General features: G+C 60.2%; 52 protein-coding genes and 1 tRNA gene (1 of these 53 running past the window's edge). 13 read left to right on the top strand and 40 right to left on the bottom strand.

The window, feature by feature from the left end; genetic code table 11:
• Positions 1-22: 22 nt before the first annotated feature.
• The 4 genes from QM007_RS04155 to QM007_RS04140 form a co-directional block, all read right to left on the bottom strand.
• Positions 23-313, bottom strand: coding sequence for a DUF3039 domain-containing protein (locus QM007_RS04155; protein WP_283490682.1), 291 nt, complete (start codon positions 311-313; stop codon positions 23-25).
• Positions 314-455: 142 nt separating this feature from the next.
• Positions 456-2,075 carry a hypothetical protein gene (locus QM007_RS04150; protein WP_283490680.1) on the bottom strand — a complete coding sequence of 540 codons (1,620 nt, stop codon included), beginning with the start codon at positions 2,073-2,075 and terminating at the stop codon, positions 456-458.
• Positions 2,057-2,947: an ABC transporter ATP-binding protein gene (locus QM007_RS04145; protein ID WP_283490679.1), complete on the bottom strand. Its 891-nt coding sequence runs from the start codon at positions 2,945-2,947 to the stop codon at positions 2,057-2,059. The genes QM007_RS04150 and QM007_RS04145 overlap by 19 nt, the downstream gene beginning before the upstream one ends.
• Before the next feature lie 54 nt (positions 2,948-3,001).
• Complete coding sequence (locus tag QM007_RS04140) at positions 3,002-3,919, bottom strand: co-chaperone YbbN (protein ID WP_283490678.1); 918 nt, start codon at positions 3,917-3,919, stop codon at positions 3,002-3,004.
• Positions 3,920-4,069: 150 nt separating this feature from the next.
• On the opposite strand from QM007_RS04140, the gene QM007_RS04135 reads away from it, so the two are divergent.
• Complete coding sequence (locus tag QM007_RS04135) at positions 4,070-5,392, top strand: AI-2E family transporter (RefSeq protein ID WP_283490677.1); 1,323 nt, start codon at positions 4,070-4,072, stop codon at positions 5,390-5,392.
• Positions 5,393-5,502: 110 nt separating this feature from the next.
• On the opposite strand, the gene QM007_RS04130 is transcribed toward QM007_RS04135, so the two are convergent.
• On the bottom strand, positions 5,503-5,844 hold the full coding sequence (locus tag QM007_RS04130; protein WP_283490676.1) for an Rv1322 family protein: 342 nt from the start codon (positions 5,842-5,844) through the stop codon (positions 5,503-5,505).
• Between the two features lie 57 nt (positions 5,845-5,901).
• On the opposite strand from QM007_RS04130, the gene nucS reads away from it, so the two are divergent.
• Positions 5,902-6,618, top strand: a complete 717-nt coding sequence (nucS, locus tag QM007_RS04125) for an endonuclease NucS (protein WP_237185871.1) — start codon at positions 5,902-5,904, stop codon at positions 6,616-6,618.
• Between the two features lie 83 nt (positions 6,619-6,701).
• On the opposite strand, the gene QM007_RS04120 is transcribed toward nucS, so the two are convergent.
• The 13 genes from QM007_RS04120 to QM007_RS04060 form a co-directional block, all read right to left on the bottom strand.
• Positions 6,702-6,959 carry a F0F1 ATP synthase subunit epsilon gene (locus QM007_RS04120; RefSeq protein WP_237185870.1) on the bottom strand — a complete coding sequence of 86 codons (258 nt, stop codon included), beginning with the start codon at positions 6,957-6,959 and terminating at the stop codon, positions 6,702-6,704.
• 2 nt (positions 6,960-6,961) lie between these two features.
• Positions 6,962-8,425 carry a F0F1 ATP synthase subunit beta gene (gene atpD / locus QM007_RS04115; protein WP_185174462.1) on the bottom strand — a complete coding sequence of 488 codons (1,464 nt, stop codon included), beginning with the start codon at positions 8,423-8,425 and terminating at the stop codon, positions 6,962-6,964.
• 44 nt (positions 8,426-8,469) lie between these two features.
• Positions 8,470-9,390, bottom strand: coding sequence for a F0F1 ATP synthase subunit gamma (locus QM007_RS04110; RefSeq protein WP_283490675.1), 921 nt, complete (start codon positions 9,388-9,390; stop codon positions 8,470-8,472).
• Positions 9,391-9,469: 79 nt separating this feature from the next.
• The gene (gene atpA / locus QM007_RS04105; protein WP_283490674.1) at positions 9,470-11,095 is read right to left on the bottom strand and encodes a F0F1 ATP synthase subunit alpha; all 1,626 of its coding nucleotides are present in this window, start codon (positions 11,093-11,095) and stop codon (positions 9,470-9,472) included.
• Between the two features lie 156 nt (positions 11,096-11,251).
• Entirely contained in the window at positions 11,252-12,064 is an 813-nt protein-coding gene (locus QM007_RS04100) for a F0F1 ATP synthase subunit delta (RefSeq protein ID WP_283490673.1), read from the bottom strand.
• Positions 12,064-12,609: a F0F1 ATP synthase subunit B gene (locus tag QM007_RS04095; RefSeq protein WP_237209876.1), complete on the bottom strand. Its 546-nt coding sequence runs from the start codon at positions 12,607-12,609 to the stop codon at positions 12,064-12,066. The genes QM007_RS04100 and QM007_RS04095 overlap by 1 nt, the downstream gene beginning before the upstream one ends.
• 51 nt (positions 12,610-12,660) lie before the next feature.
• Positions 12,661-12,870 carry an ATP synthase F0 subunit C gene (gene atpE, locus QM007_RS04090; RefSeq protein WP_237187984.1) on the bottom strand — a complete coding sequence of 70 codons (210 nt, stop codon included), beginning with the start codon at positions 12,868-12,870 and terminating at the stop codon, positions 12,661-12,663.
• Between the two features lie 135 nt (positions 12,871-13,005).
• Entirely contained in the window at positions 13,006-13,809 is an 804-nt protein-coding gene (atpB, locus tag QM007_RS04085; protein ID WP_283490672.1) for a F0F1 ATP synthase subunit A, read from the bottom strand.
• 97 nt (positions 13,810-13,906) lie between these two features.
• Positions 13,907-14,161 carry a hypothetical protein gene (locus QM007_RS04080; protein ID WP_237236638.1) on the bottom strand — a complete coding sequence of 85 codons (255 nt, stop codon included), beginning with the start codon at positions 14,159-14,161 and terminating at the stop codon, positions 13,907-13,909.
• A gap of 24 nt (positions 14,162-14,185) precedes the next feature.
• Positions 14,186-14,578: a hypothetical protein gene (locus QM007_RS04075; RefSeq protein WP_283490671.1), complete on the bottom strand. Its 393-nt coding sequence runs from the start codon at positions 14,576-14,578 to the stop codon at positions 14,186-14,188.
• 19 nt (positions 14,579-14,597) lie between these two features.
• Positions 14,598-15,626 carry an MraY family glycosyltransferase gene (locus QM007_RS04070; protein WP_283490670.1) on the bottom strand — a complete coding sequence of 343 codons (1,029 nt, stop codon included), beginning with the start codon at positions 15,624-15,626 and terminating at the stop codon, positions 14,598-14,600.
• Positions 15,626-17,488 carry a nucleoside-diphosphate sugar epimerase/dehydratase gene (locus QM007_RS04065; protein WP_283490669.1) on the bottom strand — a complete coding sequence of 621 codons (1,863 nt, stop codon included), beginning with the start codon at positions 17,486-17,488 and terminating at the stop codon, positions 15,626-15,628. The genes QM007_RS04070 and QM007_RS04065 overlap by 1 nt, the downstream gene beginning before the upstream one ends.
• Entirely contained in the window at positions 17,481-19,331 is a 1,851-nt protein-coding gene (locus QM007_RS04060) for a glycosyltransferase (protein WP_283490668.1), read from the bottom strand. Before QM007_RS04060 ends, QM007_RS04065 begins: the two co-directional genes overlap by 8 nt.
• A gap of 251 nt (positions 19,332-19,582) precedes the next feature.
• On the opposite strand from QM007_RS04060, the gene QM007_RS04055 reads away from it, so the two are divergent.
• Positions 19,583-20,656, top strand: a complete 1,074-nt coding sequence (locus QM007_RS04055; protein WP_283490667.1) for an NAD-dependent epimerase/dehydratase family protein — start codon at positions 19,583-19,585, stop codon at positions 20,654-20,656.
• Here the strand turns inward: QM007_RS04055 and QM007_RS04050 are convergent.
• The 9 genes from QM007_RS04050 to QM007_RS04010 form a co-directional block, all read right to left on the bottom strand.
• Positions 20,653-21,720 (bottom strand): L-threonylcarbamoyladenylate synthase, encoded by a 1,068-nt coding sequence (locus tag QM007_RS04050; protein ID WP_283490666.1) that lies wholly within the window; start codon positions 21,718-21,720, stop codon positions 20,653-20,655. The genes QM007_RS04055 and QM007_RS04050 overlap by 4 nt on opposite strands.
• A gap of 15 nt (positions 21,721-21,735) precedes the next feature.
• Positions 21,736-22,659 carry a peptide chain release factor N(5)-glutamine methyltransferase gene (prmC, locus tag QM007_RS04045; protein ID WP_283490665.1) on the bottom strand — a complete coding sequence of 308 codons (924 nt, stop codon included), beginning with the start codon at positions 22,657-22,659 and terminating at the stop codon, positions 21,736-21,738.
• A 2-nt stretch (positions 22,660-22,661) separates the two neighbouring features.
• The gene (gene prfA / locus QM007_RS04040) at positions 22,662-23,744 is read right to left on the bottom strand and encodes a peptide chain release factor 1 (protein ID WP_283490664.1); all 1,083 of its coding nucleotides are present in this window, start codon (positions 23,742-23,744) and stop codon (positions 22,662-22,664) included.
• Between the two features lie 15 nt (positions 23,745-23,759).
• Complete coding sequence (rho, locus tag QM007_RS04035) at positions 23,760-25,853, bottom strand: transcription termination factor Rho (protein ID WP_283490663.1); 2,094 nt, start codon at positions 25,851-25,853, stop codon at positions 23,760-23,762.
• Between the two features lie 314 nt (positions 25,854-26,167).
• Positions 26,168-27,184, bottom strand: a complete 1,017-nt coding sequence (thrB, locus tag QM007_RS04030; protein ID WP_283490662.1) for a homoserine kinase — start codon at positions 27,182-27,184, stop codon at positions 26,168-26,170.
• Positions 27,185-27,196: 12 nt separating this feature from the next.
• Entirely contained in the window at positions 27,197-28,483 is a 1,287-nt protein-coding gene (locus QM007_RS04025; protein ID WP_283490660.1) for a homoserine dehydrogenase, read from the bottom strand.
• 182 nt (positions 28,484-28,665) lie between these two features.
• The gene (locus QM007_RS04020; RefSeq protein ID WP_283490659.1) at positions 28,666-30,150 is read right to left on the bottom strand and encodes a diaminopimelate decarboxylase family protein; all 1,485 of its coding nucleotides are present in this window, start codon (positions 30,148-30,150) and stop codon (positions 28,666-28,668) included.
• Positions 30,151-31,812, bottom strand: coding sequence for an arginine--tRNA ligase (argS, locus tag QM007_RS04015; protein ID WP_283490658.1), 1,662 nt, complete (start codon positions 31,810-31,812; stop codon positions 30,151-30,153). It lies immediately after the preceding gene.
• 10 nt (positions 31,813-31,822) lie between these two features.
• The gene (locus QM007_RS04010) at positions 31,823-32,737 is read right to left on the bottom strand and encodes an alpha/beta hydrolase (RefSeq protein WP_283490657.1); all 915 of its coding nucleotides are present in this window, start codon (positions 32,735-32,737) and stop codon (positions 31,823-31,825) included.
• Between the two features lie 121 nt (positions 32,738-32,858).
• On the opposite strand from QM007_RS04010, the gene QM007_RS04005 reads away from it, so the two are divergent.
• Positions 32,859-32,931, top strand: a tRNA-Arg gene (locus QM007_RS04005).
• 134 nt (positions 32,932-33,065) lie between these two features.
• Here the strand turns inward: QM007_RS04005 and QM007_RS11045 are convergent.
• Entirely contained in the window at positions 33,066-34,055 is a 990-nt protein-coding gene (locus tag QM007_RS11045; RefSeq protein ID WP_349361497.1) for a GNAT family N-acetyltransferase, read from the bottom strand.
• 4 nt (positions 34,056-34,059) lie between these two features.
• Complete coding sequence (locus QM007_RS03990; protein WP_283490656.1) at positions 34,060-34,455, bottom strand: hypothetical protein; 396 nt, start codon at positions 34,453-34,455, stop codon at positions 34,060-34,062.
• A 119-nt stretch (positions 34,456-34,574) separates the two neighbouring features.
• On the opposite strand from QM007_RS03990, the gene deoD reads away from it, so the two are divergent.
• Positions 34,575-35,297 carry a purine-nucleoside phosphorylase gene (gene deoD, locus QM007_RS03985; protein WP_283490655.1) on the top strand — a complete coding sequence of 241 codons (723 nt, stop codon included), beginning with the start codon at positions 34,575-34,577 and terminating at the stop codon, positions 35,295-35,297.
• Between the two features lie 68 nt (positions 35,298-35,365).
• Here deoD and QM007_RS03980 read toward each other — a convergent pair whose 3' ends face one another.
• A complete protein-coding gene (locus QM007_RS03980; protein ID WP_237185939.1) occupies positions 35,366-35,692 on the bottom strand; it encodes a HigA family addiction module antitoxin in 327 nt (108 codons plus the stop codon).
• The gene (locus QM007_RS03975; RefSeq protein WP_237185849.1) at positions 35,652-35,933 is read right to left on the bottom strand and encodes a type II toxin-antitoxin system RelE/ParE family toxin; all 282 of its coding nucleotides are present in this window, start codon (positions 35,931-35,933) and stop codon (positions 35,652-35,654) included. Before QM007_RS03975 ends, QM007_RS03980 begins: the two co-directional genes overlap by 41 nt.
• Positions 35,934-36,137: 204 nt before the next feature.
• On the opposite strand from QM007_RS03975, the gene hrpA reads away from it, so the two are divergent.
• The gene (hrpA, locus tag QM007_RS03970) at positions 36,138-40,574 is read left to right on the top strand and encodes an ATP-dependent RNA helicase HrpA (RefSeq protein ID WP_283490654.1); all 4,437 of its coding nucleotides are present in this window, start codon (positions 36,138-36,140) and stop codon (positions 40,572-40,574) included.
• A 35-nt stretch (positions 40,575-40,609) separates the two neighbouring features.
• Here the strand turns inward: hrpA and QM007_RS03965 are convergent, their stop codons facing one another.
• Together QM007_RS03965 and QM007_RS03960 are read right to left on the bottom strand one after the other, a co-directional pair.
• Positions 40,610-41,035, bottom strand: coding sequence for an HIT family protein (locus QM007_RS03965; protein ID WP_283490653.1), 426 nt, complete (start codon positions 41,033-41,035; stop codon positions 40,610-40,612).
• Between the two features lie 11 nt (positions 41,036-41,046).
• Complete coding sequence (locus QM007_RS03960; RefSeq protein ID WP_283490652.1) at positions 41,047-41,697, bottom strand: MBL fold metallo-hydrolase; 651 nt, start codon at positions 41,695-41,697, stop codon at positions 41,047-41,049.
• Between the two features lie 185 nt (positions 41,698-41,882).
• On the opposite strand from QM007_RS03960, the gene QM007_RS03955 reads away from it, so the two are divergent.
• Entirely contained in the window at positions 41,883-42,317 is a 435-nt protein-coding gene (locus QM007_RS03955; RefSeq protein WP_283490651.1) for a Fur family transcriptional regulator, read from the top strand.
• Here QM007_RS03955 and QM007_RS03950 read toward each other — a convergent pair.
• The 5 genes from QM007_RS03950 to QM007_RS03930 all read right to left on the bottom strand — a co-directional run bounded on the left by QM007_RS03950 (position 42,289) and on the right by QM007_RS03930 (position 47,682).
• The gene (locus QM007_RS03950) at positions 42,289-43,203 is read right to left on the bottom strand and encodes a metal ABC transporter permease (RefSeq protein WP_283490650.1); all 915 of its coding nucleotides are present in this window, start codon (positions 43,201-43,203) and stop codon (positions 42,289-42,291) included. The two genes, QM007_RS03955 and QM007_RS03950, sit on opposite strands and share 29 nt — an antisense overlap.
• Positions 43,200-44,057 carry a metal ABC transporter ATP-binding protein gene (locus QM007_RS03945; RefSeq protein ID WP_283490649.1) on the bottom strand — a complete coding sequence of 286 codons (858 nt, stop codon included), beginning with the start codon at positions 44,055-44,057 and terminating at the stop codon, positions 43,200-43,202. The genes QM007_RS03950 and QM007_RS03945 overlap by 4 nt, the downstream gene beginning before the upstream one ends.
• Before the next feature lie 5 nt (positions 44,058-44,062).
• Positions 44,063-45,022, bottom strand: coding sequence for a metal ABC transporter solute-binding protein, Zn/Mn family (locus QM007_RS03940; protein ID WP_283490648.1), 960 nt, complete (start codon positions 45,020-45,022; stop codon positions 44,063-44,065).
• 210 nt (positions 45,023-45,232) lie between these two features.
• Positions 45,233-46,318, bottom strand: coding sequence for a hemolysin family protein (locus tag QM007_RS03935; protein WP_283490647.1), 1,086 nt, complete (start codon positions 46,316-46,318; stop codon positions 45,233-45,235).
• Positions 46,315-47,682, bottom strand: coding sequence for a hemolysin family protein (locus QM007_RS03930; RefSeq protein WP_283490646.1), 1,368 nt, complete (start codon positions 47,680-47,682; stop codon positions 46,315-46,317). The genes QM007_RS03935 and QM007_RS03930 overlap by 4 nt, the downstream gene beginning before the upstream one ends.
• 404 nt (positions 47,683-48,086) lie before the next feature.
• Here QM007_RS03930 and QM007_RS03925 point away from each other — a divergent pair, with 404 nt between their 5' ends.
• From QM007_RS03925 to QM007_RS11100, 3 genes are all read left to right on the top strand, one after another.
• On the top strand, positions 48,087-51,833 hold the full coding sequence (locus QM007_RS03925; RefSeq protein WP_283490645.1) for a multifunctional oxoglutarate decarboxylase/oxoglutarate dehydrogenase thiamine pyrophosphate-binding subunit/dihydrolipoyllysine-residue succinyltransferase subunit: 3,747 nt from the start codon (positions 48,087-48,089) through the stop codon (positions 51,831-51,833).
• Positions 51,834-52,018: 185 nt separating this feature from the next.
• Positions 52,019-52,618, top strand: coding sequence for a GDSL-type esterase/lipase family protein (locus QM007_RS03920; protein WP_283490644.1), 600 nt, complete (start codon positions 52,019-52,021; stop codon positions 52,616-52,618).
• 159 nt (positions 52,619-52,777) lie between these two features.
• A complete protein-coding gene (locus QM007_RS11100) occupies positions 52,778-52,852 on the top strand; it encodes a 50S ribosomal protein bL37 (protein ID WP_377129465.1) in 75 nt (24 codons plus the stop codon).
• 55 nt (positions 52,853-52,907) lie between these two features.
• Here QM007_RS11100 and rsrA read toward each other — a convergent pair whose 3' ends face one another.
• Together rsrA and QM007_RS03905 are read right to left on the bottom strand one after the other, a co-directional pair.
• Positions 52,908-53,186: a mycothiol system anti-sigma-R factor gene (rsrA, locus tag QM007_RS03910; protein WP_283490643.1), complete on the bottom strand. Its 279-nt coding sequence runs from the start codon at positions 53,184-53,186 to the stop codon at positions 52,908-52,910.
• 14 nt (positions 53,187-53,200) lie between these two features.
• Entirely contained in the window at positions 53,201-53,899 is a 699-nt protein-coding gene (locus QM007_RS03905; protein WP_283490642.1) for a sigma-70 family RNA polymerase sigma factor, read from the bottom strand.
• Positions 53,900-54,136: 237 nt separating this feature from the next.
• Between QM007_RS03905 and QM007_RS03900 the strand changes: the two genes are divergently transcribed.
• From QM007_RS03900 to rsgA, 3 genes are all read left to right on the top strand, one after another.
• Positions 54,137-54,667 carry a DoxX family protein gene (locus QM007_RS03900; RefSeq protein ID WP_283490641.1) on the top strand — a complete coding sequence of 177 codons (531 nt, stop codon included), beginning with the start codon at positions 54,137-54,139 and terminating at the stop codon, positions 54,665-54,667.
• A 145-nt stretch (positions 54,668-54,812) separates the two neighbouring features.
• Positions 54,813-56,180: a 3-phosphoshikimate 1-carboxyvinyltransferase gene (gene aroA / locus QM007_RS03895; protein ID WP_283490640.1), complete on the top strand. Its 1,368-nt coding sequence runs from the start codon at positions 54,813-54,815 to the stop codon at positions 56,178-56,180.
• Positions 56,180-57,188 carry the 5' portion of a ribosome small subunit-dependent GTPase A gene (gene rsgA, locus QM007_RS03890; RefSeq protein ID WP_283490639.1) on the top strand. The gene runs 80 nt beyond the window's last position, so the window shows 1,009 of its 1,089 coding nt (coding positions 1-1,009); it begins with the start codon at positions 56,180-56,182; its stop codon lies off the right edge, out of view. The genes aroA and rsgA overlap by 1 nt, the downstream gene beginning before the upstream one ends.

The following is a 57,188-nucleotide window of genomic DNA, read 5'->3' as shown; positions in this document are numbered from 1 at the left end:
TAAGCGAGTGATGGTGTGTTGGTTAGTTTTCGTCGTTGTCGCCGGGTGCAAGGCCCTCGTAGATTTCCTTGCATTCGGGGCAGACGGGGAACTTTTCGGGGTCACGGCCGGGGGTCCATTTTTTGCCGCAGAGGGCGCGCACGGGCTTGCCGGTGAGGGCGGACTCCATGATTTTTTCTTTGCGCACGTAGTGGGCGAAGCGTTCGTGGTCGCCGGGTTCGATGTTCTGGACTTCTTCGCGTTCCAGCAGGGCGGTGCCGCCGGAGTGGGCGGTTTCGGGGAAGGGGTCTTCGATGCCGGGAATCGATGACATGCCGGGTCTCCTTGAGATTCAGAGCGGGTTGGTCTTGTTTACCAGTGTAGTGCCCCCGTCAAGATGGCGTCCGGCTCCTGCTGTGGGGCAGGGGCCGGACGCCGCTGGTGGCTTGCCTGTTTCTAGCAGATTGAGGGGTGGGTTAGCTGTAGCGGGCTACTCGTTGGTACATGTCTGCTACGTGCTGTTCGTAGTTTTTCGCTCCAGCGCGGACGCCCAGGTAGAAGGCTGCTACCCCAATCAGGGCGGTGACGGCGGCGCCCAGCCAGAACCAGAGCAGGCTACCGACAATGTCGGTAGCAGCCATACCGATGAGGGTCGGTAGTGAGAGAGCCATGGGGATAAAGATGATAAAACCCCGTACCATGGTCTTAGCCATGCCATCAGGCTGTTCCGGGGTCTTCCAGGGGCTGGTTCCCGGCGGTACTACCGGTGCATTGAAGGTGGTGTCCAGGTAGTTGGCTATGCCGTTGGCGATGAAGTAGGTTCCCAGGGCGCTCACCAGCAGGGGCAGGGCCCAGGTGGCGTGGCCGGTCAGGAAGGCAAAAGCCAGGGTGCCCAGCACAATCATGGGCAGGTAGAGCAGCATCATGCCGTAGGCCCGCCCCAGCCTGTCATCTATACCGCGCAGGGGTGAGAGGGCGTGCAGGGAGAAGGCCGAACCTTCAAAAGAAGCCAGGGCAGACTGGGAGTAGCCTGCCATCGCCGGTATGAAGGCGACCGCCATGACGAAGGCCATGGGGTTCGTCATCTCTTCCTCTACCCCGTTCGCTGAGACGATAAAGCTTCCCGAGATAAAAACCATCAAGATATACATGAGCGGCATCATGAGCACGTTGAGGTTGGTCCGGGAATCCCGGAGCATCATGTCGAGGGTACGGGCGGCGATAGCCCCGCGCACGGTGGCCGGGAAGCGCCCAAGAAGCCCCAGATTACCCTGGGCCAGGGTTTTGCCTTCGTCCCGTACCCCGGCGGAATCTCCCACGCTGGCCATAGTTTTGGCCGCAAAGAACTGCCAGATGAACCAGGCCAGGGCACAGTAGACCAGGGTGAGCGCGGTAAGAGCTAGAGCAAGGCCGTAGTGGCCGGCTCCTACCTGCGGGGCAATGGCCCAGGCTGAGGCTACAGGACTCCACTGCAGGTAGCCGAGAATCTGCCGGAGCTGCTCGGTATTGCTGGTGATGCCCGTGATAGTCGCCAGCATCAGGGGCCCGGCAAAGATCAGGGCCGCAAAGGCAAGAAGGGTGAGGGCGTTACTCACTGAGCGTCGCGAGCGGAGGGGTATAGAGGCTACCGCGGTCAGGCGTCCGCCCAGAATGGCTAGGGTAAGGCCCAGCAAACCTGCCGGGATAAAAGCCAGGGTAGCCGCTAGCGAGTAGAAGTTGGAGGTTATCAGAGCCAGGACGGCTAGTACCGTCAGCGCACCGGGCACCCCAATCAGAGCCCCTAGGGCTTGGCCGCCCATGAGCTGGCGGACGGTAATGGGATAGGGGGCGAGGCGCTCCGGGTCAAGGGTGGGGTCGGCACCGGCTGCAACCAGGGGTATCAGCCACCAGGCCAGGGTCAGCAGGCCACCGGCCAGCCCCAGAATCAGTAGGGAGTCGGCGGGGTTCTGCAGGGTGAAACCTAAACCGGCCACGACCACCAGGGCGACGAGCCCGTAGAGCAGGCCAAAGACCAGGCCCACGATAGCCCAGGCGTTCCCGTTACGGAAAATAGCGAGGAAGTGGTCGATTTTGAGTTTTAGGAGGACTGTAACCATGAGATTCCCTCCGATACAACGCGTCCGCCCACCAGTTCAACAAACCGCTCTTCTAGCGATACTCCACCGCGCACCTGTTCCACGGTGCCAGAGGCCAAAATACGGCCGGCGTTCATAATGGCAACGTGGTCGCACAGGCGCTGAACCAGGTCCATGACGTGGGAGGAGATAATCACGGTGCCGCCGCCTGCCACATAGGCCTTGAGAATATCCTGGATGTTCGATGCCGAGACCGGATCCACCGCCTCGAAGGGCTCGTCGAGCACCAGCAGAGAGGGGGCGTGAATCATAGCGCAGGCCAGGGCAATTTTCTTGGTCATACCGGCTGAGTAGTCGGAGACCTTGAGGCCGGCGGCCCCGATCAGGTCCATAGCCGTGAGCAGGTCGCGGGTTCGCTCAGCCACGGTTGCCTTATCGAGCCCGTGCAGGCGGCCGGCGTAGGTGAGGAGCTGCTCGCCGGTGAGCTTATCGAAGAGGCGGACGCCGTCGGGCAGCACGCCTACCCGGCGTTTAGCATCTAGGGGGTTGGCCCAGACGTCCAGGCCACCCACCAGTACCTGCCCGGCGGTGGGCTTGAGCAGGCCTGTTGCCATGGAGAGGGTGGTGGTCTTACCTGCGCCGTTGCGCCCTACCAGCCCGTAGAAGGAGCCTCGGGGTACGGTGAGATTGACTCCGTCTACCGCAGCCTGCTGGCCAAAGACCTTCACCAGGTTGGCGATTTCCAGGGCTGCGCTGCCCCTGCTGGCCTCTGCCACTTCAGCTTCTACCGGCGCTGAAACCGGCTCAGTAAAGCCGCTGCCGGGTGCATCTTCAGGCCGGTTGTGGGTTTGGTCGTAAGGTTTATTCTGCGGGGGAAGGTTCTCGTGTGCCATATCTCCACTGTACCCAGCATCACGAGCCTTTCCCTCCCCCGCTAGGGTGATTCCTTAAAAAAGAGCCATCATCAGGGCTGAACGGGCCTTTGTGACGCGGGAGTCAGCTGAGCCTACAACCTCGAAAAGTTCCAGCAGGCGTTCGCGCACCATGATCTTGGTCTCTGCGTCCACGGCCTTGAAGAGGGCAATAAGACGGTTGAAGGCATCCTCCACATGCCCGCCAGCTACATCTAGGTCGGCGACGTTGAGCTGGGCCTGCACATCGCTCGCGTCGGCGGCAGCTTTTTGGCGTTCTTCTGCCAGGTTCAGAGTAGAGACGCGGTGAAGCAGGTGCACCTGGGCTAGGCCGATTTTAGCGTCCGTATCGCCCGGGTTCTCGTTAAGCGCGCGGGTGTAGGCAGCTTCCGCTCCCTGGTAATCGCCCCGGTCTAGAGCCTCAATAGCTTCCCGGTGCAGGGGCGGCAGGGGCTTCTCGGCCTCCGACAGCACAGGCTCGAATCCACCGGGCAGACCCTGCTGGGCAGCAAGCTGTAGCACCTGCCCCAGCACCTCGGTCAAGGCCTGGGGCTCAACCGGGCCGTTGAAGAGCGGGGCCGGGCGGCCAGCGAGCACAGCTACGGCCGCAGGTACGCCCTGAATCTGGAAGGCCTGCCCGATTTCGGGAGTCTTGGTGATATCGACGGCAGCCAGCAGCAGGTTACCACCGGCAGAGTTCACCAGGGCATCGACCTGCTCCAGCATCTGCACCGAAGCCGGTGAGTGGGGTGCCCACAGGGCAAAAATGACGGCACCCCGGTTGGACTCCTGCACCAGCTGCTGGAACTGGGCCACATCGGTTACATCCAGTCGCCAGCTGGTAGCAGCTATCTCATCAGCCGGTGTAGAAGGAGCTTCAGCTGCGCTTGTAGCTCCCAAGTCCAGGGCATTTCGCACCGAAGCGGGTAGGTTCTGATCGTCAATCCCGGCCATTGGGCCTTCCTTTCACAACGACAAATATCTCTACTGTCTATGGTGCCAAAGCTCAGCCGGTGAACGGGCACCCCTGCCCTAGTTCTAGCCCAGGGCAGAATCAGGCTAAGGTAGAACTCAGTAACAGCTCCCCTAGCCCAAGTAGCCAGCATGTCCTCATCTTTTTCTCCCTCCCGCCTCCTGCGGTCTCTGACCCCCCGCGTTAGCCACGCGCAGGCGTCCGCGCCCTCCACTTCCGAGGCTAGTACCGCGGCAGAAAACAGCAGGCTCACGCAGAACAACAAGTTCGCACTACCTGTTATACCGGGTGCCCGCCCCCGCCACCGCCTGCAGGTGCCCGAGGAACCGGCCCACCTGAAAGAGAATAAGGACGCCGCCGCCCCCGCTCCCCCAGAAACCCACGCTCTCGCCCCCGGCAAGGGCCTCTACATCAGCAACCCAATCTATTTTGGTTTCATGCTGGCCGTTGGGGTCGGGCTTGCCTGGATGGGCATGTACTTTGTGCTCAATATCGGGGCCCTCGCAGGATGGCTGACCGGCGCAGTTTTCATCGGTCTAGGACTAGACCCGGCAGTACGCAAACTCGAACAGTGGGGTCTTCCGCGTGGCGCGGGCGTCACCGTCGTTTTCCTTTTCTTCGTTGCGGTAGCCGCCGCCCTCATCTTCTGGATAGTACCCCTCATTGCCCGCCAGGCAGTTTCCTTCATCACCGGTTTCCCCCAGCAATTCGAAAACTTCCTCAACTCCGACCTCTTCTCGGGTCTCGATGAGCGCTACCATATCCGCTCAGCGGTAGACGCCGAGGTAGAGAAGTTCTTTGAACAGGTCACCTCAGATACCTCTGTGGTCAGTGGTTTCATGAACTCCCTCATGAACGCGGGATCCGCCCTGGCAGAAATCACTACCGGCACGATTATCGTGCTTTTCCTCTCCATCTACGTGCTCGCCTCCCTACCCACCATCAAGGCCTGGTTTATCCGCCTGGCGCCTGCCTCCAAGCGTGAACGAGTCGGCTACCTCACCGAAAAAATCACCAGCTCTGTTGGCCAGTACGTCATGGGCCAGGCTCTCGTGGCTATCTGCAACGCCACCTGTGCCGCCATCATCATGCTGATTGTGGGCGTGCCCTTTGCCCAGCTGCTCATGCTCTTCGTCCTGCTCCTGGCTTTCATTCCCCTGGTCGGTGGCGTCAGTGCCGCCACCCTGGTCTCGGTCATCTCGCTCATCGACAGCTGGCAGACCGCCCTCTTCTTCCTTATCCCCTACCTGATTTACCTGCAGATTGAGGCCTACTTCATCTCCCCCCGCATTATGAGCAGGGCTGTGGCCGTACCCGGTGCTGTAGCTATTATCGCGGTGGTAGCCGGTGGCTCTCTCTGGGGCGTGCTCGGTGCACTCATCGCGATTCCCGTCGCTGCCTCCCTGCTGATTCTGGTCAACGAGGTACTCGTGCCCCGCCAGGACCAGCTCTAACGAACCCTCCGTTTTCCTTAACCCGGTAGCGCCCTGCCTTTGAGCAGGGGCCGCTACCGGGTTTTTCTGCGCTTCTAACGCATCCCAGGTCTGCTGCAACCCACCGGGCTCTACCAGAATCTACGGGTTGCCCAGCACCGCTCGTGCCAATGGCGACGCTCCTCGATAGCCCGCTGGGCACCAAACATGTGGTCCTGCTGCCAGACCACCAGGTGCGCCACCCCGGGCTGGATAGGCCGTTCACATTCGGGGCACTTATAGGTTTTCAGAGCATTGATGGAGGGGATGTACTGCACATACCAGTCCCCGTCTTGGGCCCGCTCCACTCGCGGGGCGGGATCAAGGATACGGGAAATGTCACGCCCAGCGGGGCGGGCTTTCTGCCACTTGCTGGGGGCGGCCCCGGAGTTAGAGTTGGGGCGGCGGGGCTTAGATGAAGAACGACGAGGCATTCCCCCATTCTTTCATGCACCGGTGTACCCGCCCAAGCCACCTGTTAGAGTGGTACGGTGCGTTTAGTTATTGCTGATTGTTCCGTAGATTACATGGGCCGTCTCAATGCCCATCTGCCCCGTGCTACCCGCCTGCTCATGATCAAAAACGACGGCTCGGTGCTGATTCACTCCGACGGCGGCTCCTACAAGCCCCTGAACTGGATGAGCCCGCCCTGCCGTCTACATATTTCCCCTCGCGAAGAGTTCGAGGGCACCTCGGTAGCCGAGGATCTTGACCCCGATGTGAGCGAGCTGTGGACTGTGCAGGCTGCCAAGAGCGACGACAAGCTAGTCATTCGTGTCTTTGGTACTCACGGGGAACTCAGCCACGATTTGGGTATTGACCCGGGCCTCATTAAGGACGGCGTTGAGGCCGACTTACAGCGCCTGCTGGCGGAACAGATTGAGCTCCTTGGTGCGGGTTACCGCCTGGTGCGCCGCGAGTACCCCACGGCAATCGGCCCGGTGGATATTTTGGCTAAGGACGCCGGGGGCGTCTCTGTGGCTGTCGAGCTCAAACGTGTGGGCGATATCGACGGCGTAGAACAGCTCACCCGCTACCTAGAGCTCCTCAACCGCGACCCCCTGCTAGCGCCGGTTCAGGGTGTCTTTGCTGCCCAGCGCATCAAGCCCCAGGCCCGCACTCTGGCAGAAGACCGTGGTATCCGCTGTGTGGCTCTCGATTACGATGCCATGCGTGGAGTAGATGACGTAGAATCCCGCCTCTTCTAAACAAGAAGAAAGCTAAAAAAATAAGGACGCCGCCCTCCCCCATCTCTGGGGAAGGGTGGCGTCCTTTCATCACAGAAATCTAGTTAGATCTGTGCGTGCTTAGCTGCGATGGTGACTCGATCGTTAGAGACGGTCAAGAAACCTTCGTGCAGACGGGTGGTCTTCTTCTCACCGCTGGTTGCCTCGATCAGAAGCTCACCGTCTTCAGCGAGAAGGGCCATGGTGGGGATGTGACCGGGCATGATACCCAGGTCGCCATCGACGGTGCGTGCGCGCACGTACTTGGCTTCGCCGACCCACACGATTCGTTCACGGGAAACGACTTCAACTTTCAGTGCCATGATTACTTGGCTCCAGACTGTGCCTTGATTTCCTCGTAACGGCGCATGACGTCGTCCATACCACCGATGTTGTAGAAGGCCTGCTCGGGGATGTGGTCGACATCGCCGCGGCAGATCATCTGGAAGGATTCGATGGTGTCCTTAATCGGCACGGTTGAACCCTCGACACCGGTGAACTGCTTTGCAGTGTAAGTGTTCTGTGAGAGGAACTGCTCGATGCGGCGGGCACGTGAAACAACAACCTTCTGCTCTTCAGAAAGTTCGTCAACACCGAGGATGGCGATGATGTCCTGAAGTTCCTTGTTTTCCTGCAGGATAGCCTTGACCTGGATTGCGGTGTCGTAGTGCTCCTGACCGATGTACTGGGGGTCCAGGATTCGGGAGGTGGAGGACAGGGGATCAATCGCGGGGTACAGACCACGTGAAGCAATCTCACGGGAGAGCTCGGTGGTTGCATCCAGGTGGGCGAAGGTGGTTGCAGGTGCGGGGTCGGTGTAGTCATCCGCAGGAACGTAAATTGCCTGCATGGAGGTGATGGAGTGACCACGGGTTGAGGTAATGCGCTCCTGCAGCAGACCCATTTCGTCGGCCAGGTTGGGCTGGTAGCCCACAGCGGACGGCATGCGGCCGAGCAGGGTTGAAACCTCAGAACCTGCCTGGGTGAAGCGGAAGATGTTGTCGATGAAGAGCAGAACGTCCTGGTTCTGAACGTCACGGAAGTATTCCGCCATGGTCAGGCCGGTCAGCGCAACGCGCAGACGGGTTCCCGGCGGTTCGTCCATCTGGCCGAACACAAGAGCGGTGTCCTTCAGAACGCCAGCTTCTTCCATTTCAACCCAGAGGTCGTTACCTTCACGGGTACGCTCGCCAACGCCGGTGAATACTGAGGTACCACCGAAGTTACGAGCAACGCGGGTAATCATTTCCTGAATCAGAACGGTCTTACCAACGCCTGCACCACCGAAGAGACCAATCTTACCGCCCTTGATGTAGGGAGTCAGAAGGTCGATGGACTTGATGCCGGTTTCCAGCATCTCGGTCGAACCTTCGAGGTCTGCGAAGCCGGGGGCTGCGCGGTGGATAGGCCAGTAGGTGTCGGCCTTGATTTCGTCGTTGGAGACGTCGAGGGCGTCACCGAGAACGTTGAAGATGTGGCCCTTGACGCCGTCGCCTACGGGGACGGAGATGGGGGCTCCGGTGTCAACTACAGCCTGGCCGCGGACGAGGCCGTCGGTCTGCTGCAGGGAAATTGCGCGTACCAGTGAGTCACCGAGGTGCTGGGCAGTCTCGAAGGTGATCTTACGGGTGGTGCCGTTGAGGGTCAGATCAGCGGTCAGCGCGTTGTAGATGTCAGGTACCTGGCCAGCAGGGAACTCAACGTCAACGACAGGGCCGATAACGCGAGCAATGCGACCGGTTGCGCCCTGAGCCGGCGCGGTAGCCGATTCGTTCAGAGTGGCAGTCATTGTTCTCACTTACCTATGTAGAGAGTGGAAAGTTGTCTGGTGGATTAGGAGGCGAGTGCGTCGGCGCCGCCAACAATTTCGCTGAGCTCCTGAGTAATTTCTGCCTGGCGAGCGTTGTTCATCAGGCGGGTGTACTTCTTGATGAGCTCGTCAGCGTTATCACCTGCGGACTTCATCGCGCGCTGGCGGGATGCCAGTTCGGAGGCCGCTGCTTCTAGCAGGCACGCATAGATGCGGGAGGCGATGTAGCGGGGTAGCAACTCGTCGAGAACTTCCTTGGGGCTGGGCTCGAATTCAAAGACTGAGTTCTGCTGGAACTGGTCGTCTTCGAGACGTTCGCCGGGCAGGATTTCTTCACCGAGTTCGCGGGCGTCTGCTACCGCGATGGGGAGCAGGCGCAGGACGCGGGTTTCCTGGCTGACCATGGAGACGAATTCGGTATAGATGATGTGGAGGTCATCGACGTCGCCGTTTTCGTAGGCTGCCAGGATGGCGTCGCGTGCTGCAACGGCCATCTCGATGTTGGGGTTGTCGGTGTTGCCTTCCCATGCCTGCTCGTATTCGCGTTCGCGGAAGTCAAAGTAGGACTTTGCCTTGCGACCGATGAGGTAGAGCTTGACATCACGTCCCTCACCGCGGAGCTTCTCAATAAGACCCTCGGTTTTTTTGAGGACGGATGAGGAGTATGAACCCGCAAGGCCGCGGTCGCTGGTGAGGACCAGTACTGCGGAGCGACCGGCCTTAGCCTTTGAGCGTGCGTTAAGCAGGGGGTGCTCAATGTGGTGCTGGGTCGCAATGGCAGTGACGGCCTTAGTCAGCGCATTTGCGTAGGGGCTAGCGGCCTCTGCGCTCTTACGTGCCTTGTTAATGCGTGAGGTTGCGATCATCTCCATCGCCTTGAAGATCTTCTTCATAGACGATGTTGAAGTAATCTTTTGGCGGTAAACCCTAATCTGGGCTCCCATAGAGATTCCTTTCACTCCTAGGGTGAGGGCCCCTCCCCCAGGTTCTGTTGGAGGGGCATCTCACCTGCTAGGAAAATCGCTAACCGATGGTTTCCTGTGATACTTCGCTGTCTGACAGGGGCTTATGCTCTTCGTGACCGGCCTCTACGAGGTGGCTGGTGCCTTCTGAGCGGAAGCCCTGCTTGAAGTCGACGATGGCAGTCTTGAGAGCTGCTACGGTTTCGTCTTCGAGCTTGCCTGATGCTGCGATGTCCTGCAGTACTGAGGTGGAGCGGCGCAGGTGGTCGAGGAACTCTGATTCAAAACGCAGAACGTCTGAAACTTCGAGGTCATCGAGGTAGCCGTTGGTGCCTGCCCAGATTGAGACAACCTGGTCCTCAACTGCGTAGGGGGTGTACTGGGGCTGACGCAGCAGCTCGGTGAGGCGAGCACCGCGGGTCAGCTGAGCCTTTGAAGCGTCATCCAGGTCGGAAGCGAACATAGCGAAAGCTTCCATGGCTCGGTACTGTGCAAGGTCGAGCTTGAGGGTACCGGAGACCTTCTTCATAGCCTTGGTCTGTGCTGCACCACCAACACGGGAGACGGAGATACCTACGTCGACCGCAGGGCGCTGGTTAGCGTTGAAGAGGTCTGACTGTAGGAAGATCTGGCCGTCGGTGATGGAGATGACGTTGGTGGGAATGAAGGCTGAAACGTCGTTTGCCTTGGTTTCAATGATCGGGAAGCCGGTCATTGAACCTGCACCCAGCTCGTCGGAGAGCTTTGCACAGCGCTCGAGCAGGCGGGAGTGGAGGTAGAAGACGTCGCCGGGGTATGCTTCGCGGCCCGGAGGACGACGCAGCAGCAGTGATACCGCGCGGTAGGCTTCTGCCTGCTTTGAGAGGTCATCGAAGATGATGAGGACGTGCTTGCCACCGTACATCCAGTGCTGGCCAATGGCGCTACCGGTGTAGGGAGCCAGGTACTTGAAGCCTGCAGCGTCAGATGCGGGGGAAGCCACGATGGTGGTGTATTCCAGAGCGCCCTGCTGCTTGAGGGTTTCGCGTACTGCTGCGATGGTTGATGCCTTCTGACCAATAGCAACGTAGACACAGCGAACCTGCTTGTTGGGGTCACCGGTTGCCCAGTTGTCCTTCTGGTTCAGGATGGTGTCAACCGCGATAGCGGTCTTACCGGTCTGGCGGTCACCGATGATCAGCTGACGCTGGCCACGGCCAATCGGAATCATGGCGTCGATTGCCTTGAGGCCGGTCTGGAGGGGCTCGTGAACTGACTTACGCTGGGTAACGCCGGGAGCCTGAAGTTCAAGGGCGCGACGGCCTTCGGCTTCAATCTCGCCCAAATCGTCGATGGGGTTGCCCAAGGGGTCAACAACACGGCCCAGGTAGGCATCGCCTACGGGTACTGACAGAACCTCGCCGGTACGGTGAACTTCCTGGCCTTCTTCAATGCCGGTGAAGTCACCGAGGATGATGACACCGATGTCACGAGTGTCGAGGTTCTGTGCCAGGCCAAGGGTGCCGTCTTCGAAGCGAAGCAGCTCGTTAGCCATTACTGAGGGAAGGCCCTCAACGCGTGCGATGCCGTCGGATGCTGATGCAACACGACCCACCTCTACGCGCTCTGCATTGCCGGGTTCGTAAGACGCTGCGAATTCGTTCAGCGCGTTACGGACATCATCGGCGTTGATGGTCAAATCGGCCATCTTATGTCCCTGCTCTCCTAATTTGTTGGTGTGCCTGCCGACTGGCGGCAGACCCACCGAAACTTGTGTGACGTGCCGGGATTAGGCTTTAAGCCTTACCCCTTGTCGTCTGTGTATCTTCTAAATCACCGTCGAGGTCTCGACTGTGTAAATCGCCTATGCGAAAGCGCGGCCTAGTTCCGACAGCTTGGTAGACAGTGAGCCATCGATGACTTCGTCCCCTACCTGCACACGTAGACCACCTAGAAGGGCGGGGTCTACAGTGATGTCGAGCTTCAGCTCCTTGCCGTAGGTCTTGTTGAGTGACCCCTGCAGCTTTGCAATCTGCTCTGCAGTCAGCGCGGTTGCTGAGGTTACTCGTGCGATCCAACGGTTTTGACGCTTGACGATGATTTCTACAAACTCGTTAGCCAGACGGGCTGCGGTGGTTCCGCGGGCCGCAGTGGCAACTCGTTCTAGCAGAAGCTTGCCTTCAGCGGTAGCTACACGGCCACCGAGGCTGACAGCCAGCTTCTTGAGTGCTTCCTTGCTTGCCCTGGTATCGGCAAGAGCAGCCTGTGCTTCTGCTGAGGCATCAACGGTGTTGATGAAAGTCAGCAGTTCGTTGACGGTCTGCTCCAGTGCATCGACACCTCCGCGCTGCTCAGCAGAAAGCGCTACTGATGTAACAGCGGTTGTTTCGAGGGCATCAGCTAGATCGCGTTCTTCGCTCCAGCGGGCTTCTGCTGCTGCAGAAACGATGGCCAGAGCTGCGTCGGAAATCTTGCCGCCCAGAACGGAGCTGGCGATGCCTGCTCGCTGCGCTGCTTCGCGGGAAGGATCGGTTAGACCTCGCCGGAACCCGCCGTTGCTGTCGATAACATCAACAACAGCGAAGAGCTCTTCTGCGAGGTGGGTCGGGTTGTCGGTAGGCTGGGCTACCAGAACCTGTTCCACCTTATTCAGTGATTCAGTCGATACTGCTGACATTAGCGGGCTGCACCTGCCTGCTGCTGCGCGTCAAGGTCAGCAAGAAAACGATCGACTACACGTGCGGATCGCTCATCATCGTTGAGGGATTCGCCCACAATCTTGCCAGCCAGTGAAGTTGCCAGAGCGCCAACTTCGGTACGAAGTGATGCTGCGGCAGCTGCACGTTCTGCCTCGATAGTCTTCTGGGCGTTTTCGGTGATGCGAGCGGCCTCAGCGTTTGCGCGCTCCTTAGCTTCTGCCACGATGGCGTCGCCTTCGGCGCGTGCTTCTTCGCGAATCTTCTGAGCTTCCAGACGAGCGCTTTCGAGCTGCTGGCCGTACTCTTCGCGTGCTGCTGCGGCCTCTGCCTGAGCCTTTTCAGCCTTGGCTAGACCACCCTCAATTGCTTCTTTACGGTCCTGGTAAATCTTTTCGAATGCCGGGACAACGTACTTGCTGACGATGAAGAGGAGGAGCAGGAACCCGATGGCGGTAATGGCGATTTCCCAGACATTGGGGATCAGAGGGTTCGCGCCCTCTGCTGCTGCCATTAAGTGAGACATAGGGGGTTTTCCTGTTCTATAGTTTGGTCAATCTTTCGGCGGGGCCAAAAATTACTTGATAAACGCAAGAACCAGGCCGAGAACTGCCAGTGCTTCAACCAGTGCAAAGCCCAGGAAGAGCATGGGCTGCAGAGTCTTCTGTGACTCGGGCTGACGAGCAACGGAGGTCATGTAGGCTGCGAAGATCAGACCTACGCCGATGCCACCGCCGATAGCTGACAGGCCGTAACCAACTGCGGTAAGTGAACCGGTGAGTTCCATGATGTTTGTTTCCTTTCACAGTGCCCCTTGGGTTTGTGTCGTATGTAAGGGGCAGAGTTTTGATGTGGACACTCCCCGCTAAAGCGGGTTGCTTTTCTCGTCCATCGGTGGGCCCGACGGAGAAAATCTATATATTTAGTGGCCTTCGGAGACCGAGCCCTGCAGGTAGACTGCAAGGAGCAGGGTGAAGACGTAGGCCTGGATGACCTGAATCATGAGTTCCAGGAAGTAGAGGAAGAGGCCCAGGGCACCAGAACCAACCGATGCGATGGCAGCAATGCCACCTGCTTCAACAATCAGGTACTGGGTCAGCGAGGCTGCAACCATAATCGCCAAGTGGCCACCGAACATAGTAGCGAAGAGACGCAGGGCGTGGGTTGCGGGACGAATGAGCATGTTAGACATGAACTCAATGGGAATCAGGATGACGTAAACCAGCGGGGGAACGCCGGAAGGCATAGTCATATCCTTGAAGAACTTGCCCAGACCCTTGCGCTTGATACCAACGCCAACCCAGGTCAAGTAAGCAATGGCTGCCAGGGCGTAGGCAGAACCTACGTGAGACATGGTGGGCAGCTGGATGACGGGAATTGAACCGTAAAGGTTGTTCACCAGAATAAAGAAGAAGGCGGTGAAGAGCAGGGGAACGAAAGGCTTGTAGTGGTGAGCGCCAATCAGTTCCTTACCCAGGCTGTTACGGACCAGACCGTAACCCATTTCACCCACAAACTGGGTGCGTGAGGGAACCATGGCACGCTTGCGGGCCGCGAAGAGGAAGAAGCCAGCAACGATGACCACCGACAGAATAACCAGAAGCATCTGCTTGCTGAACTCAAAATCACCAATCGTGAAGATGGCAGGCAGGTGCATATCATCGATAGTGGGCGGAACGTAGCCCTGTTGCTCTCCCGCTGCGACAACTAGCCCGTTTGAAATCAAGGCAAGTCCTTTCATTGCTTCGTGTTGGCCGCTGGCTCCAGCAACCTCAGAGGTTTAAAGAATCAAAAGTGTGTGTGCCAACCGGTTCCAGTTGGTCTTATTTTTGCTGTTGCATGTGGATAAATACCAGGTAAATACCACCAAAGGCGCCAACAAATCCGCCTACCCAAGCAATCCAGGTTGTACCCAGTAAGTGGTCCAGACCATAGCCTACCAAACTCCAGATACCAATGCCTATCATGACGTAGAGAAGTGTCATAAAGGCCCCGGCTGTTCCACCACCAGCGACTAAATCGCCAGCAGAGCGTAACTGCTTATCTTGCTTATACCACTTATCGTCGGTGTTGCCCACAGGTGTATGCTCCTTTGCCTAGTTTCATCCTACCGAATCGAAATAGAGGATTCTCTGTTTCGAGATAATTTTCGTTTCAATGACAAGCTGAGCTGCCAGTGCCACCAGGGCGCCGGTCAAGAGCCAACCATTACGAAAATCCTGCGGTATAGGGGCGAACACTAAGAGGCCGGTGAAAACCAATATCTTGAACGGATACATGGCCGCTAGAGCCGCTGCCGCCGCTTTCATCGACTTCTTCTCAGCCGGTATCACAACCATGATTCCGACCGCGAAACTGAGATAAACCAGGGTAAGACCCGTAAGGACCCCACCGGCAGCTGGTTTACCTGCGATAAGTACTCCAACTATCGTACCGACTAGGGCTAAGATAGCCAAAGCCAGTGAGACATCCCGGAAGATTTTCTGCCAGGGCATCTCGTTAATGCCTAATGGTTTAGCCCTCACTTTTCTGACGCACCTTTCCAAGGATGGCGGGCAAAAAAATGTAAAGGACCAAGATAAGGACAACTAACAGGGCAGACCATACAGCGTTCTGGGTTTCAAAAGGCAGAGCCAGCACGGTTATGGCCGTTACAAGAATCGTAGTGAGCGTCACAAGCAAAGCACTACCCAGATGGCTAAAACCAGCATCTGTTAGACGTTGATAGGCATGAGTGCGATGGGGCTTGTACCACTGTTCGCCCCTCACAATTCGGCGCATTAGAGTACTCCCAGTATCTGCTAAATACACCAGCAGGGGGGCCAAAATATATTCGACGTAAACCCCGGAGAGAAAGGCCCCCACCGCCATAGAGGCGATGGCTCCCCCCAGGAAGTAGGAACCGGCATCCCCCAGGAAAACATTCTTGCCCGTGCGTACGTTCCAGGGTAGGAAGGCCAGGTAGGCAGCGGCCACGGCCGCTCCCCCGGCAAGAAGCCAGGGCATCTGGTTTACCCAGCCCGCGTAGGCATAAGCCCCGCCCACAGCAAATCCGTGAAGACCCGAGATGCCGTTGATGCCGTCCATAAAGTTCACCACGTTGATGTAGGCGGCGATCGCAAAGATACCTAGATGAACCCAGAAGATGGAGGTCCCCAGCATCAGGGTCATTCCCAGGGTGACCGTCAGACCAATAAGCAGCTGGGTAGCAAAGCGCACCTTAATGGAGACTCCGCGGTAATCCTCCACCCAGCCCAGCGCACCCGAGGCCACCATGCCCAAGAGTACGCAGAGGGCGATTGACCGGTCAGTAAAAATCTGCCCGTCAACGAGAGCAACAAGATAGCCAAGCAAGGCTGCAAGGGCTGTTGCCAACCCCATACCTCGGAAAACCGGGACGCTGTGAGATGAACGTGCAGTAGGAATATCGACTAGGTTCCAACGGTGCAGGAGCGGACGAACGGCAAAAGGTAGGAGCAGACCCGCACCAAAAGCGATAAGGGTAGGAACCAGAACCAGGGCCTGTAAGTCTGATGTAGTCATTAGGCCTCCTGCCCCCGGTGCTCGGTCCGGTCGTAGCCGCGGTGGCTACGGTAGTTTTCGAGCCAGCGAGCATAGTCAAGGTCAGCGGGGTCAAGCCTGGGGGCTTGAGCCCGCATGATATTTTCGTTCTCTTCGCTGCGCTGGTGTACCTCGTCCTGGCCGAAAAGCACCTCGTCGCGCTTTTCGCCCGCGCGCAGGCCAATGACGTCGATGGCTACATCGAAGCGCTCATAGAGGCTGCGCATATGCTCGGCCACCTTGAGAATTTTGACAGGCTCACCCATATCGAGAACCATAACCTCACCGCTGCAGCCGATTGCTCCGGCCAGCATGACCAGCAGACAGGCGTCCGGAATCAGCATGAAGTAGCGGGTGGCGTTCCGGTCGGTCACGGTTAGGGGGCCGCCGTCCAGAATCTGCTTGGTAAAGAGGGGCTTAATAGAACCGCGAGAGCCAAAAACATTGCCGAAGCGCACCGAGACATAGTTTCGCCCAGTCTGCTCGCCGTACCAGCTCGTCAGCATTTCCGCGCTGCGCTTGGACTGCCCCAGGGCAGTAGTGGGGTCGGCAGCCTTATCGGTCGAGATATTCACAAAAACCTGAACATCAACCTGAGCTGAAGCCTTAAGCACGTTTGCGGTGCCCAGAGTATTGGTTTTATAGGCTTCCTTGGGGTAAGCCTCAAGAGCAGAGACATGCTTAAGGGCGGCAGCATGAAATACAACCTCAGGTTGACGTTCAGTAAAGACCGCCTCTAGGGCCTCAAAATCCCGCACGTCCGCCAAAATCACACTGGGATCATCCAGGCTTGATAGGCCGGTCAGAGAATACCGGGTATCCATGAGCAGGGACTCATCACGGTCGAGCATCATAAGCTCAGCCGGCTGATAGGCATTAATCTGGCGGCAGAGCTCAGAGCCAATCGATCCGCCTGCACCGGTCACAAGCACCCGGCGACCCTGCACGTAGCTACGAATCAGGTCATGGTCGATCTTGTAGTCAATGGTACCGCGGATCTTCTCAAGAAGCTCCCGCTCATTGTTCTCTTCGCTGCGGCGACGGGACTGGCCCATATCGGGAACAGCAGAGTTAATGCGTATGGTCTCTACGCCCAGTTCTTTCATGCTCTGGGCGATGCGGACCAGGCGTCGTTCAGGGATCTCCTCGCCAATAGCAATGAGCACCTTTGTAGCCTGGTGGTGTTTTACCAGGGCGGCCAGATCAGCGCTAGTTCCCTCAACCTTTACCGAATGAATACGGGCGTTACGCACCGAACGGTCATCGTCAACAATCGCGACCGGCAGGTACTTGGCCTTGGGGTCGGTCATCAGGGTTGAAATCAGGTTGCGGCCCAGAAAACCTGCACCGTAAACAATCACCCGCTGCACATCTTTACCGCTGGGGCGGTTGGTCTTTTCCTCATAGATTCGCTTGCTGTAGCGGAAGCCCATCATCAGCAAAACAGCAATGGGGAAAGCGATGAGCACCACCGAGCGGGGCACACCAACGGCACGGGACGATACCATCAGCAGTATCTGCATAATGATGGTGTTAGCTAATATCAGGGGGTAGAGCTTGCTCCCCTCTTGCAGGGTGCCGTAGCTGTGGATGCCACGGTAGAGACCCATCATCAGGCCCCCACCAATTTGTAGGGCGACCATCACCAGGGCAACCGTGGTGAGCCCGCCTGCATCAATCTGGCTCAAATCCATACCGTAGCGCAAAACAAAGGCAGCGGGTAGGGCTATCAGCCAAGCTAGGGAGTCTAGCCCCATCTGCACGTACTTCCACCAAGTCTTCCGCTCAGTGCTCGATGTCAGAATGGGAATAGAGGTGGTCTGCGGGGACGATTCTTTAGACATTGCTGACCTTCTCTTTCTTCCCCTGCGGGTTTCGGCCGGTCATAGCCCTAAAGGCCCGGGTGCGCAGTTCCTCTGGGGCTAGGCGGTAGACACCGCGTATGGCTAGGTTCTGGGCGAAGCGGACGGGACCCAGCACTCCCCCGGTATAGAGCCTACACTGGATGTGCAGGTCCTTGCGCAGGGCCTGGATCCCCCCGCGTCGTGTGTAGGCGGTGGCCACCCGGTAGCTCACCAGGGGCTGGCTCAGATTGCCCAGGACGAACCCGGCGCGGCTCATGCGAGCCCAGAGCCAGTAGTCTTCGGCTCCAGGAACCTCAACGTAGCTACCGACAGCCTCCACGGCGCTCTTGCGGAAGACCACGGTGGGGTGCAGCATGGGGTTGCGTTTCGGAAGCATCTCGCGGATAGCTCTCGCCCCGGTCACAGCCTTCCGTTCGGACTCGGGGCGGGCGGGGTCGTCCGTAAATTCGTACATGGCGCTACCCAGCACGTCGTACTGGCCCGCGGCAAGCAGAGGAACCTGCTGGGCAAAACGGTCAGGAGCAGAAACATCGTCTGAGTCTGCCCGGGCCACAATATCGTAGTCGCAGTAGGTAAGCCCCTCGTGCAGAGCGGCAGCTAGCCCGTAGTTCTCGGCAAGGCGTACCACGGTCACCGGCAGAGAGCTCTGCTCTTCAAAATCAGCGATGATTTGAGAAAGCTCAGCACTCACGGGGCCATCCTGCACCAGCACCAGCTGGTTGGGACGCAGGGTTTGGCCCTCGGTATTCGAGGCTAGGGCCAGGCGCAGGTGCTCGGGCTGATCCCCGGCATAAACACTCATCAAGACAGAGAACTTAGGGTCGCTCCCGTAGTTTGCTTTGATACGCTGGGCCAGCTGGGGGGTTTCAAGCTGGTAGACGCCGTCCAGCACCTCACTGTTGGAGCGATAGCCGGCAGCGGCGTCCTGAAGCCCCTTGAGGAAGTAGCCGGTGTAGGTCTTCTTCTCATCGGTGCGCAGCAGGGTGCTAACCCACAGGCGGGCCGTCGAGCCACCGTAGAGCAGCTTTTCCAGCGGGGTTAGGGTGCGACGGGCACAAAAAACCCAGAGCTTATTGCGTACATCGTTGTAGAAGCGGGGGCCAGGTTTGGCATCTGTGGTACCAAACGTCTTGGTGTGGTGACGGGCTACCGACCGCTCGGTAGCAATACCGTTACTGTGGTGAATCAGGCGGGTGGTGTATTCGAAGTCGTCGTTCCAGATAAAGAAGTCTGCCAGGGGCAGGTCGGTGGCCCGCATGGCGGCAGCGTCCATCAGGATTGACACAAAGGACGCCGAACGGATAGGGCGGGCGCCCACAGCGGCTGCCCGCGCGGTACGGTCAGGGCCCGCTGCGAACATGGTACGCATGGTGTTCATGGGGTGGTCCTGGCCGTTGGTCCACACCACCTTAGAGGCCACAACGGCCGGGCGCTCTGCCCGCACCGGGGAATAGTCAGCCCAAGCCCGGTAAGCCTCAGATAGGGTGTTCTCAGTAGGTTCGGTGTCGTCGTCCATGACCCAGACCAGATCTGCTGCATGCCGGTTCAGGGCCCGGTCGATGCCCACAGTGAAGCCGCCTGCGCCGCCCACGTTCTGCGGCAGATGCACAATATCGGTAGCCAGCGAACTCCGATAGCCGCCCAGGTACTCTTCGGTGCCGTCGGTAGAAGCATTATTGACGATGATAACCGTATCGGGAGTCAGCTCCCCCGCCTCTATCCCGGCTAGGGTCTGTTCAAGCAGCTCACGGCGGTTATAGGTCACCACTACAGCAACAATGCGCTCCTGGGGGCGCACCTGGGGTGTCGGGGCATATACCATGGGCAAACAGGTCCTTTCGTGGGGTGAGGCCACCTGCACAGGCGTGCTTGCCCCGGTTTCAGGGCACAAAGCACACAACTCTATCTAAGTTTAGCGAACTCACCTGTGGATTATCCCAGTGCAGGCGGTTAGAAGCCCAAACCTTAGCCCTTTGTGGCCTGCCCTACGTGTTTTTTGGTCCGGCCTATGCCACCCTAGGGGTAGGGGCACAGACGCCCCACCGGTAACCACCGTACGGACGGAGTAAAGGCATGGCTCAGGCCACATGGAAAGTAATTGGGGCAAGCGGGTTTGTGGGTTCATCGATTGTAGCCCGGCTAGCTGCCGAAGGCGTCCAGGTCGATGCGGTTGAGGCTCCCCGCTTACTCACGCGTACGGCAGAAGCCAACCAGCTCATTCGCGAAGCCCGGCAGCTAGATGGCATTATTGATACTCTCGCTGAATCTTTTGCCGGGTGCGAGGTTGTCATCAACGCTTCGGGCCTGGCTGCCCCTGACCAGGAAGACCTAGCTCCCCTGCTAGGCGCTAATGCCCTGCTGCCTGCGGTCATTGCAATTGCTGCCCAGCGCACAGGGGTCAGCAGGGTAATCCATCTGAGCTCTGCTGCCGTCTTAGGGCGGGTTCCTGTTCTCAGTGCAGAGGCAAAACCGCAGCCTTTCTCTGCCTACTCTTTCTCGAAGGCCCTGGGTGAAGAGGTGCTTCTGGCCCTGCGGGCCTTTATCGAAGAAACAGCAGCTCAGGGGCAGGCTCCCGGCTCTGAAGCGTCAGAGTTCCCGGCAGCCCCCTCTCACTCCCCCGTCGCTGTAGCCGGGGATCACGCGGTCGATATCTGCATTATCCGGGCCACGAGTGTGCAGGGGCGCGGACGCCGAACCACCGAGGCTTTCGCAAAAATCGCATCCTCCCCCCTGGCGTCCGTCGCAGGGCGCACCCCGCGGCGTACCCCGGTCTCCTCCAACTACGCCCTGGCAGAATTCGTCTACCGGGTAGCAGGTTTCACTGGCCCCCTGCCCGCCATCGTAATGCAGCCCTGGGAAGGGGCTACCACCGAGTCCGTCCTTATTGACGCAGGACGCCGCCGCCCTCTACACCTACCGGTCCCCCTCTGCCGGGCCCTGGTCGCCACCGGTTACAGGGTCTCTGAGCTCCTGGGGGACCGCCTGACCGGGCCCGTCCGCCGGGTTGAGGTGATGTGGTTCGGTCAGGATATCGACGATTCGTGGGCTCAAAAAAATAGCCTGGTGCCCCAAGCACGGGTGAGCGAGGTGCTTCGCACCGCCCACAGCGCACTGGGCACCAGGCAGGACCGCAAGTTTGAAAACTAGTCGGTAGGAGTTTCGTTGCCCTCGCCATCCGCTTCGGTCAGCGGTTCGGCGGGGGCTTCTTTCTGGGTGCCGAACACCAGCGAACGGGCATCAGCTACCGGGTAGGGCTTGGTGTTGTCTTGTACCACGCGGGTCTCGGGGGCATGAGCGCTGGCGGTACGGCGCTGGTCAACGGCTACGGTGGCACTAGCACCGCCTACCAGACCCGCAGCGAGCGAACCAGCTACAGGAGCGGCGGCCTGGCGGGAGGCAGCCTCAACCTCTTCTGTCTCAGGCTCATCCACCTGGCGGGGGGAAAACTCGGTATCTTCCATCGCCTCTGAGCTTGCTACCAGAGCTGACTCGGCTTCGCGGCGGGCTTTCTCCTGGGCCTCAAACTCGGCGCGAGTTAGCACACCGGGCACGACCTCGCGCAGGCGCTCTACTGAAATTGCGCCCTCACGGACCACAATCAGGCGATCCGAAGTGCAGTCCACGATGGTCGAAGGTAGGGCGTCCTTGGCTTCGAAGTCCTCAGGACGGTTCTCGGGGCGGGGCCCACCGTCAAAGATAACGGCCACGTCATCGCCCAGCTGGGCTATGGCTTCCTGGGCTGTGGTGGCAGCTGGACGGCCGGTCTTGTTGGCTGACGATACAGCCAGGGGGCCCAGGTTTTTCAGAAGCTCAATAGCAACCGGGTCATTAGGCACACGCAGGGCAACGGTGCCCTGGGTCTCGCCCAAATCCCAGTTCAGAGAAGGCTGGGAGTAAAAAATTAGGGTGAGAGCACCGGGCCAGAACTCGGTAGCCAGGGTGCGGGCGTCCTCAGAAATCTCGTCGGCCAAGCCCGGCAGCACAGACTGGTCGTAAATGAGTACCGGCGGGGGCATCTGCCGGGTGCGGCCCTTAGCGGCAAGCAGGTTCCCAACGCCCTCAACGGAGAAGGCGTCGGTGGCGATACCGTACACGGTGTCGGTGGGAATCACGATGGTCTTGGCTGCCCCGATTGCCGAGTTGGCGGTCGCGATGGCGTCGCCCAGGGTCTCAGAGTCGGTTGCACTAACAATGGTTGCTTTCACGCTCATTATTCTTTCACATTCTTAGGTGCCTGGTAGCGGTTTGTAGCCTGCGGTGTGACGGGGTTTACCCGCGAAGTCGTCAATAGATTCGATACCTTCAAAGCCGACGGCGGCAAGGGCCTGACGCATCAGTTCCCGCTGGGTTTCGGCGTGCTCCATAATCAGGTAGCCACCGGGAGCTAAGAGAGCGTAGGCTCGGGCTGCGATGGCGGTAGGTAGCTCCATGCCGTCCTCTCCCCCACCGTAGAGGGCCAGGGCCGGATCGTGGTCGCGAACCTCTGGATCTTTAGGAATTGCCCCGACAGGGATATAGGGAGGGTTGGAGGCCACCAGGGTCACGGCTCCCTCGTACCCGGGCAGGGCCGTACGGGCATCGCCCGCTACCAGTTCCACGCCGGCGGGGCCCAGGTTACGCTCGGCCCAGGCGGCAGCTTCGGTCGAGAGTTCAACGGCGAGGACGCGCGGGGTCGGCACCTGCTCATCGGCGGCTAGCTCAGTAGCAAGGGCAGCTGCGATGGCACCTGACCCGGTACACAGGTCAACCACTAGGGGCTGAGCGGGTAGGGCCTCAGCCATGCCCCGGTAGGCGGTGAGGGCGTGCTCCACCAGCAGCTCGGTCTCGGGTCGGGGCACAAAAACCCCCGGCCCTACCGACAGGGTCAGGCCTCGGAAGTGGGCCTGGCCGGTCAGATGTTGGAGGGGCAGGCGCTTACCGCGCAGGGTTACCAGACGGTCAAAGCCCTCAGGTACCGGATGCCCCAGCAGGGCAAGGGACTGAACACGACCCCGTGATACCGGCTCACCGACGTCCTTCTCCAGCAGATAAGCGGCAAGAAGCTGCGCGTCAGCCGCAGCCGAGTCAATACCGGCTGCGCCAAGATAGAGCGCAGCCCGGCGAAGAGCTGAATCAAGCTCTTCGCCGGGCTCCAGGCTAAAATCAGCCACGCTTACTTGTCTTCCTGCCCGAGCTTCTCAAGGCGGGCAGCCTCGTCCATCTCGATAGCGGACTGCACAACAGCCTCAAGATCGCCGTTGAGCACAGCGTCCAGGTTGTAGGCCTTGTAGCCGGTGCGGTGGTCAGCAATACGATTTTCAGGGAAGTTGTAGGTGCGGATACGCTCTGAACGGTCCATGGTGCGCACCTGGGAGTGGCGCTTCTCGGCATTCTCGGCGTCAATCTGCTCCTGCTGCCAGGCAAGCAAGCGGGCACGGAGCACGCGCATAGCAGCTTCACGGTTCTGAATCTGTGACTTCTCATTCTGCATAGCAACCACGATGCCGGTAGGCAGGTGGGTAATACGCACAGCGGAGTCGGTGGTGTTCACCGACTGACCACCGGGGCCAGAAGAACGGTAGACGTCAATCTTCAGGTCGTTCTGGTTAATCTCGATTTCCTCGGGCTCATCGACCTCGGGGAAGACCAGCACACCGGCAGCTGAGGTGTGGATACGCCCCTGGGACTCGGTCGCCGGAACACGCTGCACGCGGTGCACGCCACCCTCGTACTTGAGGTGGGCCCAGACGCCCTCAGCCGGGTCGTTCGAGGTGCCCTTGATAGCTACCTGGGCGTCCTTGTAACCGCCCACGTCAGTGGTCTGGGAGGAAATCATTTCGGTCTTCCAGCCCTTAGACTCGGCGTAGCGGGTATACATGCGCAGCAGGTCAGCAGCAAAGAGGGAGGCCTCGTCGCCGCCTTCGCCACCCTTGACTTCGAGAATGACGTTGCGGCCGTCGTCCGGATCACGGGGAATCAGCAGACGGCGCAGCTTCTCTTCTGCCTCGGGCAGCTGGGCTTCAAGCTCCTTGACCTCGTCAGCAAAGTCGGGGTCTTCGGCAGCCATCTCGCGGGCAGCTTCAACGTCGTCACGCAGGGTGTTGACGCGGTTGTAGGCTTCAACGATGCCGTTAAGCTCTGAGTAGCGGCGGCCCAGCTTACGGGCCTTACCCTGGTCAGCGTGGACGGCGGGGTCAGCCAGCTGCTTCTGGAGGTCTGCGTGCTCGTCAAGCAGACCCTGGATAGATTCAATCACGGTGTTGTCCTTTCCTTATTCGCCGTGGCCCAGGCCGCTCTTAGCAACGGTGAGCAGGAATTCGACGTTGGACTGGGTCTCGCGCAGCTTGGAGAGCAGAACAGACAGGGACTGTTCCTGATCCATGCCGGCCAGCACGCGGCGCAGGCGCCACATGATCTTGACCTCGTCGGGTGAGAGCAGGGCCTCTTCGCGACGGGTTGAGGACGCGTTGAGGTCGATGGCGGGGAAGATACGCTTGTCTGCCAGCTGGCGGGAAAGGCGCAGTTCCATGTTGCCGGTACCCTTGAATTCTTCGAAGATAACTTCGTCCATCTTGGAGCCGGTCTCGACCAGGGCAGTCGCCAGAATGGTCAGTGAGCCGCCTTCTTCGATGTTGCGGGCAGCACCGAAGAACTTCTTGGGCGGGTAGAGGGCAGCTGCGTCCACACCACCGGAGAGGATGCGACCTGATGCGGGCGCTGCCAGGTTGTAGGCGCGGCCCAGGCGGGTCATGGAGTCCAACAGGACGACGACGTCGCGGCCCTGCTCCACCAGGCGCTTGGCGCGCTCGATGGCGAGCTCGGCAACGGTGGTGTGGTCATCTGCCGGGCGGTCAAAGGTAGAGGCGATCACCTCACCGTTGACGGTGCGCTGCATGTCGGTGACTTCTTCGGGGCGCTCGTCCACCAGAACCATCATGAGGTGAACCTCGGGGTTGTTGGTGGTAATCGCGTTGGCGATGGACTGCAGCATCAGGGTCTTACCGGCCTTGGGGGGCGCCACAATCAGACCGCGCTGGCCCTTGCCGATGGGGGCAATCAGATCGATGACGCGGGTCCCGAGCTTCTTGGGGTCGGTCTCCAGGCGCAGGCGCTCCTTGGGGTAGAGCGGGGTGAGCTTGTTGAATTCGCGGCGGCCCTTGGACTCTTCGGGAGTCAGGCCGTTGATGGAGGTCAGCTGCACCAGGGCGTTGAACTTCTGGCGGTTGTTGTTATCGCCTTCGCGAGGGGCGCGGATGGTACCGACCACAGCGTCCCCCTTGCGCAGGCCGTAACGCTTGACCTGGGCCAGGGAAACGTAAACGTCGTTGGTGCCGGGCAGGTAGCCGGAGGTACGCACGAAAGCGTAGTTATCGAGGACGTCGAGCACACCGGCGACGGGAATCAGTACGTCGTCTTCGCTGATCTCGGGCTCGTAGTCGTCGCGGCGGTTGTTACGGCGTTCGCGGCGCTCTGCCTGACGGTCGCGGCGGTTCTTGCGGTTGTTACGGCGGTCTTCGTCGGGGCCATTGTTGTTCTGGCGGTCATTGCGCTCAGCGCGGTTGTCGCGGTCGTTCTTGCCACCGCGGTCCTGACGGTTATCGCGGTCGGAACGGTCACGACGGTTCTTGCGCTCAAAACGCTCGTTCTTCTCGCCGTTCTCAGCGGAGGCCTCGTTCTGTTCGGCGGACTCGACGTTCTCACCCTCATTCTTGCGGCGACGGTCGGTACGGGTGCGGGTACGGGTGCGCTTGGCGCCCTCTTCGCCCTCGTTCTGCTCGTTGCGGGCAGCCTTCTGGGATTCCAGGCCGTCAAGTGCAGCTTCAACCGCCTCAAGGGCTGAGGTATCGGGCTTGGTTTCCTTCTGGGCTTCAGCAGCTACGGTTGAGCTGGTGGCGCGGCGGTTACCGCGACGCTTGGTAGCGGGCTTCTCAGATGTGTCGTCAGCAGGTGCCTCTGCGCCAGTCTCGGCGGCGTCCTGCCCCTTGGGCGGCTCTGCTTCGGCAGCCTTCTCAGCTGCGGTCTTACGGGTGCGGGTGCGCTTAGGCTTCTCTGTCTCGGCCTGGGCCTCGGCGGGAGCTTCTACTTCGGCACCCTTCTCGGCTGCGGTCTTGCGGGTGCGGGTGCGCTTAGGCTTCTCTGCCTGGTCTGCGGTTTCAGCAGGACGGTCGGCTACAGCTGAGCCACGCTGGTGGGCTGAAATGGCCTCAACCAGGTCTGATTTACGCATGCGGCGGGCGCCGGTAATACCTAGCTGGGAGGCCAGGGACTGGAGCTGAGCAAGTTTGAGGGTGCTCAGGCTGGGGGACTTCTGCTCAGCCGCTGCTGCGGCCTCCGTACCTGCGGTCAGGTCGGTGTTTTCTGCCACGAAGATTCCTTCTCTCGAAATGTCGTTGATTTCGCGGGTTGTTCTGGCGCAACAGATGCGCCATGCCCAGAGCGGGCGAGTGATTGATTCAAGGAGGTCAGGCGCTAAAGCCGCCAGTGAGCGAAAATAGCATATGACCGAATACCGGTATCCCGGTTACCAAACGGTAGGCGGTACTCCCGGTGGGGATTGCCTCGGCTACGTGAGCGGGGGCGAATATGAAAGGTTGTGAGGAGCTGAGGCTTCCCCAGACCTGCTTAACCGTGGGATGAGGACGGCTCAGACGTGCCCAGCCACAAAGAGGCCGAATCGCCCTAGACGGTTTCCTCATAAGTAAGCATAACACCTTTAGTGTCGATGTCGATATCGAGCACCCGCCAGCTTACAGCCCGGTTTTCGTGCTGATTAGGCTCGCTCTCGGTGGCGAAGGCCTCAATGGCCTCGCGTACTCGGGCGCGTTCGTCCGCCCCGTTGGCCAGGGTCATGACGGTGGGGCCTGCCCCCGAGATCACCGCGGCAAAGCCCTTGCCGCGCAGGTACTTAACCAGGGCCGCTGAGGGCTTCATGGCAACGGCGCGGTAGGACTGGTGCAGTAGGTCGCTGGTTGCGGGCAGCAGGTAGTCGGGGTAGGACGCCAGCGCCTGGGTCAGCAGGGCCGCACGACCAGAGTTGGCGGCAGCCTCCCGATGGGGAACGGTCTCGGGGATGAGACCGCGGGCCACCTTGGTCGGCACCTCGTAGTCGGGGATTGCGATGACCGGCAATACATTTTGGTGGGCCGGTACGGGTAGGGAGTGCCAGCCCGAGTCGTCCCCGTAGGAAATCACCACGTGGCCGTAGAGGGAGGGGGCCACGTTATCGGGGTGGCCTTCCATACCCGAACAAATCTGTAGTACGGCCTCGTCATCAAGCTGGAGCTCAGCGGGGAGCAGGCCGTTCGCTGCGGTCACACCGGCCACGATGGCCGAAGCGGACGACCCCATACCGCGAGAATGCGGGATGCGGTTATGGGCCTGAACGTGCAGGGAGGGAAGCTCAAAAAGCCCCACAGCCTTCCAGGCAGTCACCATGGCCTTGATAACCAGGTGGCTGGCGTCCTGCGGAACCTCGTCAGCCCCCTCACCGGTGAGATCGAAGGTCAACTCCCCCGCCCCGGGCACGCGGGTGACCGTCAGGTCATCATAGTGGGCCAGGGCCAGACCGAGAGAGTCATAGCCAGGGCCAAGATTGGCTGAAGAGGCCGGGACCTTGACGGTCACGCGCCCGCCAACGGGGATTACATCGGGCTGGACGAAGGGCTCGTCTGAGCCGTCGATCATGGGAAGTGACATAAGAATCGGTGTTTAGCCTTCTACACGGATAACGGAGGTGATGTCGCGGACGGTATCGAGGGCGTCCACCACGGCCATGGTCTTGCGCAGGTTAGCGTCGGTGGCGCGGTGGGTAACGATACGAATGGAAGCGCTGGTGCCGTCGCCGGTACCCTTAACCTGCCGCATGGTCTCGATAGAGACACCGTGCTCAGCAAAGATACGGGCAATGTTGGCCAGAACACCCAGCTTGTCTTCCACGACGATGCCCACAGAGTAGCGGGAGACCACATCGTTCATGGTGGTCGCTGACAGCTGGGCAAAGGAGGACTCGGGTATGCCGGGGCCACCGAGCACCAGGCGACGAGCCAGGGAAACGAAGTCACCCAGTACCGCAGAGGCTGTAGGGGTACCACCCGCGCCAGGGCCGTAGAACATGAGCTCACCGGCGTTTTCAGCCTGCACGAAGACAGCGTTGAAAGCACCGTGGACGGACGCCAGCGGGTGGGTGCGGGGCACCAGGGTGGGGTTCACGCGGATGTTGACGCCCTCGCCGTCCTTTTCACAGACAGCAAGGAGCTTAATGACGTAGCCATCGGCAGCTGCTGCCGCCACGTCGTCGGCGGTGATGGAGGTAATGCCCTCGCAGTGGACGTCGTCGATGGTGAAGTCAGAGTGGAAGGCAAGGGAGGCAACGATTGCGGCCTTAGAGGCGGCGTCGTGGCCCTCGATATCTGCGGTGGGGTCAGCCTCAGCGTATCCCAGGCGCTGGGCCTCGGCCAGGGCGTCGGAGAACTGGGCGCCGGTGGTGTCCATCTGATCCAGGATGTAGTTGGTGGTGCCGTTCATGATACCCAGCACGCGGGTAATCTGGTCACCGGCCAAAGAGTCGCGCAGGGGGCGCAGGATGGGGATAGCACCGGCAACCGCTGCCTCGTAGGAGAGCTGGGCCCCGCTCTTGGCGGCAGCAGCTGCCAGCTCCACTCCGTGCTTAGCCAGCAGGGCCTTGTTCCCTGAAACTACAGACTTACCGGCGTTCAGAGCGCGCAGGATGCGGGTGCGGGCAGGCTCGATACCGCCGGTAAGTTCAATGACCACGTCGGCAGCGTCAATGAGCGCATCAGCATCGGTGGTGTACAGCTCGGGTGCAGCCTCATAGTGGCGCTTGGCTGAGGTATCGCGCACGGCAATACCGATCAGCTCAACCGGCGCACCAATGCGGTCTTGCAGGGACTCGGCATCTTCGGTGAGCATGCGAGCTACCTGTGAGCCGACGTTACCGGCGCCCAGTAGCGCTACTTTGATGGTGGTGTTGCCCAAGAGCGTCTCCTGACGTAGATGGGAAATAGGTTCAGGGGTACGCTCACCATGCTAGCGGGTAAGACAGCGTAACCCAGAGTATGAACTTTATTTTCTCACGGAGTGGTTGATGGCAGGACGCCGCCCCGCCACTCCCTGCCCGCAGGCAGGGCAGCTGGCAGGCGGCGTCCTGGTAAAGAACCCTAAACTAGACCCAGGTCTCGGGCCAGCATATCGTCTTCAGTTTCGCGGCGGATAATAGCGCGCGGTTCCTTGCCCTCCGCCGTAGCGATGACCGGCGGGCGGGTCAGGTAGTTGTAGTTCGAGGCCATAACGTGGTTGTAGGCACCAGTGGCCGGAACAGCCAGAATGTCTCCCGCTGCCAGGTCAGCCGGCAGGTAGCAGTAGCGAATCACAATATCGCCGGATTCGCAGTGCTTACCCACCACGCGGGAGAGAATCTGCTCCCCTGCCGGAGCCCGGTTAGCCAGAGTTACGGCGTAGTCAGACTCGTAAAGCACCGGGCGAGGGTTATCACTCATACCGCCGTCCACAGAGACGTAGCGGCGCACGCGGGTGTCCCCGTTCTCGTCCTCAATCGCCACGTCCTTGATGGTACCGACCGTGTAGAGGGTGATACCCGAGGGGCCCGAGATGGAGCGGCCCGGCTCAAAGGAGAGGTGGGGAATGGCCATGCCCACATTGGCACAGGTCTTAGAGACCATGTCAGCCAGCTCGGTGGCAATATCGGCTGAACCGCGCGGGGTGTCCTGCTCGGTGTAGCCGATACCGTAGCCGCCGCCCAGGTCGATCTCGGGAAGCACCACGCCAAAGCGCTCATTGAGCTGCTGCATGTAGGTCAGCACCTTCTCAGCGGCCTTTCCGAAGCCCTCGGCCTCAAAAATCTGGGATCCGATGTGGCAGTGCAAACCGCGCAGGTCAATGTGCTCACTGGCCAGGGCAAGGGCAGCAGCCACGGTAGCGTAGGCATCGTCTGCGGTAATTCCCAGCTCGGTCAGCTCTTCAAGCGACAGACCTGCCAGCGGCGCGGTACCGGCTGCCAGAGACTGACCAAACTTCTGATCCTCGTGGGCGGTAGCAATGTAGTCGTGGGTCGAGGCGTGGACGCCCGGGGTCACGCGGAGCATGACCGGGGCGGTGACGCCCAGCTCGGCTGCCACCTGCGCAATCAGCTGCACCTCGGGTACCGAGTCGGCCACCAGGCGTCCTACCCCGTAGCGCAGGGCGCGGGCAATCTCGCCCGCCGACTTGTTGTTACCGTGCAGGGCGATTTTCGCACCGGGTACCCCGGCCCGCATGGCAATCGCCAGCTCACCGCCGCTGGCGGTATCGAGGCACAGGCCCTCTTCCTCAGCCCACTTGGCCACGGCGGTCGCCAGGAAGGACTTACCGGCGTAGTAGACCGAGACCTCAGCTCCGTGCTTCTCAAAGGCCGTCTCGAAGGCGGAACGGAACTCGGCAGCGCGGGCGCGGAAGGTGGTTTCAGAAAGGACGTACTCGGGGGTGCCGAAGTCGGCGACCAGGCGACTGACGGGGGTGCCGTCCACCTCGAGTTCACCGGTCTCGGAGCGAGTGAAGGAGGGCATCCAAATCACCGGGTCAAGGTCGGCCGGGGCGGACGGGTAGCTCAGCCAGTCGGGCTTGAACAGTGCGGCTTCTGCGCCCATTTACATCTTCTCCGGTGCGCTGACGCCCAGCAGACCCAGGCCGTTGGCCAGTACCTGGCGGGTAGCGTTGTTTAGCAGTAGGCGGGTGCGGTGCAGGTTGGTGACCTCTTCATCGCCCTTGGGGGCAACGTGGGAGACACCGTACCAGCGGTGGTAGGCACCGGCCAGGGCTTCCAGGTAACGGGCCACGCGGTGGGGCTCACGGAAGTCAGCGGCTTCTTTGACGGCACCGGCAAACTGGCCCAGGGCAGCCAGCAGGGCTGAGTCTGCCTCTGAGTTCAGCAGGGAGGTATCGACGGATTCGGTGGTGACGCCGGCTGCCTCAGCGTTGCGAGCAATAGCGCAGGTGCGGGCGTGGGCGTACTGCACGTAGAAGACCGGGTTCTCGTTGGACTGCTTGGTCAGTAGATCCAAGTCGATATCGATGTTGGAGTCAACCGAGTAGCGGGTCAGGGAGTAGCGGGCTGCATCCACGCCCACGATTTCAACCAGGTCTTCCAGGGTCACGACGGTACCGGCGCGCTTGGACATACGCACGGGCTTGCCGTCCTTGACCAGGTTAACCATCTGACCAATCATGACCTCAACCATGTTGGGGTCATCGCCCAGGGCAGCGGCAGCGGCCTTGAGGCGGGCTACATAGCCGTGGTGGTCAGCACCCAGCATGTAGATTGCCAGGTCAGCGGGGTTCTCGGCGCGCTTGGTCTTGTCCTGGAAGTAGGCGATGTCACCGGCGATGTAGGCGGCATTGCCGTCAGACTTGATGACCACGCGGTCCTTGTCGTCACCGAAGTCGGTGGACTTGAGCCACCAGGCGCCGTCCTTGAAGTAGAGGTTCTCGGACTCCTTGAGCTTCTCAAGTAGCTCGTCTACCTTGCCGTTTTCAAACAGGGAGTTCTCGTGGAAGTAGACGTCAAAATCGACATGGAAGTCGTGTAGGGAGGCCTTGATGTCCTCGAACATGAACTCAACACCGGTGGCGCGGAAAACTTCCTGGGAGTCTTCAGCCTCAAGGGCGTCGGGGCGAACCTCAAGCACCCGGTTGGCAATATCGGTGATGTACTCGCCGCCGTAGCCGTCCTCGGGAGCCTCCTCACCCTTGGCGCGGGCCAGCAGGGAGCGAGCAAAGCGGTCAATCTGGTTGCCGTGATCATTGAAATAGTACTCCCGCACGACCGTGGCGCCCTGGGAAATGAAGATACGGGCCAGGGAGTCACCCACGGCGGCCCAGCGGGTACCGCCCAGGTGGATGGGGCCGGTGGGGTTAGCGGAGACGAACTCCAGGTTGATGGTCTGGCCGGCCAGGGTTTCGTTGGTACCAAAAGCTGAGCCCTGCTCAACGATGGTCTTAGCCAGCTCACCCGCCGCGGCGGCGTCCAGGGTGATGTTGAGGAAGCCGGGGCCAGCGATGTCTACGCTTGCCACACCGGCAATCTCGCTGATTCGGGCAGCCAGAATCTGGGCTACCTCGCGGGGGTTCTTCCCCACCTTCTTAGAAATCTGCAGGGCGATGTTGGTGGCCCAGTCGCCGTGGTCGCGGTTCTTGGGGCGCTCTACGCGCACAGCGGGGGCGGTTTCGCCGTCGGTCAGGGTCAGTTCGCCGGCTTCGAACGCTGCGGTCAGCGCGCCGTCAATTGCACTTGAGAGTTCTTCGGGAGTCATAGGGTCAAGTCTACAGGGTGAGCTGTAGACCTACCCAGCGAATGATATGTTCCCAGGTGCTCTCGCTGGCGTAGATTGCCGGGTCGGAGTGCTCCGCCCCACCAATCAGGGTGAGCTCGGTGGCGATTCTGGCGGCTGAGAGGGCACGGTGAGCCTCGACGGACTGATTGGGCGGCACGCAGGTGTCTGCGGTGCCGTGGATGTAGTAGACCGGGGCGTGGGTACGTTCGCCGGTTCTCTGAGCTTCTTGGGCGTAGTCGATGGGGTGGGCTATAGCCCAATTGACCTCTGCTGGGGTACCTGCCGGGGCGGGGTAGGTGGAGCCGAGTAGCCGCCATTCGGCGCCGTCGTCCTCGGGGTGGTCGTAAGGGAATCCCCAGGCCACGCGGTCGTCGAAGATAGTGCGCAGGTTGCTGACCCCGTAGATTGAGACGGCGCAGCGGACGGACGAGTCCGGTTCACCGGCGATAGCGCGGGCTGCGAGCGCGCTGGCTGAGAGGCCTTCTAGGTAGGGATCGTTCATGTGGCCTGTGGCGGCAGCTAGCTGGACCAGGTGCCCGCCCGCTGATCCGCCAGCGAGGACAATACGGTGGGGGTCTATTCCGAAGTCTTCGGCCCTGGTTTTGAAGTAGCGGATGGCTGTTTTGAGGTCGTTGATGTGGGCGGGGAAGAGGGCTTCGTGACTGAGCCGGTAGTTGATGGAGGCTGTAGCATAGCCGGCGTGGGCGAAGCGTTCGCGGACGCGGTGGAGACCGTTGTCGGCTAGCAGGAAGGAGGATTTGTCGCCGAATCGCCAGGCTCCGCCGTGGACGTATATGAGCAGGGGCACGGGGTGGTGTTCACCGGTGGGTGCGCTGGGCGGGTAGAAGTCAAAGGTCTGGGAGGGGTGATTGGTTCCCGCGTAGTTGCCGGTGAGTGTGGTCATTGATTCAGCCCTTCGGTGCGCTGGTCTTTGTTCCTACTGTAATCGGTTTGTGTTGTGGGGCGGGGTTTCTGATAGAGTAATCAGGTCTGAGTTTCACTGTCTATGGTGAAGGTTCAGCATTGCCCTCGTAGCTCAGTGGATAGAGCACCAGTTTCCGGAGCTGGGTGTCGAAGGTTCGAATCCTTTCGAGGGCACAAAAAGAGAAGGTAGGCCAGAATGCGCGAAGCGCTGGTCTACCTTCTCTTTTTGTGCCCGGCGTCCGCCTTCTTCCCCGCATTTATTCTGTTTTAACCGCAGCTAGTTGCGGGGTTTTCAGACTAAGTGCGGGTTAGTTTGGTGCGACGAGTTCCACTTCGAACCCCTGCTTGTTTTCGAGGTAGAGGGCGTAGTGGTCGGGGCCGCCTGCGTGCGGGTATCGGTCTGCGAAGAGTTCACTCCAACCGTAGCTGTTGGCCTCGCTGCGGAGCTTATCGAGCAAGGCCGCGGACGGCACGGTGAAGGCCAGGTGATTGAGACCGGCGTGGGTGCGATTATGGGGGCCGGTGGTATCGGGTGATTCTTCGAGGACGAGGTAGGAGCCATCTTGGGCCTGCCAGGAGATTCCGCCGGGCCACTCCTGATAGGGCGTCCACCCTAGTTGCTGGGTGAGCCAGGCCCAGGAGGGTAGGGCTGTTGCCAGGGATTCGACCCAGAGTTCAACGTGGTGGAAGCCTGGGCGGGAATCTGGCTCCTGGCAGCGCAGTCTGGCCGGGGTGCGGCCGTCCTTGCGGAGCCTAGCGGCGAGTACGGCGTCGTAGGTCTGCCCGGCGTAGAGGAATTTCTCTCGCTCAATTCCTTCGACCTGGAACCCTGCTGCGGCGGCGACGGCTCCGCTAGCGGGGTTATTGGTGCGGTAGCCCAGCTCTAAGCGGCGGAGGCGGGGTGAGGGTAAGGACACCAGCAGGCCGGTGTCGAGAGTAGGTAGGGTTGGTGCGGGGTTGGGCTCGCCCAGGGCCCAGGCGCACACCGCCGTGAGAGCCGCTTGTGTGTACCCCTGCCCGCGGTAGGGGTCCGCTAGCCAGTAGTAGACCCAGGCCCTATCCCAGGCTCCGGTATCACTGCGGTCCGTAAAGTTTAGCCCGATGAGCCCTGCGGGCCGCCCGTCGTCGCTGAGGCAGAAAATAGCCCGGTTTTCAGCCGGTAGGTAGCTGGTTTCGATGAGGTTGCGGGCATCCTCTTCGCTGGCGAGGGCTGGCATCTGCCGCTCCAGGCCTGAGGATGTGCGATAAATCGAATAAAGATTCGGGGCGTCGGTGAGCGCCCAGTAGCGTAACTCCATGTGCCTAGTGTAGGTCAGGTGCGGGCCGACGGAAGGCAACCCAGACTGCTGCTATCACGCCGACAACCAGGGCAAAAATGATAGAGAAGATAGCATCGAAGATAAAGTCCTGCGGGTCGATGCGGGGTAGGCTTATTCCTAGCCCGAACACCGCGCCCAGCAGGAAGGCCCAGGAGGGGCGAGCCGTAAACTGTCGACGGTAGATCAGGTGAAGGTCGGGGCCGGGGAAGCGCAGGGCAGCTAGGCTGATGAAAGTCAGGGCGACTGCCCCAATCGTCATACCGATGAGATAGGGCGTCAGTTCTTGCTCTGGGAGCGCTAAAGCCCTCAAGAACCCAATAACACCACTAATCGAAGCACCAAAAGCTGCGACCAGGGTGAGGTAGAGTGCTTTCGTCATTGAATATTCCTTTCAACTTGCCCTCTCAGCCTACCAAATTACTAAGTAGGGTTGCTTATATGAAGCCGGGTAGACTAGGGGCGAAACCCCCACCCTTTCGCACCAGAAATGAGAGTGACATGGCAGAAACCGTCAACACCCCGCACATTGCCCCGAACGGCGCTGAAATTGCCGAAACCATCCTGCTGCCCGGCGACCCGCTGCGCGCCAAGTTCATTGCCGATACCTACCTTGAGAACGTCGTACAGTTCAACACCGTGCGCAACATGTTCGGCTTCACCGGCGACTACAAGGGCCAGCGCATTTCGGTCATGGGTACCGGTATGGGTATCCCTTCGGCTAGCCTCTACACCCACGAGCTGATTCACACCTTTGGCGTGAAGAACCTGATTCGTATCGGCACCTGCGGTGGCATGGCTGAGGGTCTTGACCTTTTCGACCTGGTCGTGGCCTCAGCAGCTTCGACCGATTCTAACTTCATGCACCACTACAAGCTCCCCGGCACCTTTGCCCCTACCGCGTCCTGGCCCCTGCTGTCGGCTGTGGCTAAGGAGGCCGAGGCCCAGGGCAAGGCCCTCAACGTGGGTAATGTGCTGTCTTCTGACGTTTTCTACCGCTCTGATTTCTCCGACGCCGCTAAGTGGGCTGAGATGGGTGTGCTGGCTGTTGAGATGGAAACCGCCGGTATCTACGCTGTGGCTGCCGCCGCCGGTGTGCAGGCCCTCTCTGTTTTCACTGTCTCGGATCACCTTTTCAAGGGGGTTGAGACCACCGCCGAGCAGCGTCAGACCGCTTTTACCGACATGATGGAACTCGTCCTCCCCGTCGCTGCCAGCCTCTAAATTTTTTCGCAAGGACGCCCACGCCCCGCTCCCCTGCCCACCGACAGGAGGGCGGGGCGTCCTCGTCTCTAGGCAGCGTTCAATGGAACGATAGCTGCCAAAGTCTCAGCCTTTGTTTCTTCAAGCATATCCAGCTCATACCGGGCCTGTAGATTAAGCCAAAACTCAGCGCTCGTGCCAAAATAACGAGACAGCCGGGCCGCAGTATCAGCTGTTACTGCTCGCCTACCATGCACAATGTCGTTAATCCGACGCGGTGAGACTCCTATGGCTCGGGCAACCTGGTTCTGGCTCACACTAAGGGGTTCCATAAAATCTTCAAAGAGGACCTCCCCAGGGTGTACCGGAGGCAAACTAATGGTAATCAACGATTTCAACTCCTTCGGGCCCTGCATGAGTCCAGGTAAAACAGATTCTCCATTGATCATTAATTCTTATACTATGTTGCCCAGCCCTATCACCTTTGAGAGCTTCCAGACGGTTACCCGGGGGCACTCTCAAGTCATTGAGTGATGTAGCGGCATCCAATAATCTCAGTTTCCTTAGAGCAACTCGTTCAATGCGCGTGTCAAAAACGGGAACCCGCTGGCGCTGGGCTAGCTTCTCCGTGTTTCGATCTGCGAAAGATTGAATCATAGCTCCAGGCTATAACGCGAGACGTTATAGCTCAATAGGTAGGCTGGCTTAAACCCATTTATCGCACCAACGAACCGAAAGTTTATCGACTATAGTCGATAAACTTCTCTATTTTGATATTTTTGTCGACTATAGTCGATAGGCTTCACGCGCCCAGTGAAACCTGACCGTTCGTGCCGGCTCTGCCCTAAAATAGAGGGCAGTATGTCTAGTTCAGATTCTTCCCGCACCCCCGCCCCCTCGCTGTCTGCCATCGCCGCTGCCATGCACGGCGCGGGCGTCCGCGCATCCGAGCCCACCGAACCCCAGACCGCCGGAAAGCGCGGTGGCAGGGAGAAGCAGGCGTCCGGCCCTCGTGAAGGGGCGGACGCACCCGCCCGCTCCCAGCGTCGCGGCCGCAACTTAGCCCCCCGGGGCAAGCAGGGCGGGAAGAAACCGAACCAGCGCCGCCCCTACACCCCGCTGATTCCCGAGAAAATCACCTACCCTGAAGCCCTGCCTGTCTCTGCCCGCCGGGATGACATCATGGCCGCGATCCGTGATAACCAGGTCACCATTGTTGCCGGTGAAACCGGCTCGGGTAAGACCACCCAGCTGCCCAAGATGCTCCTCGAACTGGGTCTAGCGGAAAAAGGCATGATTGGCCACACCCAGCCCCGCCGTCTGGCCGCCCGATCGGTGGCCGAACGCATCGCCGAAGAACTGGGCCAGACAATCGGTGAGACGGTCGGCTACCAGGTGCGCTTTACCTCCGAGGTGGGCGAAGGCTCCGCTATCAAGCTCATGACCGACGGTATTCTGCTGGCCGAAATTCAGAACGACCGGCTACTGCGCCAGTACTCGGCCATCATCATTGATGAGGCCCACGAGCGTTCCCTCAACATTGACTTTATCCTGGGCTATCTCAAGCGCATTATGCCGCAGCGCCCCGACCTGAAAATCGTTATTACCTCAGCCACCATCGACCCCGAGCGTTTCGCCCGGCATTTCTCACCCAGCTTTGTGCCCGGTGTCGGCATCGTCGACGAGACCCTCAGCCCCGAAGAAAAAGAAATCGCCGAAGCCACCCTGCCAGATGATGCTCCGCCCATTATTGAGGTTTCGGGCCGCACCTACCCCGTCGAGATCCGCTACCGCCCCTTGAGCGAACCGCGCACCGGCGACGGCGGGGAGGACGAAGCGGACGCCGGTGACGGTCTCGAGGACGACGACCGTGACCCGATTGAGGGCGTACTCGATGCTATCCGGGAACTATCCGAAGAGGCCCCCGGCGACATTCTGATTTTCTTCTCGGGCGAGCGCGAGATTCGCGATGCCGCTGACGCTATCGAGGATATGGTGCGATCCACCCGCCGTCTGGCCGACTACGAGGTGTTGCCCCTCTACGCCCGCCTGTCGATGGCTGAGCAGCACAGGGTTTTCAAACCCGGTGGCCGGCCCCGCATCGTGCTAGCCACCAACGTGGCTGAGACCTCCCTGACCGTGCCCGGCATCAAGTACGTGATTGATACTGGCACCGCCCGTATCTCGCGCTACTCAGCCCGCACCAAGGTGCAGCGCCTGCCCATTGAGCGTATTTCGCAGGCCTCAGCTAACCAGCGCTCGGGTCGCTGTGGTCGTGTCTCTGACGGTATCGCTATCCGACTCTATTCCGAAGAGGACTTCCAGGCCCGGGCCGAGTTCACCGACCCCGAGATTCTCCGCACCAACCTGGCCGCTGTCATTCTGCAGATGACCGCTATCGGCGTGGTCAAGTCCCCCTCCGATATTGAGAAGTTCCCCTTCGTTCAGCCGCCCGAAACCCGCGCCATCAACGACGGTGTTAACCTGCTGCGCGAGCTCGGTGCACTTGCTACCCCCGGCCGTGATGGGGCGGACGCCCTCACCCGCAATACGCGCGGGACAACAGGCGGAAGAGGGGGGCGGCGTCCGTCCTCACCGCTCACTGCAGCAGGACGGGCTATGGCGGCCCTACCCGTCGACCCCCGCCTAGCCCGCATGATTGTAGAGGGCTCCAAGCGCGGGGTGGCTAAAGAAATTATGGTGCTGGCGGCAGCCTTGACCATCCAGGACCCCCGCGAGCGCCCCGCCGATCACCGGGGTGAGGCAGATTCCCTGCACGCCCGCTATAAGGATGAGAAGTCTGACTTCACCTCCTATCTGCTGCTGTGGCAGTACATCAACGAGAGGCAGGCAGAGCTGTCGTCGAGCCAGTTCCGCAAGATGTGCCATCGGGAGTACCTAAACTTCCTGCGTATCCGTGAGTGGCAGGATCTCTTTGCTCAGCTGCGGGAGATTGGCCGGTCGGCCGGTATTACGGTTGAGGGCGGGCGCGATATTGACCCGGCTGCCAGTGAGACCGAGGTGCACAAGTCGCTGCTCTCGGGTCTGCTGTCGCATATCGGTATGCAGGATGAGCAGAACCGCCACGAATATCGGGGGGCGCGCGGTACCCGCTTCGCGATTTTCCCCGGCTCTGCCCTCTTTAAAAAGAAACCGGTCTGGCTGGTCTCTGCCGAGCTGGTAGAGACATCCCGCCTGTGGGCGCGCGTGAACGCGCAGATTGAGCCCGAGTGGGTGGAAGAGTTGGCTGGGCCCCTGCTCAAGCACTCTTATTCTGACCCGCACTGGTCTGCCCGCCAGGGGTCGGTGCTAGCTCATGAGAAGGTCACCCTTTTGGGGTTGCCCATCATTGCCGACCGGCGTATCCAGTACTGGCGGGTTGACCCGGTAGCTGCCCGCGAGATTTTTATTCAGTCTGCCCTGGTGGAGGGCGATTGGCAGACCCGCCACCGCTTCTTTGCCCGTAATCAGAAGGCTCTGGCTGAGGTTGAGGAGCTTGAGGCTCGTTTGCGCCGCCGCGACCTGCGGGTCGATGACGCTGTTCTCTTCGACTTCTATAACGCCCGCATACCCGAGCACGTTGTCTCTGAGCGCCACTTTGACCGCTGGTGGAAGGAGGAGCGCCGGGTCAATGAGCATCTGCTGGATTTCACCCCCGAAAACCTGATTGACGAAGAGGCCGCCGATTACGACGAGTCCCTCTTCCCCCACACCTGGACTGCCCGTACCTCCGGCGGGGAGCTGGCCCTTGATCTGCGCTACGAGTACGCCCCCAGTGTGCAGATTGGTGGGGTGCGCTCGTCCCAGACACAGACGGACGGCATCGCGGTGCAGGTTCCGGTGCTCTTCTTAGGGCAGCTTGAACCGGCTCCTTTTGAGTGGCTGATTCCGGGTCTGCGGGAGGAACTGGTGACGGCCCTGATTAAGTCCCTGCCCAAGCAGATTCGCAAGAATTTTGTTCCGGCACCGGACGTTGCCCGTCAGGCCGTTGAGAAACTCAACGCCGACTACTCCCCCGCTACTGATTCCCTCACTGAGGCCCTGGCCCTGGTGCTGCGCCGCCTGCGCGGTCACGTGGTCGACCCGGCCGAGTTCAACTGGGATGCGGTACCCGAGCACCTGCGCTTCACCTTCCAGGTGCGCAACCACCAGAACAAGATTCTGGGCGAGGGTAAAGACCTCGTCGAGCTCCAGGGCCTTTTACACGCCGAGATTCGCTCTGCCCTGGCAGCTTCTCTGGGTGCAAGCCCCGAGACCATGGGCAAGATGGCGGCTCTGGCGGCAAGGGGTCAGAAGGGTCAGGACGCCCGTAGCGGCTCAGTGCCTTCTACAGCCCCCAGCGGGGTTGGGAGCCGCGGTGCAGGTGCCAAGGGGGCGCAGGCGTCCGCCCCGGCGCAGGCGCCGGGCAGCAAAGCCGTGCGGGAAGTCTCAGGCCTGACCAACTGGCCGGAACAGGACCTACCCCGCAAGGTCGAGCGTGTGATTGCCACCCAGACGGTGGCAGGCTACCCGGCCCTGGTCGATGAGGGGGCATCCGTTGCTGTGCGGATCTTCCCCACCGAGGCTGAAGCTACCCGGGCCCAGCGCGGGGGCATCATCCGCCTGCTCAAGCTCAATACCCCCTCGCCCGAGCGCTACGTTTCGGAGCACCTGAACAACCGCGAAAAGCTGGTCTTTACGCAGAACCCCCACGGGTCAATTGACGCGCTCATTAGTGACTGCACGGTAGCCGCTATTGACCAGCTGGTACCCGCTACCCCGCCTTTTACCAGGGCGGAGTACACTGCCCTGTTCAATAGCGTGCGGGCTGAGCTCATTGACACGGTCTTCGTGATGACCAAGCTGGTTGCCGATATCCTGTCGGAAACAGCTAAGGTGCAGAAGCTCATTAAGAAATCCACCTCGCTTGCGGTCATTCACGCCATGAGCGATATGAAGAGCCAGCTGGGGAACCTGGTCTACCCGGGGTTTGTGACCGAGACCGGTGCGGTTCAGCTGCACCACCTACCCCGCTACCTTAGGGCTATTTCCAAGCGCATTGAGAAGCTGGGGCCCAACGTCAACCGGGATAACCAGCTCATGCTGACCGTGCAGGAACTTGAGGACGCCTACGATAAGGCTGTGCAGTCCCTGCCCGGAGGCACGGTGCCGACTCCCGAGCTGGAGCAGGTGGGCTGGATGATTGAGGAACTGCGCGTGAGCTTCTTCGCCCAGGAACTCGGCACCGCCTACACTGTCAGCGAGAAGCGGGTGGCTAAGGCCCTGCGCGAGGCTATGGAGGCTATCAAGAACGCCTAGTCCCGAGACCGTCCCCTTGGATAGAACTAACGGGGCTAGGAAGCGACCGAGTCGCCGTAGCCCAGCTCGGTCAGAGCTGCCCGCAGCTTTTCAGCAGCCTCATCCATGGCAGCCGCATCGGGGTTACGATTTGCCTGCTCGAAGGTGAACTCGCTCTGGTCAACAGCGGGCCACACATGAATATGGGTATGGGGCACATCAAAACCGGCAATAATCATGCCTACGCGGGTAGGTTCAAAAGCCTTTATCAACCCCTTCGATACCTTCTGAGCCACGTCAAAAAGGTGGGCTGAGAGCTCCTCGGGCAGGTCAACCCAGTGGTCAATCTCAGCCTTGGGAACCACCAGAGTATGGCCGTACTGAAAGGGCTCGATGGTCAAGAAGGCAACTGCCTGCTCGTCCTCCCAGATAAAACGGCCAGACAGTTCGCGGTTAATAATCTTGGTAAAAACAGTGCTCATGGGGCTTACTCCTAAATCTCTACAGACTGGCCGGGAGCCATGTACTCAAAGGTAGTGCCGTACTTCTGACCAAAGTTGGTTGCATGGCCAATGATCATGTTTCGACCATTTTCAGCAAGAAGTGAATCATGAATCTGGAAGGCACGCGGGGCACGCACGGCGATAATAAAGTCAATGACCTCCTGAATCTTGTTCCAGGGGGCGTGAATCGGCACCAGCAGAGTACCCACCTCAATGCCGTGGGGCACCACAAAAGAGTCACCGGGATGGAAGAGGTTATCGTCAATCAGGTAGCCCACGTTATCGATCACCGGTAGCAGGGGGTGGATGACAGCGTGGTTACCACCGAAGGTTTTGATAGAGAAGGACGTGAGAGTCAGCTCCCCATCAGCTTCCACCGACTTTGCAAGAGCCTCGGGCAGGGCCGCAAGAACGGTGTCAATGACAGCGGCAGGGGCGTGAATGGTGACCTGCGGGTTCTCCCGCAGAAAAGCGACCACCTTGCCCTCATCGAAGTGATCGGGGTGCACGTGGGTTACAAGGATATGGTGGGCCCCGTCCAGCGCCTGCTCGACCTCGGAGAAGTTTCCGGGGTCGAGCACCAGCACGGCGCCGTCCTTTTCGAGCCTGACGCAGGAGTGGGTGTATTTCGTAAGTTTCATACCTACTACCCTAGTAGCTCCCACCACAGTCAGACTAGTTGGTGCTGACGTTTTCTTTCTGCTGAACACATACGCTGTTACCTGAAAACGTTGTTTTTCGCCCCGCGCGAGGGCCGTTTCCGCTCCGGGAAACCTGGTGTACAGTAGGCACAGAGAGAGACCGATTTTAGACGAGGGAATGACCCGTGAACACCAACTCAGCGTCGTCAGCCAGCAAGCCTACCGAAATCCGCAACACTAAACAGCGTCGGGCAGTCACCGCAAACCTCGAAACCCTCGAAGACTTTATTTCTGCTCAAGACCTGCACCAGCTCATGCTCTCGCGCGGCGATAAGGTATCGCTGGCGACCACCTACCGTCTCTTGCAGTCCATGGTGAGCACCGGTGAGGTTGAGGCCCTCAAGACCGAGGACGGCGAAGCTATCTACCGCCGCTGCGACTCCGAGCACCACCACCATCACCTGCTCTGCCGTATCTGTGGGGCTGCCCGGGAATTTGAGATTCCCGAGCTTGAAGAGCTAGCCCTGGCAATTGCGGCAAAGAACGGCTACACCGAGGTCAAGCACGTCATTGAGATTACCGGGGTCTGCTCTAACTGCTCTGCCCACCAGCAGGGCTAGATGCTGTTGCGGCTTCAGATGAGCGGACGCGCCCCGAGGCTGAGTAGCGCTGGCGGATGGCTCGCACCAGGCGGCAGACTACAAAGATGAAGAAAGATAGGGTGGTCACGTAGGGGCTGATAGGCAGGGAGCCTGCAAGGGCCAGAAGAATACCGCCCACCATAGCAATCTCGGCGAAGAGTACCGACAGAATCAGGGCTCGCAGGGGCGAGGCGGTGATTTGGAGGGCTGCCGCTGCCGGTGTGATAAGCAAGGCAAGAACCAGCAGGGAGCCCACCACCTGCACCGACAGGGCGGTGGCGATACCCAGCACAATCATGAAAGCAACCGAAAGGGCTTTCAGCGGCACCCCCTTGGCTGAGGCAACCACCGAGTCAAGCGAGGCGAACATGAGCGGCCGCCACATGATAGCCAGAGCAGCAATAATCACCACCCCGCCGATAATCATCGAGGTCAGCTGGGCAGAGTCAACCGAAACAATCTGACCGGTCAGCAGCGAGAACTTGTTAGCTGCTCTGCCCGAGTAGAGGGAGAGGAAGAGGATTCCCAGCCCCAGACCAAAGGGCATCAGGGCACCAATGATCGAATCGTTTTCGTGAGCCCGGGCGCCCATCAAGGCAATCAATAGGGCAGAGATAATAGAGCCCACCAGGGAGCCGGTGACCACGTTATAGCCCAGGAGAAGAAAGAGGGCAGCTCCGGCAAAAGACATCTCGGCTACCGCGTGCACTGCAAAAGCGTGACGGCGGAGCATCACAAAGAGCCCTACAAAGCCACCGATTACACCCAAGATAGCCCCGGCGATAATGGACTGGCTCAGCAGGGCCACAAGCTCACCGTAGCGGTCAAAGACAAAGACCTTGCCCATAAAGTCCGCAAAAGTCATCGGTTGTCTACCCCTTTCACGGGTGCAAGTAGCTGGGGGTGGTCGGTTTCCAGGGCACAGTGGTGCTCCCCGTGCTCGCCGCCCACCACCACATAGCGGCCGTTGGTTTGAATCACCGATACCGGGGTCTGGTAGAGGTCGGTGAGCACCTCACTCCGCATGACCTGCTCCACCGCCCCCACGGTGAAGCGTCCTCCCGCGAGGTAGAGCAGGCGGTCTACATGGTCGATAATGGGGTTGATCTCGTGGGTCACGAAAACTACCGTAGCCCCGTGATCCCGGTTATAGCGGTGAATCAGGTCTGAGACGGCGTACTGGTGGTTGAGATCCAAAGAAAGCAGGGCCTCATCTGCCAGGATAATCTTGGGGTCGTTGGCAAGGGCCTGGGCGATACGTAGGCGCTGCTGCTCACCGCCCGATAGAAGCCCCACCGGCACATTGGCGTAGTCGCTGGCACCGACCGCATCGAGCAGGGAGTCAACCTTCTCCCGGTAGGCCCGGTTCTTCACGCGGAAGCCCCAGCGGTGACCGTCCACACCAAGCCCCACAAAATCGCGGGCCCGCAGGGGCATCTCGGTGCCAATCGCCTTCTGCTGGGGAATGTAACCCACCCCGGGGTTCCCCAGGTGGGCGGGGGTACCCAGAACCGAAATTTTGCCAGAACTCAGCTGGGTCAAACCTAAGATGACCTTGATAAAGGTCGATTTGCCCGAACCGTTAGGGCCCAGGACGGCAAAATATTCGCCCTGTTCGACGGTGAGGTTGAGGTCCTGCCACAGGGTACGGTGGCCAAAGGAAAGCCCGCCCCCGGTCACCGTAAGGGCGGGGGCGAGCTGGGTAGAAGAGTGAGCCATAGGCTTTATGCTACTGCCTTTTCTAGGTTGTCGATGTTCTGGGTCATCCAGTCCACGTAGCCGGTGTTCTCGGGCAGGGTCTCGGTGAAGGAGACACTGGCAACTCCGGATTCCTGGGCGAAGGTATAGATTTCGGTGGTCTGGGCGGTCTGGGTCTGCTCGTTGAAGGCTAGCAGGTCGATGCTACCGCCGGTGAGGGCGTCCTTGGCTTCCTGCAGGGTCAGGGGGGCGATATCGCTTTCGCTATCGACCGCTGCGGTCAAATCTGAAGGGGTGGAGTCGGTGAAACCGGCATCCTCCAGCATGTAGCCTGAGACCGGCTCGGTCGCCAGGTAGGTGCGCTCTTCGGTGTCGATGGCCTTGAGACGGTCAAGCAGCTGGTCAGCGTCGGTGGAGAAGGTTGCAGCTGCGCTGGTGTAGGCGTCCGCGTTGGCGGGGTCGAGCTCAGCCAGGTCGGCTGCCACCTGGTCAGCCACCTTCTTCATGGTGTCCAGGTCGTACCAGACGTGCTCGTTGTAGGAGTGCACGTGGTCAGAGTGGTCCTCACCGGTGGTGCTGTGCTCTTCTGCCATGTGGGCCAGGTCGTCGGCGCTAAAGAGGCCCGAGAGCTCTACCGCATTCACCACGATCTGGTCGGGGTTATCGGTGCCGGCCATTTCGGTGAGGAAGGTATCGTAGCCGCCGCCGTTGACGACAACCAGGTCAGCGTCTTTTACGGTCAGGCGGTCTTGGCTGGTGGCTTCGTAGGAGTGGGGGTCCACAGCGGTTGAGGCGATAAGCGGGGTGACCTCTACCTTATCGCCGCCGATTGCTTCCACAACATCAGCATAGACGTCGGTGGTGGTGACGACCTGCAAGGTTCCGTCGGTTGAGGACGAGGACGCGCTCGTCCCGCTTGATCCGCAAGCAGAGAGGGCCAGCGCCGATACGGCAAGCAGTGAGACGGTGGGGAAAATCTTTCGCATGGCGCTGTCCTTTGGTCTGGGATAAAGTTTAGGGCTTCTGCCAGCCTACTCTTTTCTGCGAACCGTTCGCAAATAAAAAGTGCGTACACCGCATCACACCCGCCCCCCGCTATAAATACAAGGACGCCCGCCCCTCCTCCCTGCCACGGGGCAGGGAAAGCGGGGCGGGCGTCCGCGCACCGGGTAAAATCGATTGACAGCTAAGGGAAACTAGTCAGCGCTGTGCTTCGAGGCAGCTTCCTCGCGGCGGCGCACGTGCTCCTGGGTGGTGTCCTTAATTTCACCGACCAACTCTTCCAGGATGTCTTCCAAGAAGAGTACGCCTACGCTCTGCCCCCGGGCATCAACTACGTGGGAGACGTGGGCCCGGTTGCGCTGCATGGTGGCAAGAGCCTCATCGATTTCGGTTTCGGGCTTGACGATCGACATCTGACGTAGCTTAGACCAAGCAATGGGCTGATCCATACGGTCAGCCTCGTAGACCAGGGCGTCCTTGATGTGCAGGTAGCCCATGTAGGTGCCGTCCTGCTCGTCCCTCATCACGAAGCGGGAGTAGCCGGTATGGGCAACAGCCTTTTCCAGCTCAGCGGGCGTGCAAGGGAAGTTCATTGTGACCAGCTGGTCGCCGGGTACCATAATCTCAGCAACGGTCTTCGAGCTGAACTCCAGGGCGCCAGACAGCACACCGGAGCCGTCATCCACGGTTCCCTCTGCGGTTGACTGAGCCACGATACTTTGCAGCTCATCGAGGGTAAAGGTTGATGCCACTTCAGCCTTGGGCTCTACCTTCATCAGACGCAGGGTGTGGTCGGCTATCCAGTTGAGCAGACCAACCAGGGGCTTGAGAATACGGGAGAGGGTCACCAGCGAGGGGGCAATCCACAGGGCAATACCCGAAGCGGCAAGTGACACAGCAGCGTTCTTTGGCACCATTTCACCAAAGATGACGTGCAGGTAGGTCACCAGCACCAGCGCAAAGATGAAGGCTAGGACGCTCGCTGCCTCATAAGGTATTCCCCAGGACTCCAGGGGACCAGCCACCAGGTGGTGGATAGCCGGCTCAGAGACGTTCAGAATCAGGAGGGAGCACACCGTGATGCCCAGCTGGCAGGTAGCCAGCATAAGGGATACGTTTTCAAGGGCGTAGAGGGTGGTGACGGCGCGCTTGTTACCCGACTCGGCCAGGGGCTCAATCTGGGAGCGGCGGGTCGACATAACGGCGAACTCAGCACCCACGAAGTAAGCGTTACCGGCAAGGAGCGCAAAGAGCAGAGCGATAGCTACCCAGTCATTCATCGGCGGGCCTCCTTTCGAGCGGTCTTCAACTCACCTGTAGCCGCTTCCCCCTGCTCCAGGGGTAGGGCATCGGGGATGTAGCGAATTCGGTCTACCCGGCGCTGTTCCATCTTTTCTACGCGCAGGCGTCCGCCCTCAACGGGCACCACGTCGCCGGTTTCGGGAACTCGCCCCAGGTGATCCATCATGAAGCCGCCCATGGTTTCGTAGGCGGGGTCATCGTCCACCTCCAGGGTGCCAATGTAGTCCTTGACCTCGTCGGGGCGGAGCAGGCCCGAGAAGATGTAGTCGCCACTGCCCACGCGCAGGGGGCGTTCGTCGAAGGAGTTGGTGTCGTGTTCATCGGAGACTTCACCGACGATTTCTTCAACCAGGTCTTCAAGGGTGGTGATGCCGGCGGTGCCACCGTATTCGTCAAGCACCACGGCAAGCTGAAGGGCGCCCTCTCGCAGCTGCATGAGCAGGGAGTCCAGATGCACGGTTTCGGGTACCTGCAGTACGTCCTCCATCAGCGTTCCGGCTTCCAGCGTGTCGCGCTTATCAAGGGGAAGGCCCACGGCCTTCTTCACGTGCACGACGCCCACGATGTTGTCCTGGTCTTCCCGGTAGAGGGGGAAGCGGGAGTGGCCGGTGGTGCGGGCCAGCTCGATAACGTCGCTCACAGGGGCGGTATCTTCGAGCATGATGACCTTGCGGCGGGGGGTCATGACGTCGGCTGCGGTGAGCTCGGCGAAGGAGAGGGTCTTATCGACGAAGCGGGCGGTGTCGGAGTCCAGGGTGCCCAGGTCGGCTGAGCGGCGCACCATTGAAGAAAGCTCTTCGGGTGAACGGGCTGCCGAGAGCTCCTCCTTAGCTTCCATGCCAAAACGGTGCAGAATCCAGTTCGCTGACCCGTTCGCGGTGCGGACGATGGGGCCCATCACCTTGGTAAAGAGCAGCTGCCCCGGAGCTAGCACGCGGGCTACACGGTAGGGCTCGGCAATCGCCAGGTTCTTGGGAACCAGCTCACCGATAATCATGGAGAGCAGGGTTGCAATACCCATAGAGAAAATCAGGGTAAGGGCCGATGACACTGAGGGAGCAAGCCCCCACGAAGCGATGGTGTCGCCGGCCAGGGCGTTGATACCGCTGTCGAGGGTGTAACCGGTAAGCAGGGTGGTGATGGTAATTCCCAGCTGGCAGCTTGAGAGCTGGGTTGAGAGGGACTTGAGGCAGGCAAGCACTCGTTCACCTGCGGCGTCTCCCCTATCAATTTCTTGCTGGACCTTGGACTGATCAAGAGCTACCAGCGAAAACTCTACGGCCACAAAGAAGCCGGTGCCCAGAATCAGGGCAAAGCCAATGAGAAGCAGGAGCCATTCCATGGTTTAGGCTCTCACCGCCTGCTGGGCTGGGCACGGGTTGCCAAAGGTGCGGACGCCCGCGGTTGGGTTAAAGAATAATGTGCGCCAAAGCGCTCGTGAGGGCTGCGAAGATGCGCAGCAACTAGAAGGGTCTTCCATAGTGGTCAATTCTAGCGAATATTGAACGGTTTACTCAGTGGGCTCACTTTCACCACCTGCGAAATGCCAGCCTATCTCTGCCAGATAGTCTCACGGCGAGATGTCATAGAAAGTAGTGCGTTGGACGAACCCCCAAAACACTTCTAAACTAGACAAAGATATGCGGTACATCACGCGCCCAATGTAGTGTGCGATGCCCGCCCACCTCGTGCCAAAAGCGGTTTTGGCACCCAGCAATCACAAGAGATGGAAGAGGCGTAAGAGAAGTGCCAAACCAGCCAGAACATATTGTTCCCGAAGAGTTCGCGGGTAACGAGTGGCTCGTCGAAGAGCTCTTTGAAAAGTACGAGCAAGACCGCAACTCAGTCGACGAGACGTGGTGGCCCCTGTTTGACCAGTGGGCAGGCACAACCGGCAGCGCACCCAGCTCGCAGCAGGCACCGGCGCCCGCTGCCGCGTCCGCACCGGCCAAGGATGAGCCCACCAAGGCCCCCGTCCCCTCTACTCCCAAGACCCCTGCCCCTGAAGCTGATCCCAAGTCAGCCCCGCAGGCAGCCCCCAAGGCAAGCAACCCCTCAGCGACCAAGCCCGCCACCCCAAAGGAAGAACCCGTGAGCGACGCTCCCCAAGAAGACCAGATCGTTACCCTACGCGGCCCCGCCAAGGCAGTAGCCGCCAACATGGACGAGTCGCTGAGCGTACCCACCGCAACCACCGTCCGCGCTATCCCCGCCAAGCTGCTGATCGATAACCGCACCGAAATCAACAGCTACCTGGCTCGTACCCGCGGCGGCAAGGTCTCCTTCACCCATATCATTGGCTATGCCATCATCCGCGCTCTTGCGGCCTTCCCCTCCATGAACGTCAGCTACGGCGAGGACGCCAAGGGTAAGCCCGCCGCTATCCAGCACGCCCACGTTAACTTCGGCCTGGCCATCGACCTGCCCCGCCCCGACGGCTCCCGCAGCCTGGTTGTGCCCAACATCAAGGGTGCAGAGAAGCTTTCCTTCTCAGAGTTCTGGGAAGCCTACAACGACATCGTCAAGCGCGGCCGTGAAGGCAAGCTCGGCGTTGAAGACTTCGCCGGTACCACCGTCTCACTGACCAACCCCGGCGGTATCGGCACCGTCCACTCCGTGCCCCGCCTCTCCAAGGGCCAGGCAGCCATCATCGGTGCAGGTGCCCTCGACTACCCCGCCGAGTACCGTGGTACCTCAGAAAAGGTCATTGCCCGCAACGGTGTCTCCAAGATTCTGACCCTCACCTCCACCTACGACCACCGCGTCATTCAGGGTGCAGGTTCCGGCGAGTTCCTCAAAATTGTGGAGCACTACCTGCTCGGTGGCGACGGTTTCTACGAGCAGATTTTTGAGGATCTGCGCATCCCCTTTGAGCCTGTCCGCTGGGCCCGCGACAACCAGGTCAACCCCGAAGCCGAAGTCTCTAAGGTTGCCCGCATCCAGCAGCTCATCCACGCCTTCCGTGTACGCGGTCATCTGGTCGCACAGACCAATCCCATCGGTTACCAGATGCTCTCCCACCCTGACCTGCGTCTGGAGAACTACGGCCTGACCCTCTGGGATCTCGACCGTTACTGGCCCACCGGTGGCTTTGGCGAAAAGGAATCCCTGCCCCTGCGCACTATCCTTGAGCTGCTGCGCGAGGCCTACACCCGCACCCTGGGTGTGGAATACATGCACATCGAGAACCCCGAAGAGCGCCAGTGGTTCCAGGACCGCCTGGAGCACGGCTACACCAAGCCCTCCCGCGACGAGCAGTTCCGTGTGTTGGGCACCCTGAACGCTGCGGAGGCTTTTGAAACCTTCCTGCAGACCAAGTACCTGGGCCAGAAGCGCTTCTCGCTGGAGGGCGGCGAATCCCTGATTCCCCTGCTTGACTCGGTTATTTCTGAAGCAGCAGACGCTGGCCTGAACGGGGTCGGTATCGGTATGGCCCACCGCGGTCGCCTCAACGTGCTGACCAATATTGCAGGTAAGTCCTACGCCCAGATCTTCCGTGAGTTTGAGGGCCAGATGGACCCCCGCCTGACCGGTGGCTCCGGCGACGTTAAGTACCACCTGGGCACTGAGGGAGTCTTTACCTCCCACAACGGTAACCAGACCCAGGTCTACCTGGCCGCTAACCCCTCCCATCTGGAAGCCGTCAACACCGTGCTTGAGGGTATCGTCCGCGCTAAGCAGGACACCCTGGCTGAACAGGGCATCGGCAATTACCCCGTACTGCCGATCCTGGTGCACGGTGACGCGGCCTTCGCCGGTCAGGGCATCGTGCTGGAAACCCTGCAGATGTCCAAGCTTGAGGGCTACACCACCGGCGGTACCGTGCACATCGTGGTCAACAACCAGGTGGGCTTCACCACCACCCCGCGTGATGGCCGCACCGCCACCTACTCCACCGATATCGCCCGTATGATTCAGGCCCCCGTCCTGCACGTGAATGCGGACGACCCCGAGGCAGTCGTCCGCGCTGGTTCCATCGCCTTCGCCTACCGCCAGGCATTCAATAAGGATGTCGTCATCGACCTGGTCTGCTACCGCCGCCGCGGTCACAACGAGGCAGATGACCCCTCGATGACCCAGCCCAAGATGTACCAGCAGATTGAAGAGCTGCCTTCAACCCGCAAGATCTACACCGAGGCCCTGGTTGGTCGCGGTGATATTTCCCAGGACGAGGCCGAGCGTGCCCTCAAGGACTACCAGTCCCGCCTGGAGCAGATCTTCACTGAGACCCACGAGGCTCAGTCGTCCTCTGCTCCCCTGGTCACCGCAGACGCTGCCGCTGTTTCTAACATCGAGCGCCCTGCTGCCCAACAGAACGAGGACTCTGTGCACGTTGCCGGTGAGACCGCTATCTCTGCTGAGACTCTTGCCCAGATTGGTCAGGCCTTTGGCAATATCCCCGAGGGCTTCACTGTACACAAGAAGCTTAAGAAGCTGCTGGAGCAGCGCGTGAAGATGTCCACCGAGGGTGACATCAACTGGGGCTTTGGTGAACTCGCTGCCTTTGCCTCCCTGCTGCTGGAAGGCCGCGATGTGCGCCTGACCGGTCAGGACGTCCAGCGCGGCACCTTTGTCCAGCGCCACTCCGTGCTGCACGATTCCCTAACCGACGAAGAGTGGAACCCCCTGGCCAACCTCTCAGAGAACCAGGGTAAGTACTCCATCTACAACTCCCTGCTCTCCGAGTACGGCGTCATGGGCTTCGAATACGGCTACTCCGTCGAGCGCCCCGATTCCCTGGTGCTCTGGGAGGCCCAGTTCGGTGACTTCGCCAATGGCGCTCAGACCATTGTGGATGAGTTCATCTCATCTGCAGAGCAGAAGTGGGCTCAGCGTTCTTCACTGGTGCTGCTTCTCCCTCACGGGTTTGAGGGTCAGGGCCCTGACCACTCATCGGCCCGCATGGAGCGCTACCTGCAGCTGTGCGCCGAGAACAACATGACTGTTGCTGTTCCCTCGACCCCGGCTAACCACTTCCACCTGCTGCGCCGCCAGGCTCACTCCCGCCCGCACAAGCCGCTGATTGTTATCACCCCCAAGCAGCTACTGCGCCTCAAGGCTGCTGCTTCATCGGTTGAGGACTTCACCAGCGGTAGCTTCAAGCCCGTCATCGAGGACCAGGGTGACCTAAACCCCGCTGATGTGACCCGCCTGGTCTTCGTCTCCGGCCGTCTCTACTACGACCTGGAAGCAGAGCGCGCTAAGCGCGGGGATGAGACCACCGCTATTGTGCGCGTCGAGCAGCTCTACCCCCTGCCCTCTGCTGAGATCAAGGAACAGATTGCTGCCTACCCCAATGCGGAACTAATCTGGGCCCAGGATGAACCGGCTAACCAGGGTCAGTGGCCCTTCATGGCGGTCAATCTGCTGCCCCAGATTGACTACCGTATGAAGCTGATTTCCCGTCCGGCAGCAGCTTCTCCTGCAGCTGGTACCGGTAAGCGCCACCAGCGCGAGCTCGACAACCTCATCTCTGAGGTCTTCGACCGCTAAAGCGGTTCATCGCCTATCAGATGATTAGGTTAGCAGTGCCCGAATCTTGCCCGTCAAGATTCGGGCACTACCCGTTTGCGGTGCGCCCACCGTGCACTGGCAAGCTCCAGGGTTTAGACTGGTACAGAACGAAAGAGACCAACGTTGCTGGGCAAGAGCGCCTGCAACCTTGTAGAAAGAAACACGTGGATCAGCGAAAAATTCGACTTGTAGCCGTTGGCGATGATCTGCTCGCAGGCGTCGGGGACCCCCGCACCCTCGGGTGGTTCGGGCGTGTCATGGCACGCACCCCCCAGACCTCTGCCGCCATCTCGGCCTATAACCTGGCAGCTCCCGGAGAGGGCAGCGAACAGCTCAATGCCCGCTGGTTTGAAGAAGCCAGCCGCCGCTTTGCCCAGGGCCACGAAAACCGCCTGGTCATTGCACCCTCAACCTTCGACATCGACCTGGGCCTCACCAGCGCCCGCTCCCGCCTGAACCTGGCGAACATGGTCGATATGGCCTCCCAAAACAATGTGAAGGTTCTGGTCGTTGGCCCCCCGCCCACTCTCGATGCTGAGCGTAACCGCAAGATTGCCGACCTGTCGGCAGCCTACGCCGATGTGGTGACCCGCCGTAATCACGTCTACGTTGATACCTTCAACCCCCTGCTGCACCATGAGCAGTGGCGCAATGACCTGGCAGCAAATGATGGCCGCCCCGGCCAGTCCGGTTACGGCCTGATTGCCTGGCTGGTTCTACACCGCGGCTGGTACAACTGGCTTCAGATTTCAGAGCCCGTTTAAGGAAGTACCTGGCTGGCGCCTGCCCCTGCGACCAACCCCGGGGTGTGCAAAGCTAGCCAAGGTATGCGAAAATAGTGAGAAGTGCCTGTTCCAAGGTGCTATCGACCATTTGTGTTCCGTTATCCTGACGGGCACTCCACCTTGATCAAGGAGGCTCTCATGAGCAAGCGCGGTCGCAAGCGTAAGGATCGCCGTAAGGGTGGCGCTAACCACGGTAAGCGCCCCAACTCATAAGGCAATCAACAAGGGCCCCTACTCGCAGAAGCGAGCAGGGGCCCTTTGTTATTGGCTAGTTAGTTGCCGGGTGCCCTCCGGTATGGATGTCGTCGATGCAGGCGCGGATACGGCTTTTGAGGTCGACGGGAGCGGTCTCCTTGCAGGTGCGGCGCACTGCTTGGCGGATGATGCACTCTAGGTCGTATTCCTTGGTGCAGGTTTCACATTCGGACAGGTGAGCTTGGAGTTCTTCGAGGTCCTGGCAGCTGAGCGGGTCGTCAATGTAGGTGTAGATTTTGGCCAGGCGCTCTTCGCAGGGAGCAGAAGGGCTCGGGTTGTGTACGGCGGTCATTGGTGGCTCCTTTCTCAGGCCCTAGCGGTTTGACGGGCGCCGGCCTTGCCGGTGGTCATGGTTTTGATGCCGCGTTCGGCAGCGTAGTCGGTGAGTTTGTCTCTGAGCAGTTTGCGGCCGCGGTGTAGGCGGGACATGACGGTGCCGATGGGGGTGTCCATAATCTCGGAGATTTCCTTGTAGGAGAACCCTTCGACATCGGAGTAGTAGACGGCCATACGGAAGTCTTCGGGAATGGACTGCAGGGCCTCTTTGATATCGCTGTCGGGCAGGTGGGCGAGAGCTTCGTTTTCTGCCGAAGGTAGCCCTTTAGAGTCGTGGGCTCCTGCCTGGGCTAGCTGCCAGTCTTCAACGGTATCGGTGTTGGCCTGGTAGGGCTCCCGCTGACGCTTGCGGTAGACGTTGATGTAGGTGTTGGTGAGGATCCGGTAGAGCCAGGCTTTGAGGTTGGTTCCGGGCTTGTACTGATGGAAGGCGGAGAATGCTTTCATGTAGGCCTCTTGGACGAGGTCTTCGGCGTCCTGCGGGTTGCGGGCCATGCGCAGGGCGGCGGCGTAGAGCTGATCTACGTACAGTAGGGCTTCTCGTTCGAAACGGGCTTTGCGCTCGGCGTCGGTTTCGCGGGAGCGTACATCGAGCTCGCTGCCTTCGGGGGCGAGGACGTCGGTGGTCGGCGCAGGTTCAGTGCTGGGGGCCGGGGGCGTGGCTGTCATTTCCCTCCAGGTGTGCTGTGGTCTTTTGTCTTACTGTACCTGCCAACGGGCGCAGCTGCGCGCCAAGTACACCAGGTATAACGGTTGGTAGCGGCGCTTATTCCCCCGGCATCTGAGTAATTTTGCGCTGGTGGTGCAATAAAGTGGCTGAACCCGCCGGTCTATATGTATGCTTAGTAGTGTTAGGTATCTGTGATACATCGCAATGGGGCCTCGCACCCCGTGAAGGAGGAACTCATGTCTTTGGTTCGCCGTTTTGCTCGCCCTCTGCTGGCTTCAAGCTTTATTATCTCGGGTGTTGACCGTCTGCGTGACCCCGAATCGTCTAAGCACCTGGCTAAGGTGGTTAATCTGGCTGCAACTTCTGCCCCTCAGCTTTCTGTGCTGCGTGGCCAGGAGAAGCTGGTGGGTCAGGCTTTGGCTGGCTCTCAGGTAGCTGCCGGTGCCCTCTTTGCCCTGGGTAAGCTGCCCCGTCTTTCTGCGAGCGTCCTGCTGGCTACCGGTGCTATTAACTCTTACGTTGAGTATCGCGCTACCGAGGCTGAGACTAAGGAAGAGAAGACTGCCCGTCGCAATGCTGCTGTGCTCAATGGCTCCCTGCTGGGCGCTATTGCTATCTCAGCTGTTGATACCGACGGTAACCCCTCACTGGCCTGGCGCGCATCTAAGCTGGGTGATCAGGTCGCTAAGAAGTCCCACCAGCTGGCAACCGATGTTCAGGACGCCGCTTCTGACGCACAGAAAAAGGTTGAGGACCTCTTCGCCTAAGCTGGCCCCTACCGGGTGTAAGACCCCGTGAACTTTCGATAAACCCCGCGCTATTTCGGTGCGGGGTTTTCTTGTTTGCTGCCCCGCCCACCTAAAATAGGGAGGGAGTACGCCGTAATAACTGATTCCGAAGTAGGTTTTATTTGTGGTTGATGCGACCAAGCAGCCCCTAGTTGCTGATGGAGACTGGCTAGCGCCCACCGTTACGGTACCCGGCGGTGCCCATGCCCGGGTGGAGATTCCCGGGTCTAAGTCGCTCACCAATCGTTACCTGCTGCTGGCGGCTTTAGCCGATAGTCCCTCGGTGATTCATGCTCCCCTGCATTCGCGCGATTCGCAGCTGATGGTGGCTGCGCTGACTGCTCTGGGTGCCCGTTTTGAGGAGATTGAAACCGGTAGTGCCTTTGGCCCTGATCTGCGGGTGACCCCTCTAGATTTTTCTGCGACCGCTGCCCGTGAGGCCTCCATTGATGTGGGGCTGGCGGGAACCGTCATGCGTTTTGTTCCCCCGGTAGCTGCCCTGTTGCCCGGTACTTTCCATTTCGATGGCGATGAGCATGCGCGGGTGCGCCCCATGCTACCGGTGATTGAGGCCCTGCGGGGGCTGGGAGTTGAGGTTGAGGACGCCGGTACCGGCTCCCTGCCCTTCACCGTGGAATCTTCCGGTTCGGTGCAGGTAGCTGAGCTGACCATTGACGCTTCGGGTTCTTCCCAGTTTGTTTCTGCTCTTTTGCTGGCAGCCTGCCGCTTTGAGAGGGGCCTAGTGTTGCGGCATGTGGGTGGCCCGGTGCCCTCGATACCCCATATCGAGATGACCGTTGAGACCATGCGAGAGCTCGGTATTAGCGTTGACTTCAATGGCACAGACACCTGGACGGTTGCCCCCGGTGGCTTCCCCGGTTTTGAAGTCACCGTTGAACCCGACCTCTCCAATGCTGGCCCCTTCCTGGTAGCGGCGGTTGCCACCGGCGCAACGGTAACCGTTCCCCGCTGGCCAGCTTCCACCACCCAGGGTGGAGACCACTGGCGCAAGATTCTGCCCCTTTTCGGCGCCCAGGTAAAACTGGCTAACGGCGATCTGACTGTTACAGGTCCTACCGGTGGTGTGGCGTCCGGCCTGCCCGGTGTTGACCTAGACCTGGCTGAAGCTGGTGAGCTGGCCCCCACCGTCGCTGCCCTGATCGCGCTCTCCCCCGCCACCAGCGTCCTTTCCGGCATTGCTCACCTGCGCGGGCATGAAACTGACCGACTTGCTGCCCTGACCACCGAGATCAACCGTCTCGGTGGTAGGGCTGAAGAAACCGAAGACGGCATTCGCGTCACCGAACCCGTGGCTCACGGGGCCCTCATGCGCACCTATGCCGACCACCGCATGGCAACCGCGGCAGCCGTCATGGGGCTGGTTGTTCCGGGTGTCGTAGTTGAAAACGTCGAGGCCACATCAAAGACCCTGCCCAACTTCACCGGGCTCTGGCAGAACATGCTGGACCAGTGGCAGGCAGGTGCCGCCTAATGCGCCGCTCCTGGGATGAAAGCGATGTGCGGGTACGCCCCAATAAGAAGGGTTCCCGCCCCCGCACCAAAGACCGCCCGGCCCATCAAGACGCCGAGATTGGCCGCATTATCACCGTAGACCGCGGCCGCTATACCGCCATCCTCGATGAGGGCAAGAGTAGCGAACGGGTCGTCACCGCCGTGCGCGCCCGCGAGCTGCGCCGCTCCCCCATCGTGGTGGGCGACAAGGTCGCCCTCGTGGGGGACACCAGCGGTAAACCCGATACCCTGGCCCGTCTCGTCCGTATCGAAGAGCGCACCAACCTCCTGCGCCGCAGCGCTGATGACACCGACCCCGTCGAGCGCATCGTCGTCGCCAACGCCGATAACCTGGTCATTGTGGTAGCAGCAGAAAACCCCGAACCCCGCACCGGCTTTATCGACCGTTCCCTGGCCGCCGCCTTTGACGCCGGGCTTACCCCCATTCTCTGCATCACCAAGACCGACCTCAAACACCCGCAGTGGCTGCTGGACTACTACCGGGACGTTGAGCTCACCATCCTGCTCTCCAAGGCTAAGGACGGGCGCGCTCCCAGCGAAGAAGGCTCAGAGGGCCTCGACACCACCCTGGTTGACCAGCTTTCTACCTACCTGGACGGCTCCGTCTCCGTTCTCCTGGGTCACTCGGGTGTGGGCAAATCTACCCTGGTCAACGCCCTGACCGGGGCCGAACGAGCTACCGGGCACGTCAACGCTGTAACCGGCCGCGGACGCCACACCTCGTCCTCAGCTCTGGCCCTCCAACCGCAGAAGGCAGCCCCCGGCACCTGGATTATCGACACCCCCGGTATCCGCTCCTTCGGCCTAGCTCACGTCGAGCCCGACACCCTGGTCGCTTCCTTCACCGACCTTGCCCCCGGTTCAGCCAACTGCTCCAAGGGCTGTACCCATTCGGCGTCCGTCCCCGACTGCGGCCTTACCGCCTACGTGGAAGCAGGCCAAGCAGGCCCGGCAGGCTCCGAACGCC

Source organism: Rothia sp. SD9660Na (assembly GCF_030064065.1).
Taxonomy (GTDB): Bacteria; Actinomycetota; Actinomycetes; order Actinomycetales; family Micrococcaceae; genus Rothia.
The sequence above is the reverse complement of the archived record's forward strand: the minus strand, read 5'-3'. Positions and strand labels throughout refer to the sequence as shown.

Coding starts and splice junctions, on each gene's coding strand:
- argS (WP_283490658.1), bottom strand. CDS start 31,812: ATGACTCCCGAAGAACTCTCAAGTGCAATTGACGGCGCGCTGACCGCA.
- QM007_RS04145 (WP_283490679.1), bottom strand. CDS start 2,947: ATGGCACACGAGAACCTTCCCCCGCAGAATAAACCTTACGACCAAACC.
- QM007_RS03900 (WP_283490641.1), top strand. CDS start 54,137: ATGTCTTTGGTTCGCCGTTTTGCTCGCCCTCTGCTGGCTTCAAGCTTT.
- QM007_RS03950 (WP_283490650.1), bottom strand. CDS start 43,203: ATGACTTTTGCGGACTTTATGGGCAAGGTCTTTGTCTTTGACCGCTAC.
- rsrA (WP_283490643.1), bottom strand. CDS start 53,186: ATGACCGCCGTACACAACCCGAGCCCTTCTGCTCCCTGCGAAGAGCGC.
- QM007_RS04135 (WP_283490677.1), top strand. CDS start 4,070: ATGTCCTCATCTTTTTCTCCCTCCCGCCTCCTGCGGTCTCTGACCCCC.
- QM007_RS03965 (WP_283490653.1), bottom strand. CDS start 41,035: ATGAGCACTGTTTTTACCAAGATTATTAACCGCGAACTGTCTGGCCGT.
- QM007_RS04065 (WP_283490669.1), bottom strand. CDS start 17,488: ATGTCTAAAGAATCGTCCCCGCAGACCACCTCTATTCCCATTCTGACA.
- QM007_RS04140 (WP_283490678.1), bottom strand. CDS start 3,919: ATGGCCGGGATTGACGATCAGAACCTACCCGCTTCGGTGCGAAATGCC.
- atpD (WP_185174462.1), bottom strand. CDS start 8,425: ATGACTGCCACTCTGAACGAATCGGCTACCGCGCCGGCTCAGGGCGCA.
- QM007_RS03960 (WP_283490652.1), bottom strand. CDS start 41,697: ATGAAACTTACGAAATACACCCACTCCTGCGTCAGGCTCGAAAAGGAC.
- QM007_RS11045 (WP_349361497.1), bottom strand. CDS start 34,055: ATGGAGTTACGCTACTGGGCGCTCACCGACGCCCCGAATCTTTATTCG.
- QM007_RS04150 (WP_283490680.1), bottom strand. CDS start 2,075: ATGGTTACAGTCCTCCTAAAACTCAAAATCGACCACTTCCTCGCTATT.
- QM007_RS04075 (WP_283490671.1), bottom strand. CDS start 14,578: ATGCCCTGGCAGAAAATCTTCCGGGATGTCTCACTGGCTTTGGCTATC.
- QM007_RS03975 (WP_237185849.1), bottom strand. CDS start 35,933: ATGATTCAATCTTTCGCAGATCGAAACACGGAGAAGCTAGCCCAGCGC.
- QM007_RS04130 (WP_283490676.1), bottom strand. CDS start 5,844: ATGCCTCGTCGTTCTTCATCTAAGCCCCGCCGCCCCAACTCTAACTCC.
- QM007_RS03980 (WP_237185939.1), bottom strand. CDS start 35,692: ATGCAGGGCCCGAAGGAGTTGAAATCGTTGATTACCATTAGTTTGCCT.
- QM007_RS04050 (WP_283490666.1), bottom strand. CDS start 21,720: ATGAGCGTGAAAGCAACCATTGTTAGTGCAACCGACTCTGAGACCCTG.
- QM007_RS04070 (WP_283490670.1), bottom strand. CDS start 15,626: ATGACTACATCAGACTTACAGGCCCTGGTTCTGGTTCCTACCCTTATC.
- deoD (WP_283490655.1), top strand. CDS start 34,575: ATGGCAGAAACCGTCAACACCCCGCACATTGCCCCGAACGGCGCTGAA.
- QM007_RS04155 (WP_283490682.1), bottom strand. CDS start 313: ATGTCATCGATTCCCGGCATCGAAGACCCCTTCCCCGAAACCGCCCAC.
- thrB (WP_283490662.1), bottom strand. CDS start 27,184: ATGTCACTTCCCATGATCGACGGCTCAGACGAGCCCTTCGTCCAGCCC.
- QM007_RS04120 (WP_237185870.1), bottom strand. CDS start 6,959: ATGGCACTGAAAGTTGAAGTCGTTTCCCGTGAACGAATCGTGTGGGTC.
- atpE (WP_237187984.1), bottom strand. CDS start 12,870: ATGGAACTCACCGGTTCACTTACCGCAGTTGGTTACGGCCTGTCAGCT.
- QM007_RS04010 (WP_283490657.1), bottom strand. CDS start 32,737: ATGACCACACTCACCGGCAACTACGCGGGAACCAATCACCCCTCCCAG.
- QM007_RS03935 (WP_283490647.1), bottom strand. CDS start 46,318: ATGAATGACTGGGTAGCTATCGCTCTGCTCTTTGCGCTCCTTGCCGGT.
- QM007_RS03930 (WP_283490646.1), bottom strand. CDS start 47,682: ATGGAATGGCTCCTGCTTCTCATTGGCTTTGCCCTGATTCTGGGCACC.
- QM007_RS04020 (WP_283490659.1), bottom strand. CDS start 30,150: ATGGGCGCAGAAGCCGCACTGTTCAAGCCCGACTGGCTGAGCTACCCG.
- hrpA (WP_283490654.1), top strand. CDS start 36,138: ATGTCTAGTTCAGATTCTTCCCGCACCCCCGCCCCCTCGCTGTCTGCC.
- QM007_RS04100 (WP_283490673.1), bottom strand. CDS start 12,064: ATGTCAGCAGTATCGACTGAATCACTGAATAAGGTGGAACAGGTTCTG.
- QM007_RS04060 (WP_283490668.1), bottom strand. CDS start 19,331: ATGGTATATGCCCCGACACCCCAGGTGCGCCCCCAGGAGCGCATTGTT.
- QM007_RS04095 (WP_237209876.1), bottom strand. CDS start 12,609: ATGTCTCACTTAATGGCAGCAGCAGAGGGCGCGAACCCTCTGATCCCC.
- QM007_RS03940 (WP_283490648.1), bottom strand. CDS start 45,022: ATGCGAAAGATTTTCCCCACCGTCTCACTGCTTGCCGTATCGGCGCTG.
- QM007_RS04055 (WP_283490667.1), top strand. CDS start 19,583: ATGGCTCAGGCCACATGGAAAGTAATTGGGGCAAGCGGGTTTGTGGGT.
- QM007_RS03990 (WP_283490656.1), bottom strand. CDS start 34,455: ATGACGAAAGCACTCTACCTCACCCTGGTCGCAGCTTTTGGTGCTTCG.
- QM007_RS04110 (WP_283490675.1), bottom strand. CDS start 9,390: ATGGGAGCCCAGATTAGGGTTTACCGCCAAAAGATTACTTCAACATCG.
- atpA (WP_283490674.1), bottom strand. CDS start 11,095: ATGGCCGATTTGACCATCAACGCCGATGATGTCCGTAACGCGCTGAAC.
- QM007_RS03945 (WP_283490649.1), bottom strand. CDS start 44,057: ATGGCTCACTCTTCTACCCAGCTCGCCCCCGCCCTTACGGTGACCGGG.
- QM007_RS03905 (WP_283490642.1), bottom strand. CDS start 53,899: ATGACAGCCACGCCCCCGGCCCCCAGCACTGAACCTGCGCCGACCACC.